This is a genomic window from Anaerotruncus sp. DFI.9.16 (assembly GCF_024461615.1).
GTDB lineage: Bacteria > Bacillota > Clostridia > Oscillospirales > Ruminococcaceae > Anaerotruncus > Anaerotruncus massiliensis.
In genome coordinates, this window is record NZ_JANFZX010000001.1 from 1 (window position 1) to 55,545 (window position 55,545).

Sequence of the window (55,545 nt, forward strand, 5' to 3'; positions counted from 1 at the left end):
GGGGGTTCCCCCCCCCACGATCACAGATTTCGCGGACAGTGCTTATTCGACCACCTGCGCGGTGGCGAGAAGGTCGTCGGGGATGGTCACGCCGATCGCCTCGGCGGTGGTGGTGTTGACGACGGTCGCAAAGTTGGTGAGCGTCTCGACGGGGATCTCCGAGACGGGCGTGCCCTCGAGCGCCTTCACGGCCATGGCGGCGGTCTGGTTGCCGAGCTGGACGTAGTTGACGCCGATCGTCGCGAGTCCGCCGTCGATGACCATCGAGTCGGCGCCGACGTAGACGGGGATCTTGGCGGCCTTGGCGACCTCGGCCAGCGCGGGCATCGCGGTGGCGACGGTGTTGTCGATGGGGGAGTAGAGCGCCTGGCATTTGCCGGCGAGCGCCTGCGCCGCCTGCTGGACCTCGCCCGAGTTGGTGACGTTCGCCTCGACGTATTTGAGGTTATTCGCGTCGCAGTAGGCCTTGGCCTCCTCGATGACCGACACCGAGTTGACCTCGCCGAGGTTATAGAGCATGCCGACCGTCTCGACGCCGGGGGTGAGCTGCTGCATCAGCGCGAACACCTGGTCGACCGGGATCGCGTCGGAGGTTCCGGTGATGATGCCGTCGGGCTTATCGGGGTCGGCCACCAGCTTGGCGGCCACCGGGTCGGTGACGGCGGAGAAGATGAGCGGAATCTCCGGCGCGTTGGAGGCCGCGGCCTGCGCCGACGGGGTCGCGATCGCGACGATCAGGTCCTTCTGGTCGCCCGCGAACTTCTGGCAGATCGTGTTGAGGTTGGAGGTGTCGCCCGAGGCGTTCTGGTAGTCGTAATCGACCTTGTCCTCCCCGTAGCCGAGCCGCGCCATCTCATCGAGAAAGGAGGTGCGGATCTGGTCGAGGGAGGGGTGCTCCATGACCTGCACGATGCCGACCTGGAGTTTTTTGCCGCTTTCGGCGGGGGCGGAGGCCTCCGCCGAGGGGGCGGCGTTATCGGAGGGCGCGGCGGGTTCCGACGGGGCGGAGCCGCAGCCCACGAGGAGCGAGAGGGAAAGGGCGAGGGTGAGCAGCATTGCGAACAGCTTTTTCATGATGATTTCTCCTTACACATAAAATTTGGTGAAAAATTTTATGTTGGGGTGGGACCCTGCCGGGGGTTTGACCGTTTTGCCGCTTTCCGGAAAGCAACAAAAAACACCCGTCCTCTTGCAAGGACAGGTGTCAAACCTGCGGTACCACCTTGATTGATGCGCCGTGAAACACATCCACTCAATCAGAGCGCCAACACGCCCTTTGCCGGTTAACGCTGGCCTGCGTCGCGGGATACTCGGCTCTCGCCTTTCATCGCGCCCTCGGGAGTCCATTTGTCCGCCCCGCGTCCCGGCCGGGCTCTCAGCCTGCCCCGGCTCTCTGTGCGTGCGCCTGCGGTTTTATCTCTCCGTCTCTGGTTTATGAAAAATATTAAAGCACAATCCGCCCGGGTTGTCAAGCCCCGGCGAAAAATCCGGTCAACAAATCCTATGCGCCGGCGGGGGAAAAGGTGTCATTTCCGGTTCTGGAGGCCCTCGTAGCCCTTCGCCCCGAGCAGCGCGTCGACAAGCGCGAGCGACACGGCCGCCTCGACGACCGGCACCGCGCGCACCACGACGCAGGGGTCGTGCCGGCCCTTGACGACCAGCTCCCGCTCGGCGTTTTCTCGAAAATCGACCGTCCGTTGGGGCTTGGCGATCGACGCGGTGGGCTTGAAGGCGGCGCGCAGCAGGATGGGCATGCCCGATGAGATGCCGCCGAGGATGCCGCCCGCGTGGTTCGTTTCGGTGACGACCTTCCCGTCCGCGAGGCGGAAGGGGTCGTTGTGTTCGCTGCCGCGCAGCTCCGCGGCGGCGAAGCCGTCGCCGAATTCGAGCCCCTTGACCGCCGGAATGCCGAAGACGATCGAAGCGATGCGGTTTTCGAGCCCGTCGAACATCGGCGAGCCGACCCCGGCGGGGAAGCCGACCACGCCGCATTCCACCACGCCGCCCACCGAATCGGTGGACATGCGCGCGGCTTCGATCTCCTCCCGCATCCGTTCGCCCGCCGCCGCGTCGAGGGTGGGGAACGCGGACGCGCCGGGGCGTAAAAGCGTCTCCCGGTCGAGGCGGACGGGATCGAAGGGCGCGTCCGCGACGCCGGCGCACCGCGCGATGTGCGCGCCCACATAGACGCCCTCCCGCGCGAGCAGCTGCTTTGCGAGCCCGCCCGCGAAGACGAGGGGCGCTGTCAGCCTGCCGGAAAAGTGCCCGCCGCCGCGCACGTCGCCCCAGCCCGCGTAGCGCAGAAAGCCGGTGTAGTCCGCGTGGCCCGGCCGCGCGGTAAAGGCGAACTCGCCGTAGTCGGACGAGTGGGTGTCGTTGTTGCGGATGAGGGCGGCGAGCGGCGTGCCGGTCGTAACGTCGCCGCGGACGCCCGAGAGCAGTTCAGGCCGGTCGGTTTCCCGGCGGGGGGTGGAGGCCTTGTCCCGACCGGGCGCGCGCCGCGCCATGAAGGCGGAAAGCGCCTCCCGGTCGATGGGAAGCCCCGCCGGCAGCCCGTCGATCACGACACCGATGCCCGGACCGTGGCTCTCCCCGAAGATGGAAATTTTCAGATCGTTACCCCATGTCGACATTGCAGCGGCCTCCCAGCTTTTTAAGATCGTCAAAGAAATTCGGATAGGATTTGTTGACGGCGTGTGCGTCGGAGACGCACACTTTTTCCCTGCACCCCAGCGCCGCTACCGCAGCCGCCATGACGATGCGGTGGTCGTTCGCGCCCTGCGCATCTCCGCCGCGCAGCCCGCCGCCGTGGACGACGAGCCGGTCGGGGTATTCCTCCGCCGAGCCGCCGAGCGCGCGCAGGAGCGCCGCGGTCGACGCGAGCCGGTCACTCTCCTTGATGCGCAGGCGGGCGGCGTTATAGATCTCCGTGTCCCCCACGGCGAACGCCGCCGTCACGGCGAGCACCGGCACGAGGTCGGGAATCTGCCCCGCGTCGATCCGCTGGGCGCGCAGAGGCGCGGCCTCGCAGCAGACGGCGTGCGCGTCCCGCTTGATGTCGGCGCCGAACCGCTCGAGGATTTCGTAGACGGCGCGGTCCCCCTGCGCGGAGTCGTTGGAAAGCCCGGTAATCCGCACCGTCCCGCCGATCGCGGCGGCGCAGAGCCAGAAGGCGGCGTTGGACCAGTCCCCCTCGACCGTGCGGTCAAAGGCGCGGAAGCGCTGGTTTCCCGGCACCCGCCAGCCGTTTTCCGTGGGCGTAACCGCGACGCCCGACTCCTGAAGGGCGCGCAGGGTCATTTCGACGTATCCCACCGACTGGAGCGGGGAGGTGAGGACGATTTCACTCTCCCCGTCGAGCAGCGGCAGCGCGAAGAGCAGCCCCGTCACGAACTGGGAGCTCACGTCGCCCGGCAGCTCGTACCGCCCGGGGGAGAGCCGACCGCCGATCGTGAAGGGCATGGCCCCGGCGGAGAAGGAGACGCCGTGCGCCTTCATCTGATCCGCGAGCGCGCCGAGCGGCCGCTCGGGCAGCCGCCCGTGTCCCACGAAGGTGGCGCGCAGGCCGTAAGCCGCCGCGACGGGCAGCAGGAACCGCAGGGTCGAGCCGCTCTCCGCGCAGTCGAGCGTGACCGGCGAACCCGCGGCGCAGCGGCCGCCTTCGACGAAGGCGGCGTCGCCCTCACGGACGATTTGTGCGCCCATGGCGCACAAGCACTGCGCCGTGGCCGCCATGTCCGCCGAGCCCGCCAGCGGGTAGACGCGGCTTTTCCCGTCTGCCAGGGCGGCGCAGATGAGCGCGCGGTGGGCCGCCGATTTGGAGGGGGGCGCGGCCAGCGTCCCCGAAAGCGCCGCGGGGTGAATGACGGCGCGGCTCATCTTCCCGCACCGCCCTTCATGAAATCGAGCAGCTCCGCGGCGTCGACCGGGTGCAGGGCCGCTTTCCCCAGCCGCTCGAGGGTGACGAGGGTGATACGGTCGCCCGCCCGCTTTTTGTCCCCCATCGCGTGGGCGCAGAGGGCTTCGAGCGGGTAGCCCGTCCGGGTGGGCAGGCCGTGCAGCGCGCAGCAGCGGGCGATCCGGTCCGCCGTGCCGGCGGGGGTGAGCCCCGCGCGCTCGCAGGCGCGCGCCATCAGCGCCATGCCGATGGCGACCCCCTGCCCGTGGGTGATGGAGAAGGCCGACTCCTTCTCGATCGCGTGGCCGAAGGTATGGCCGAAGTTGAGGATCTGCCGCAGGCCCCGGTCCCGCTCGTCCTCCTCGACCACCTGCCGCTTGAGGTCGACGCAGCGGGCGATGATCTCCCGGAGGCGGTCCCCGGGCGCGCCCGCTTCGAGCAGGGAGAAGAGGGATTCGTCGAGGATCGCGCCGTATTTGATCACCTCCGCCATCCCGTCGGCGAAGGTCTCGGCGGGCAGGAAGGAGAGCATGTCGGTGTCGCAGGCGACAAAGGAGGGCTGCCAGAAGGCGCCGACGAGGTTTTTGCCCTCGGGGATGTCGACGCCCGTCTTGCCGCCGACCGAGGAGTCGACCATCGCGAGCAGGGTGGTCGGGACCTGCACGAAAGAGACGCCGCGCAGCCAGGTCGCGGCCGCGAAGCCCGCGAGGTCGCCCACCACGCCGCCGCCGACCGCAAGGATGAGGTCGGTGCGGGTGATGCTGTTTGCCGAGAGGAAGCCGTAGACCTCCCGGACGGTGTCGAGGGTCTTGGACGCCTCGCCGTTCGGGAAGACGAATTTGCAGACGGGGTATCCGGCCGCCTCCAGCGCGGCCTGTAAATCGGGGACGGGACAGCGCGCGCCGTCCGCGAGCGCGTTTACGCGGTCGTCGGTGATGAGCGCGAGGCGGGGACGGCGTTCCCCGCAGATGCCCGTCAGGAGCGCGGGAAGCTCCCTGAGCAGCCCGCCGCCGATCCGGATGTCATACGGCCGGCCGGCGGCCACATGGATTGTTTTCATCGGTCCAGTTCCTCCTTGATGCGGCGGCCGTCGTCGAGCAGCCGGAAGAGTGTTTCGGCGTCGTTTCCCGCGATCGCCTTGCGGTATTCCGCAAGGTGCGCCGTGATCGTGTCGATCTCCTCCACGAGGTCGTCGGCGTTCTCCAGAAAGAGCTCGGTCCACATCTGGGGGTTGAGCTTCGCCACCCGTGTGAGATCCTTGTAGCTGCCCGCCGAGAAGCCCTCGTGCTCCCGGGCGCGGGGGCTTTTGATGTAGGCGCTCGAGACGACGTGCGCGAGCTGGGAGGTGAAGGCGATCATGCTGTCGTGCGCGGCGGGGGTGGTGGTCGTGATGCTGCCGAAGCCGAGGTCCGCGAAGAGCCCCTCGAGCAGTTCGAGCGCGGGGGCGGGGGCGTGTTCGCCGGGGGTGAGAATCATGCTCGCGCCCTTATAGAGGTCGGCGTCCGAGCCGGAAAAGCCCCAGCATTCCCGCCCGGCCATCGGATGCCCGCCGATGAAGCAGAGCCCGTTTTCCGCGCAGAAATCGGTGAGGTTTTCCACGGGAAACCGCTTGACGCCGCACAGGTCGACCAGGAGGGCGCCGGGCCGGAACTGGCGGATGTTCTCCCGCACGAAGGCGACCGTCTGCTGCGGGTAGAGGGCGAAAAAAACCAGGTCGCACATCGACAGGTCGTTTTCCGCGACGGCCTCGTCGATCGCGCCGTCCGCGAGCGCCTCCGAAAGGGTCCCCTCGTCGATGTCGCAGCCGTAGACGAGGTGCCCGGTGTATTTTTTGAGCGCCTTTGCCATCGAACCGCCGATGAGCCCCAGCCCAACGACGCCGACGCAGAGGGTCCGCTCGCGTTTCAGCCCAAACATGGAATTCCCTCCTCATGGATAGAAGCCTGATGATGTGTCATATTATAACAGAGGACGGCCCAAAATGATAGTGCCGATTTGTTCGATAAAATGTGACAAGATCACAGAGAAACTGTTGCATATTGCGGGGATTTGCAGTAGACTGTAACTAAGAAAAAGACCGTTTTTGTATACTATTGGAGGCTGCTATGAACGACTATGACGTAATTATCATTGGAGCGGGCCCGGCGGGACTGACCGCCGCGATCTACGTGCAGCGCGCGGGCTACCGCAGCGTGGTGCTCGAGGAGTATGTGGCGGGGGGCCAGATGGCCAACACCCCCGAGGTGGAAAACTACCCCGCCGTCGGCAAGATCAGCGGGGTCGAACTGGGGATGAACCTCTATAACCAGGTGCTCGAGCAGGGCGCGCAGGTCGAATTCGACGGCGTGGCCTCGGCCGACCTGACCGGCAAGGTCAAGTCGGTGGTTACCCAGTCGGGCCGGAAGATCACGGCGGGCGCGGTCATCATCGCAAACGGCGCCAAGCGCCGCAAGCTGGGCGTCCCCGGCGAGGAGGAATACTCCGGGCGGGGCGTCTCCTACTGCGCCACCTGCGACGGCGGCTTCTATAAGGGAAAGACCACCGTGGTGATCGGCGGCGGCAACACCGCCGTGGAGGACGCGCTCTACCTCGCGAACATCTGCGAGGAGGTGCACCTCATCCACCGGCGGGACGCCTTCCGCGCGGGCAAGGTGCTCGTCGACTCCCTCCTGAGCAGGGAAAACATCGTCATCCACTACGACACCGTGCCGGTCGAGGTGCTGCCCGACGAGGGCGGCAGGGTCGTCGGCGCGCTGAAGGTCAAAAACGTCAAGACGGGCGCGGAGACGGAGATTCCGGCGCAGGGCGTCTTTGTCGCGGTCGGGCTCGTGCCCGACAACAAGGTCTTTGAGGGACAGGTCGACCTCGACCCGGCAGGCTACATCGCGGCGGGGGAGGACACCCGCACCAATCTGCCGGGTGTCTTCGCGGCGGGGGATACCCGCACCAAGGCGCTGCGCCAGATCATCACCGCCGCCGGGGACGGCGCGGTGGCGGCCTCCGAGGCGGGAAGCTACCTCATGCAGGGCTGAGGCAATCGTATAATAAAAAGGGGGCGCGGCCGCGGGCCGCGCCCCCTTTTTTTGAATGAACCCGGCGCGCCGCACATAAACATACAATGAGGTGATGTGACATGTACGGCGTGTTTACCAGGAAGACGCTTTTCGCGCTGCTGGTCATCCTGATCGTGGTGCTGATATTGATGGGAGTGGCGGGGAATGTGATGGGGGTGTCCGCCGCGCCGCGCGAGCTGCCGATCTATTCGGTGGAGACCCCCGAGAAGGTTCTCTCCCTCGGAATCAACTGCGCGTGGGACGACAGCGACATCGACGAAATTTTGAAGCTGCTCGACGAGCGCGGCATAAAGGCGACCTTCTTCGTTGTCGGCACCTGGGCCGACCACTACCCGGACGCGGTCAGGCGGATCGCGGCGGCGGGGCACGAGGTGGGCAGCCACTCCAACACCCACCCCGACATGACGAAGCTGGGGCGGGAAGAGATTGCGCAGCAGCTGGACGCGTCGGGAAGCAAGCTCGAGGCGCTCACCGGGCAGAGGCCGGTCCTCTTCCGCGCGCCGTCGGGGGCCTACAACAACCTCGTCGTCTCGACCGCGCGCTCCCTCGGCTGGGAGGTGATCCAATGGTCGAACGACAGCCTCGACTGGAAAGGGCTGTCGGTGGAGGAGATCACCGCGCGGGTGACGGGCGCCGCCGGGCCGGGGGACATCATGCTCTTCCACGCGGGCAAGCCCAACACGGCCGAGGCGCTCCGCCGGGTCATCGACACGCTCGCCGCGCAGGGCTACCGCTTTGCGCCGGTGGGGGAGCTCGTATACGGGCCGCCCTATACGATCGACCACACGGGCAGGCAGCACAAATAGGATATTAAAAAGCGGGGCCGCACCGGAAGGTGCGGCCCCCGTTTTTTACATGGGGAAATCATCAGGCGATGAGCGGAGCGATGTCGACGATTTCGCCGGAAAGTCCGATATGGGCGCCCTGCTTTGCCTCGGGGGAATCGGGATGCGCGAGCACCCATTTGTTGACCGCCGCGAGCGAGGGGTTTCCGCCCGCCGCCAGGGGGAAGTTCGTGAACCGCAGGAGCGCGATGAGCGCCCGGAACCCCTCCCCGGCGCGCGCGGAACAGGGGGCGTAGTGGAGCGTCGTGCCGTAGAGCTCGACCGCTGTGCCGGCCGGGACGGAAAACGCCTCAAACCGGGCGGTGTCGCAGACGCCGCCCGAAATGCCGCCGCGCGGCCCGACGACCAGCACGAGGTCGTCCGCCGCGACGAGCAGCTCGCTGCACTGGTGGTATTCACAGCAGGCGAGCCGGGTGTTCACGCCGTTGCAGTAGCCGAACTGGGCGGGCAGGCCGCCGAAGAAGCCCGCCTGCACCTCCCCGAAGACGGGCAGGCGCTCGAGCCGCGGGTCGGAGGCGACGTAGACCGTGCCGTCGGACGGCCTGGGGGTGTGTTCGCGCAGTACCTGAAGCAGGCCGTCGAACCGGTAGCCGGCGACGACCCTGCCGTAAGGCCTGAAGGCGTCGGAGCCGACGGGCCGTATGGATTGGATCATGGCAGTATAACCTCATTCATCAGTCGTATTTTTTTGATAGGGCCCGGTGCTCTCCCGCACGATCAGCTGTGCGCCGATCTGGATTTTGGCGACGGGGGAGTCGGGGTAATCGATCCGGTCGCAGAGCAGCCGCACCGCCCACATACCGATGTCCTTGCAGGAAACCTTCATGGTGGTGAGCGGCGGGTCCGCGATGGCGGAGAAGGGGATATCATCAAACCCGATGACGGAGACGTCGCCGGGAACACGGATGCCGGATTCCTTGAACGCTTTGACCGCGCCGATGGCGATGCTGTCGTTGGTGGCCACCAGCGCCGAGGGGAAGGAAATGCCCTGCCGCAGCATGTTGAGGGTGTCCTCATAGGAGCCCGAAAGGGTGGGGTGCATCGGGTAGACAAGCGCCGGGTCGTAGGGGATGCCGAGGCTGCGAAGCGCCGCCTCGTAGGCCGCGCGACGCGCGCGGCAGTTGCTGCTGGGCATTTTATTATAGAGGTAGCCGATGCGCGGGTGCCCGAGTCCGGCGAGGTGCCGCACGGCGGCGAAGGTGGACTCGGTATTGTTCATATCCACGCAGTTGAAGCTGTGGAAGTCCATATAGTTGTCCACCACGACGATGGGCACGGGGATGTCGTGCAGATAGGCGTAGTCCGCCTCCTCCATCTCGGTGGCGAGCAGGATGATGCCGCAGAGCGGCTGGTTGCGCACGAGGTCGAAGACCTCGCTGATGTTGTTCTCACCGAACACGGTCATCACGAGGTTGTAGCCGAGCAGGCGGGTCTCCTTTTCGACCGCGTCGATGATCGCGGAGACGAAGCCCGCGTTGCCGTTGACGAGATGGGAGTGGCGGCTGTACTTCAAAAACCGGATGCTCTTCTGCTGCACCTCCGGCTTGTGGTAGTTGATGTTATACCCGTTTTCACAGAGGAGGGTGGCGACGTGCTCCCGCGTCCTGGGACTGACGCCTCCCTTGTCGTTGAGGACAAGCGAGACGGTGGACGGGGATACCTTTGCTGCTTTGGCGATCTCCTTCAGATTCACAAGGACACCTCTCCTCTGTTCAAAACTTTTGTGGATTCTATTTATACTATATCAGATTCGTTCAAAAAAACAAGTGATTTTATTAAATTATTTAAAGTTTAGCTGAGAGGTGGAAATTTCATACAGATAAATCGTGGGAATCCCCGGTTTTTTGCATAATATTTTGTGTAAAAAGGAGAATGTATTGACATTCGCTTGATATTTAGTAAATTATGCGATATTTTTTAATAAAACACGGATGCAAAAATCCGCTGCATGGGCAGCACTCCGGACGGGGGAATCCCGCCGGGAACCAGGAGGGTCACAATGGACGAAGCAACCATAGTAAAAGGCTACCAATATGCAAAAGATATCTACGGCCGGGCGGGCGTCGACGTCGACCGCGCGATCGAGCTGGCCGACCGGATCCCCGTATCGATGCACAGCTGGCAGGGGGACGACCTGATCGGCTTCGACGGCATCGGCGAGCTGACCGGCGGCATCGCGGCGACGGGCAACTATCCCGGGCGCGCCGCCACGCCGGACGAGCTGCGCGCGGACATTGACGAGGCGCTGCGCCTCATCCCCGGGAAGGTGAAGCTCAACCTGCACGCCTGCCACGCCGAGCTCGGCGGCAAAAAGCTCGACCGCGACGCCTACACGGCGGAGCAGTTCGAGGGCTGGCTCTCGTGGGGAGAGGAGCGCGGGCTCGGCTTTGACTTCAACCCCACCTTTTTCTCCCACCCGAGGATGGACGGCAACCTCTCGCTGACGAGCGGCGACCCGGGCGTCCGGGAATTCTGGATCGAGCACGGCAGGCGCTGCCGGGAGATCGGCGAGGAATTCGGCCGCAGGCTCGGGCAGACCTGCGTGGTCAACTACTGGATGCCGGACGGCTACAAGGATATCCCGGCCGACACCAAGCTGCTGCGGGAGCGGATGGTCTCCGCGCTCGATGAGATCTTTGAGCGCCCGCTCGACGGGCGGTATGTGCGGGAGTCGGTCGAGAGCAAGCTGTTCGGCATGGGGGTGGAGAGCTACACCGCCGCCAGCCATGAGTTTTCCCTCGGCTACGCGATCACGCGCGGCAAGGTCTACTGCCTCGACGCGGGCCACTTCCATCCCACCGAGTATATCAGCGACAAGATCAGCGCGGTGCTTCAGTTCCTGGACAGCGTCCTGCTCCACCTGAGCAGGGGGGTGCGCTGGGACAGCGACCACGTCGTGCTGTGGGACGACGAGCTCCAGCGGATCATGAACGCGGTCATCCACAACGGCTACGAGGACCGCGTCTTCATCGGGCAGGACTATTTCGACGCGTCGATCAACCGGATCGCCTGCTGGGCGATCGCGATGCGCAACACCCGCAAGGCGCTTCTGAAGGCGGCGCTCGACCCGATCGGCGCGATCAAGCGCGCCGAGCTGGAGGGGGACTTCACCAGCCGCCTGGCGCTGTGGGAGGAGACCAAGTCGATGCCCTTCTCCGCGGTGTGGGACTATTACTGCATGACAAAGGAAAAACCGGTCGGCGCGCAGTGGCTCGACGAGGTCAAGCGCTACGAGCGGGAGGTGCTCGGCAGGCGCTGAGCGGCAGAACAAAGGAGGAACACTATGAGAAGGCTTCTAATCGACACCGATACCGGCTCGGACGACGTCTGGGCGCTCATCGCCGCGCTGCGCGCGGTGGACGAGGTCAAGGTGGAGGCGATCACCGTCGTCTGCGGCAACGTGCCGCTCGACCTGTGCGTCAAGAACGCGCTGATCGCCGTCGACGTGGCGGGCACCTACGCGCCGCCCGTCTACCGGGGCATGGCCCGGCCGCTGGTGCGGCCCAAGCTCTTCACCGCCGACTACGTGCACGGCAAGGACGGGCTGAGCGACCTCAACCTGCCCTACCCGCCGCTTTCGGAGGCGAAGGGCCACGCGATGGACGCGATCATCGACACGGTGATGCAGAATCCCGGCGAGATCGAGATCGTCACCCTCGGCCCGCTGACCAACCTGGCGATGGCGTACCTCAAGGAGCCGCGCATCGCCAAAAACGTCAAAAAGGTCTACATCATGGGCGCGACGGGCATGGACCAGGGCAACGCGACCCCCGCCGCCGAATTCAACGTCTATGTCGACGCCGAGGCGGCCAAGATCGTGCTCGATTCGGGCATGGACGCGACCTGGGTGACATGGGACGTCTGCCGGGGCGACACGGCGATCACCCCCGGCGACATCGCATACCTGCGCGGCCTGCACAGCCGCGTCGCGGACTTCTGTGTCGACTGCACAGCCGGCCTGCGCGCCTATGAAAAGAAGAAATACGGCGACGAAAGCTACGGCGTGATCGACAGCGTCATCATGATGGCGGTCGTCTACCCCGAGGTTATGGGCCCGGTCTACGACGCCTACTGCGACATCGAGACGAAGGCGGAGATGACCTACGGGTACTTCTCGATAGACAAGCAGCGCCAGCTCCACCGGGAGAGCAACGCCAAAATCTGTCAGCAGGTAAACAGCAAGCTCTATAAGGAACGCCTGTTCAAGCTGTTTGCTTAAATAACAACCGTTTCAGGGAGGAAAAAAGATGAAAAAGATTCTTGCAACAGTCCTGGCAATCTGTATCGGCATGTCCATGCTGGCCGGCTGCGGTTCCCAGCAGGGAAGCGAAACCCCCTCGGCTCCCGCCGATTCCGCGGCGCAGTCCGAGGCGCCCGCGGAGCAGCCCGCCGATAAGCCCGCGCTCAAGGTCGGCATGGTCTGCAACGCCAAGACAATCGACGACAAGTCCTTCAACCAGGCGACCTGGGCGGGCATCACCCGCGCGGCCGAGGATTTCGGCATCGAGACCAAGTACCTCATCGCGGCCGACCAGTCCGCCGCGGGCTTCCTGCAGGAGATCGCGAACCTCTACGACGCGGGCTTCCGCATGATCATCACCCCGGGCTACACCTTCTCCAAGGCGATCTTTGACGCCCAGAAGATCTATCCCGACTGCAAATTCGTCATCCTCGACAGCGCCCCGCAGGACGACGGCGCCGAGGCGCCCGAGATCGCCGCGAACACCGCCGCCATCGACTACGCCGCCCAGGAGTCCGGCTTTGTCGCGGGCTTCGCCTGCGCCCTCCAGCTCAAGGAAGGCGAGTTCGGCGCCCTCTTCGGCCAGGAGATCCCCCCGACGAAGCTCTTCAAGACCGGCTTCCAGCAGGGCGTCATCTACGCCAACGAGAACTTCGGCACAAACATTAAGATGAAGGAAGAGAACTTTGTCTGGTCCGGCTCCTTCAGCGACGCGGCCCTCGGCCAGCAGATCACCGCGCAGCTCTTCAACTCCGGCTGCAACCTCGTCTACTGCGCCTGCGGCACCACCGCGCTCGGCGGCTTCAACGAGGCCAAGGCCCGCGCCGAAAAGGGCGAGGAAGTCTGGGTCGTCGGCTGCGACGTCGACCAGTACGAGGACGGCCTGCTTGAGGACGGCCGCTCCGTCACGCTGACCTCCACCATGAAGAACCTCGCCAACTCCACCTACGACATGATCAAGGCGGAGCTGGACGGCGAATTCGTCGGCGGCCAGCAGATCATCTTTGATGCCAAGAACGGCGGCGTCGGCATCCCCGAGACCAACCCCAACCTCTCCGACGAGGTCCAGAAGGAGGCGGACGCCGTCCTCGAGAAGATCAAGACCGGCGAGATCGTCGTTTCGGCCGAGCCGACCGACGTCTCCGCATACAACTAAAAGACCGGCACACCAAGACCACGGACGGGCGGGGCGGCTTTCCGCCGCCCCGCCCTTATTTGGGAGGAGGGAACCCGTGATGGCGGAATACGTCGTGGAAATGCGCGACATCGTGAAGGATTTCCCGGGGCTGCGCGCGAACGACCACATCACATTACAGCTGAAAAAGGGCGAGGTGCACGCGCTGCTGGGGGAAAACGGCGCGGGCAAAAGCACGCTCATGAGCATCCTGTTCGGGCTGTACCGGGCGGATGAGGGGCAGATCCTGGTGAAGGGCAAAGAGGTCCAGATCACCAACCCCAACGTCGCCAACGAGCTGGGCATCGGCATGGTGCACCAGCACTTCAAGCTGGTCCACAACTTCACCGTGACCGAGAACATCGTCCTCGGCCTGGAGCCGCGCAGGGGCGTTACGATGGACCTCAAATCCGCCGCCGCGCGGATCGCGGAGCTCTCCCGGCAGTACGGCCTGGAGGTGGACCCCAACGCGAAGATCGAGGAGATTTCGGTCGGTATGCAGCAGCGGGTGGAGATCCTCAAGATGCTCTACCGCGACGCCGAGGTGCTGATTTTCGACGAACCCACCGCGGTGCTCACACCGATGGAGATCCGGGAGCTCATCGCGATCATGAAAAACCTCATCAATGAGGGCAAATCGATCATCCTGATTACCCACAAGCTCAAGGAGATCAAGGAGGTCGCGGACCGGTGCACGATCATCCGCCGCGGCCGCCACATTGCAACGGTCGACGTCGCCGCCACGAGCGAACAGGAGATGGCGGAGATGATGGTCGGGCATGAAATCTCCTTTGTGATTGATAAAGAGGAAAAGACGCCGGGAGACCCGGTTTTGCAGATAGAGGACCTGTCGGTCAAGAACAGCCACGGAAGCCTCGGCCTGCGCGACTTCTCCCTCACCGTGCGCGGCGGGGAGATCGTCGGCATCGCGGGCGTGGACGGCAACGGCCAGTCCGAGCTGGTCGAGGCGATCACCGGGCTGCGCAGGGCGGAGAAGGGGAAAATCCTCCTGAACGGGGAGGAGATCACCCACGAGACGATCGCGCGGCGCATCCGCCGCGGCGTCTCCCACATCCCGGAGGATCGCCAGAAGCGGGGACTGGTGCTCGACTACACCGTCGAGGAAAACATGGTCCTCGAGGTCTACAGCCAGCGGCCCTTCTCGAAGCACGGCCTGCTCAACAAGCGCGCGATCCACGACTACGCCGCCAAGATCGCGGACGACTACGACGTGCGCGCGGGCGAGGGGGTCCTCTCGCGGGCGGGGAGCCTCAGCGGCGGAAACCAGCAGAAGGCGATCATCGGCCGCGAGATCGAAAAGCAGCCCGTTCTGCTCATCGCCGTGCAGCCGACCCGCGGCCTCGACGTGGGGTCGATCGAGTACATCCACAAGCGCATCGTCGAACAGCGCAACCTCGGGCGGGCGGTCCTGCTCGTCTCGCTGGAACTTGACGAGGTGCTCCAGCTTTCCGACCGGATCGTCGCGATCAACGCCGGGCAGGTGATCGGCGAAGTGCTCGCGAAGGATACCGATGAAAACGAGGTCGGCCTGATGATGGCCGGCGTGGGAAAGGACGGTGGCGGCGTTGAACGCTAGCTCCAGACAGAAGAGCGGGATGAAGATCCTCGTTTCGGTCATCTCGATCCTGCTCGGGTTCGTCGCGGGCGCCCTGCTCATGCTTTCGAGCGGCGCGAACCCGCTGACCGGGTTTTCCTACCTCTTTCAGGGAGGGCTCAAGAGCGTCACCCGTATCTGCAACACGATCGCCTACGCGGTGCCGCTCATGCTGACCGGCCTTTCGGTCACCTTCGCCTTCAAGACCGGGCTCTTCAACATCGGCGCTCCCGGCCAGATGCTGATCGGCGGCCTGCTCGCCAACGTGCTGGCCCTCACCGTCGACCTGCCCCGGCCGCTGCTGCTGCCTCTCGTCATCACCGCGTCGATCGTCGGCGGCATGGTGTGGGCGGCGGTCCCCGGCTTTCTCAAGGCGCGCTTCAACGTTAACGAGGTCGTCTCCTGCATCATGATGAACTGGGTGGCCTACTGGGTGGTCTACATCATCATCTCCGACCACTTCAAATCCACCACGATCGATACCGAGTCGCAGGTCATCCCGGCGGCCGCTTCGCTGAAAACCGAGGCGATCACCCTGCTGACCAAGGGCTCCAACCTCAACCTCGGCATCTTTATCGCGATCATCGCCACAGCGCTGGTCATCTTCATCCTCAACCGGACGGTGCTCGGCTATGAGATGAAAGCGGTCGGCTTCAACCGGTTCGCGGCCGAATACGGCGGCATCAACGTCCAGAAGAACGCGGTGCTCGCGATGGTCATCTCGGGCGCGCTTTCCGGGCTGGCGGGGCTCACCTTCTACTGCGGCTACCTCTCCAACATGCGCATCGGCGTCATGCCCTCCCAGGGCTTTGACGGCATCGCGGTCGCGCTGCTGGCCAACTGCGCGCCGGTGGGAGTCGTCTTTGCCGCGATCTTCTTCGCGATCCTCCAGACGGGCAAGGGGTTCATGAACGCCATGATGCCCATTCCGCCCGAGATCGCCGACACGATCATCGCCACGGTCATCTACTTCGCGGCGACCAGCAAGCTGATCGAGATGAACCTCGACCGGATCAAAAAATTCTTCGGGCGCAAACGCCCGTCCAAATCGGAAGGGAGCGGGGAACATGTGGAACACCATTGAACAGATGGCCCCCTACGCGGTGGGCTATACCGTCCCCATCCTCATCACGGCGCTGGGCGGCCTCTTCTCCGAGCGCAGCGGCATCATCAACATCGGCCTCGAGGGGCTGATGGTCATCGGATCCTTCGTTGGGGGCGTGTCGGTCTACTACTTCGGGCCGCTGATGGGCAACGCGCGCGCCGCCTGGCTGGGCATCCTGCTCGCGATGCTGGCGGGCACACTCTTTTCGGTGCTGCACGCCTTTGCGAGCATCAACCTCAACGCCGACCAGACGATCAGCGGAACGGCCATCAACCTGATGGCTGGCGCACTCGTGCTCTACATCTCGCGGCGGTTCGTCGGCACCGGCAACATCGTCGTCAACAGCATGACCCGCGTGGACATTCCGGTGCTCAAGGACATCCCCGTGATCGGCAAGCTCTTTCTGACCGACACCTACCCGACCACCTGGTTTGTGCTGGCGATCCTGATCGTCAGCTGGTTCGTCATCGAGCGCACCCCCTTCGGACTTCGGCTGCGCTCCTGCGGCGAATTCCCCGAGGCGGCCGACGCCGCGGGCATCAGCGTCGCGCGCATCCGCTACGCGGGCGTGCTGCTGTCAGGCGCATGCGCGGGACTGGGCGGCGCGATCTACACGGTGACGACCGCCGGACAGTGCAACGGCTCGGTCGACGGACTCGGCTTTCTCGCGCTCGCGGGGCTCATCTTTGGCCAGTGGAAGCCCTTCCGCATCCTGGCGGCCACCCTCTTCTTCGGCTTTGCGGTGACGATGGCGCAGATCTCCATGCTGCTGCCCTCCTTCGCAAGCGTGCCGCCGCTGGCCCTCAAGGTCTTCCCCTACGTCGTGACGATGCTGGCGCTCGTCGTCTTCTCCAAGTCGTCGCAGGCGCCCCGCGCGGAGGGCAAGTTCTTCGAGTACAAGAAAACCTGACCCGCAGGGAAGGAGAAACCAATGGAACAGCGCTTTTATCTGGGAATTGACAACGGGGGAACGCTCACCAAGGCGGTCCTCTTTGACGCGGCGGGGCATGAGGTCGCGCAGGCGTCCGAAAGCGTCCCCCTGCTGACCCCCGCGCCGGGCTTTACCGAGCGTGACATGGAGGCGCTTTACGCCGCCAATTGCCGCTGCATCCGCCGGGTGGCGGAGGAGAGCGGAGTGCCCGCCGCACGGATCGCGGGGATCTCCTGCACCGGGCACGGCAAGGGGCTTTACCTCTGGGGGAGGGATGACCGCCCCGTCTGTCCGGGCATCGTCTCGACCGACACGCGCGCGTGGGAATACCCGCGGCGGTGGCGGGAGGACGGGACGGCGGACCGTGCCTTCCGAAAGACCTACCAGCAGGTGCTCGCCAGCCAGCAGGTCAGCCTGCTCGCCTGGATGAAGGACCACCGGCCGGAGCTGCTTGACAACATCCGATGGATCTTTTCGGTCAAGGATTACATACGCTTTCGCCTGACGGGGGAGGCATACGCCGAGCTCACCGATTTTTCGGGCGCCAACCTCGTCAACCTCGACGCCTGCGGTTACGACCGCGAGCTGCTCGCCCTGTTCGGGCTGGAGGAGCTTTTCGACCGCCTGCCGCCCCTTCGCCGCTCGTGCGACCGCTGCGGGCGCGTCACGGCGGAGACCGCGCGCCTCACCGGGCTTAAGGAGGGCACGCCGGTCGCGGGCGGCATGTTCGACATCGACGCCTGCGCCGTCGCCATGGACGTCACCGATGAAAAAAACCTCTGCGTGATCGCGGGAACCTGGGGCATCAATGAATACGTCGCGCGCGAGCCGGTCAAAAACGGCTCGGTGCTGATGAATTCGATATTCTGTTTGCCGGGATATTATCTTGTGGAAGAGAGCAGCCCCACCTCGGCGGGAAATCACGAGTGGTTTACCAGAATGTTTTTGCAGGAGCTGCGCGAAGAGGCAGCGGCCGCGGGCCTGTCGGTTTACCAATACGCCGACCGGCTCGCGGCGGAGGCGCCGGACGGCGGGGAAAGGATCGTTTTCCTGCCTTACCTGTTCGGCTCCAACTTTGATCCCCGGGCCCGGGCGGCGCTGGTGGGCATGGACAGCTCCCACACCAAGGGGCAGATCATCCGCGCGGTGCTCGAGGGAATCGTCTTCTGCCACATGGACCACATCGACCGGCTGCTGGCCAACCGCCCCGGTCCGGACGCCATCCGGCTCGCGGGCGGGGCGGCGAAATCCCCGCTGTGGGTGCGTTTGTTCGCGGATGTCACCGGCCTGCCGGTCGAGGTGATCGACACCGCCGAACTCGGCGCGCTCGGCTGCGCGATGGCCGCGGCCGTGATGGCGGGCGATTATCCCGACCTGCGGGCGGCGGCCGGCGGCATGGTACGGGTCAGGGAACGGGTGGAACCCGATCTGGGAAAGACGGCCGCCTACCGGGAGAAGCGCCGCGCCTACCGGAGGGTCGCGCAGGCGCTCGAGCCGGTCTGGGGGTGCCTGTGATGGACGGATACACGCTGGGGCTCTACGAGAAATCGATGCCCGGGAGCCTGTCCCTCCCCGAAAAGCTGGCGGCCGCGCGCGAGGCCGGTTACGACTGCCTCGAAATCAGCATCGATGAGACGGATGAGAAGCTCGCCCGGCTGGACTGGGGCGAAGAGGAGCGGCTGCGCCTCGTGGAGAGCGCCGCCCGCGCCGGCTGCCCGGTGGCGACGATGTGCCTGAGCGCCCACCGCCGATACCCGCTGGGTAGCGAGGACCCCGAAACGGCCGGGCGCGGCATGGAAATTTTCGAGGGGGCGGTGCTGCTGGCCGAAGCGGTCGGGGTGCGGCTCATCCAGCTGGCCGGTTACGACGAATACTACCGCGAATCGAACGCGCGCACGCGGGAGAACTTTCTCCGGAACCTGCGCCGGGCGGTGCACTTTGCCGCCGCGCACAAGGTGCAGCTCGGTTTCGAGACGATGGAGACGCCCTTTATGGACACCTGCGAAAAGGCAATGCGCTACGTCGCGCAGATCGGTTCGCCCTACCTGTCCGTCTATCCCGACATCGGCAACATGACCAACGCGGCGAAGCTCTACCGCACCGACGTGCTCGACGACCTCGCCAGCGCGGGCGGGCACATCGCGGCGATGCATCTCAAGGAGACGCGCCCGGGCGTCTACCGCGAGGTCCCCTATGGGACCGGGCACGTGGATTTCCCCGGCGCGGTGCGAAGGGCGCTCGATCTCGGGGTGCGCGCCTTTACGGCCGAATTCTGGTATACGGGAGAACCGGACTGGAAGGCCCGGCTTCTGGAAAACAACCGGTTCCTGCGCCGCCAGTTTGAGCGGTGCGGGGACTGTTGAGGGGGATAAGGACATGCTGGAAGCGCTGAAACAGGAGGTCTGGCGGGCGAACATGCGGCTGCCCGCCCACGGGCTCGTGACCTTCACCTGGGGGAACGTCTCGGGCGTCGACCGGGAAAAGGGGCTCGTGGTGATCAAGCCGTCGGGCGTCGAGTACGAGGCGATGCGTCCGGAAGACATGGTGGTCGTTTCGCTCGGGACGGGCGAACGCGTGGAGGGGGCGCTCAACCCCTCCTCCGACACGCCGACCCATCTGGAGCTCTACCGGGCGTTCCCCGGACTTGGGGGAGTGGTGCACACCCACAGCCGGTGGGCGACCATCTTCGCCCAGGCGGGGATGGGCGTCCCCGCATACGGCACCACCCATGCCGACTACTTCTACGGGGAGATTCCCTGCACCCGCCGGATGACGGCGGAGGAGATCGCCGGGGCGTATGAAAGGGAGACGGGCGCGGTCATCGTCGAGCGGTTTGCGGGGCTCGACCCCGCGGCGGTCCCCGGCGTGCTGGTCCACAGCCACGGCCCGTTTACGTGGGGGAAGGACCCGATGGAGGCGGTGCATAACGCCGTCGTGCTCGAGGAGGTCGCCATGATGGCCTGGCACTGCAAGGCGCTCTCAGGGAACACCCTCGAGCCCATGCAGCGGGTGCTGCTGGACAGGCACTACCTGCGCAAGCACGGCGCGCACGCCTACTACGGACAACAGGAAAGATAACTCTGGAAGTGGAAAAGGGAGGGGCCCGTCGGAAGGCGGGCCCCTCCCTTTTTGTGACCGCCCGGGGCAAAAATACTGGAAATCTTAGATTTTCTTTGTTTACTTCTGTGGGAACTGTATAGCAAATCCACTTGTTTTTTAGAAATATATGGGATAAAATAATAATTACGAATCACAAAACGATCACAGGCCCGCAGACGGCCGGAAAGAAGGAGAGCATGAACCAGCTGGAACAGGATTCCCTGCGTTTTGTCGCCCTCCTTTCGAGGATGTACTTTGCAGAACGCGACCTCGACGGCGTGCTCGCGCGGATGGCGGACGACGTGGAATGGATCGGCACCGGCCGCCAGGACGGCTGCCGCGGCATCCGCGAGGCGCGAAAGATGCTGGAGATGGAACGGCGCGTGTTCCACGGCTCCTTTTCCCTCGAGGAGGACGGCTACGAGGCCGCCGCCCTTACGGAGGAGCTCTGCCTTGTCACGGGGGAGATCTGCCTGCGGGAGAAGGACATGTCCGCCGGGCAGCCCGATCTGCTGCTGCGGGTGTCCTGTATCTGCCGCCGGGAGGCGGACGGGATGAAGCTGCGCCAACTGCACCTGTCGACGCCGAGCAGCGAACAGCTCGAAGGGGAATTCTTCCCGCACACCGTCTCGGAGGAGGGGACCGGCCGCCTGCGCCGGATGCTCAACGAGCGCACCGCCGAGCTGGAGGAGATGAACCGCGACCTCAACGCGCTGACCAACAATATCCCGGGCGGCGTCATCTGCTGCGAATACGGCGAACCCCTCAAGCTGATCCAGTACAGCGAGGGGTTCCTCTCGATGTTCGGCTATACGGCGGAGGAGCTGGAAACCCGGTTCCACAACAATTTCACCGAGATGATCTATGAAAAGGATCTGCACGGCCTCTGGGAGACGGCGCTCCGGCAGCTGGCGAAGAGCAATACCAAGGAGATCGAATACCGGGTGCGCTGCAAGGACGGGCGGCTGGTCTGGGTGCTCGACCGGGGCCAGCTTGTGGAGAACGAACGCGGCCAGAAGTGGTTTTACTGCATCCTCATCGATACGACCCGCACCAAAAAGGCGCAGGAGGAGCTGCGCCTGAGCCTTGAGCGGCACCAGATCATCATGGACCAGACGACCGACATCATTTTTGAATGGGATATCGGCCGGGACTATCTCAGTTGCTCCTCAAACTACCACAAGAAATTCGGCTATGATGCGCTGAGGGAAAACGCGAGCGTCGCGATCGCCGGGGGCTCCCACCTGCATCCGGACGACACCGAGCGGTTCTGCCTGCTGGTGCGCAACGTCCGGGAGGGGACCCCCTATTGTGAAGCGGAGTTCCGCATCGCGGACGCTGCGGGAAAATATTTCTGGTGCCGGGTTCGGGCCACCCTCCAGGTGGACGAGAACGGCCGCCCCGCAAAGGCGGTCGGGGTGATCATCGACATCGACCGGGAGAAGCGCAGGACCCAGAAGCTCCAGGAGAAGGCGGAGCGGGACGCGCTGACGGGGCTCTACAATAAAGGCACGACCCAGACGCTGGTGGAAAAGTACCTCGCGGAGGACGCGGGGGAGGCGAGTTCCGGCCTGATGATCATCGACGTGGACAATTTTAAGCTCGTCAATGATATTTACGGCCACCTGAGCGGCGACGCGATGCTCTCCGACGCGGCCAGCGCGCTCAAGAAGATGTTCCGCTCGGGCGACGTGGTGGGCCGCGTGGGCGGCGACGAATTCTGCGTGCTGATGCGCGGCATCCGCGACGCCGGGATCGTCTCGCGCAAGGCGGAGGACATCCTGAAGGTCTTCAGCGACCTGAGCCGGAAGGAAGCTGCGGGGGAGAACCTCTCCTGCAGCGTCGGGATCGCGCTCTATCCCCAGGACGGCGCGGATTTCAACACCCTTTTCTGTAACGCGGACAGGGCGCTCTACCGTGCGAAGGAACGGGGAAAGAACGGCTATGCCTTTCATTCGGAAGCGTCGGTCAGGGGACGGAGGGACAGCGTGCGGCTGATGCCGAGGACCTCGGTGGGCGCGCCGATCGATTCCGACCGCAACGCCGGCGTTATGGATGATCGGCTCGCGGAATATGTGTTCCATGTGCTCTATCGGGCGGCCGACGTGGAGGCGGCGATCCCGCTGATCCTCGAGATCGTCGGGCGGCAGTTCGACGTCTGCCGCGCCTACCTCTTCGAGATTTCGGAGGACGGGTGCAGCTTCCGCAACACCTTCGAGTGGTGCAGCGAGGAGGCCCGCGAAAAATTCGGCGGGACGGCCGGCGAGACGTTCGCCTGCGGGGATTTTTCCCGCCAGCTCGACATGCTCCGCGAGACGGGCGTCTTCTACTGCCGCGACACCTCGCTGCTGCCCGGTCCCACGCGCGAGCTGATGGAGCGGTGGGGGGTGCGTTCCGCCCTCCAGTGCGCCATCCACGACGGCGCGGAGCTGCACGGCGGGCTCGGCTTCGACGAGTGCCGCAGCAACCGCCTGTGGACGCAGAAGCAGGTCGACACCCTCACCTTCGTCTCCGAGATCGTGAGCGCCTTCCTGCTCAAAAAGCGGGCGCAGAGCCGTGCGAACCGGCTGGTCGGAAGCTTGGAGGCGATTCTCAACCACCAGGATTCATGGGTATTCGTCGTCGACCGGGACAGCTTCGAGATCCTTTACGCCAACGCGCGGGCGCGGGCGCTCCTCCCCGGCCTGCGCACCGGGGAGCGGTGCCATGTGGCGCTGTTCGGAAGCCCGGAGCCCTGCACCGGCTGCCCCGTGCTGCTGGAGGGTTCCCCCGCGGGCGCCGAGGTGTACAGCCCCCTGCTCAGGAAGCGCTTTTCCGCCCGCATGGAGGAGGTGACGTGGTCGGGGGAGCGGCGCGCGTTCCTGCTGACCTGCTGCGAGACCGAGCCGGCAACCACCTGATGAGAGAGCCCCGCCATTCGGCGGGGCTTTTTGACGCCGCTCCGTCATTTGTAAAGTTTTTTCGTGTAATTATCGTGTAATCACAAATAAAAGGTATAAAAATTGAAAAAGTTTGTGGATAAATTCAGCTTGTGGAGGGAGGAATCCAATGATATAATAGAAAAAATTTGTCCGGGACCTTTCGGATGCAGGGGACCGGAGGTGGAGGTTTTCGAGTATGGCGACGCATCTGCTCGATTTGCAGCAGCTTTCCATTGGGGAAATCAATGATCTTCTCGACCTGGCGCAGCATTACCGGGACGGGGGCCCGCTTCCCGATTGCAGCGGCGCTATTGTTGCCAATTTATTTTTTGAGAATTCGACCCGCACTCAGTATTCCTTCCAGACAGCGGAAGAGAGACTGAATATGCGGGTCATTTCTTTTGTCCCGGAGACCTCGTCGCTCCAGAAAAACGAGAGCTTCTACGACACGGTCAAGACCTTCGACTCGTTCGGCGTGAACGCGCTGGTCATCCGCCACAGCGAAAACGAATACTACAACGACCTCGTCGGGCATGTGCGCGCCGCGATCTTAAACGGCGGCGACGGCACCGGAAGCCATCCGACCCAGAGCCTCCTCGACCTGCTGACGATCCGGCAGGAGTTCGGCGGCTTCGAGGGGCTCAAGGCGGTCATCGCGGGGGACATCGCCCATTCGCGGGTGGCGCACACCAACTACGACATCATGACACGCCTGGGGATGGAGGTCGTGATGAGCGGCCCGAAGGAATACATGGAGGACCGCTACCCTTACGAGCCGTTCGACGAGGCGGTCGCCACGAGCGACGTGGTCATGATGCTGCGGGTGCAGCGGGAGCGGCACCCCGACGGCACCCCCTTCGATCCCGCGCGCTACCACAGGGAGTACGGGCTTTCGGCCAGGCGCGTTGCCTCGATGAAGAAGGGCGCGATCATCATGCACCCCGCGCCGGTCAACCGGGGGGTCGAGGTCGCGGACGAGGTGGTCGAGTGCCGCCGCAGCCGCATCTTCAAGCAGATGGAAAACGGCGCCTTTGTGCGCATGGCCGCGCTGGTGCGCGCGCTCGAGAGCTGATGGCGCTGCTCATTCAAAACGGGCGCGTCTACAGGGAGGGCAGGCTGGAACGTGCCGACCTGCTCGTCGAGGGGGGCCGGATCGCGGCGATCGGGGAGGGCCTCCCGCAGGCGCCGGGCGCGCGGGTGTTCGACGCCTCCGGCAGTGTGGTATCGCCGGGCTTTACCGATCTGCACGTCCACCTGCGCGAGCCCGGCTTCTCCCACAAGGAGACGGTCGCCTCGGGCACCGCGGCGGCGGCCGCGGGCGGGTTCACGACGGTCTGCGCGATGCCAAACGTCGACCCGCCGCCCGACAGCCTCGCGCGCCTTCTGCCGCAGGCGCGCCGGATCGCGCGGGACGCGCGGGTGCGCGTGGTTCCCTACGCGGCAATCACCCGCGGGCAGCGGGGGGAGGCGCTCTCCGAAGTCGCCGCGCTTGCCCCGCACGTCGCCGGGTTTTCGGACGACGGGCGCGGGGTGCGGTCGGAGGAAACGATGCGCGCGGCGATGGAGCGCGTCGCGGCGGCGGGGAGCTTTGTCGCCGCCCACTGCGAGGTGGAAGCCCTCATCCCGGCGGGCGGCTGCTGCCACGACGGGGCGTTCGCGCGGGCACACGGCTTCCCGGGCATCCCGTCGGAGAGCGAATACGCGGAGATCGCGCGGGACATCCGGCTCGCCGCCGAAACGGGGTGCCGCCTGCACATCTGCCACCTCTCGACGAAGGAGGGGGCCGCGCTGGTGCGCAAGGCGCGAAAACGCGGCCTGCCGGTCACCTGCGAAGCGGCGCCCCACAACCTGCTCCTCTGCGACGGGGAGATCCCGGCGGACGAGGGGCGGTTCAAGATGAACCCGCCGCTGCGCGCGGCGGACGACCGCGCCGCGCTCGTCGAGGCGCTGCTCGACGGCACGATCACGGCAATCGCCACCGACCACGCGCCGCACACGGCGGAGGAGAAGTCGGGCGGCTTTCGGGGGAGCCTCTTTGGGGTCGTGGGCCTCGAGACGGCGTTCCCGGCGCTCTACACCGGGCTGACGGAGCCGGGGCTCCTGCCGCTCGGGCGGCTGCTGGAGCTGTTAACGGCGGGGCCGCAGGAAATTTTGGGGGAGCGGCGGACGCTCGCGCCGGGGGAGGAGGCCTCCCTCACGGTGCTGGACCTGCGGACGGCGCGAAAAGTGGAGCCGGAGCGGTTTTTGAGCCGCGGCAGGGCGACTCCCTTCGCGGGGCGGACGCTGCGGGGCTGGCCGGCGCTCACGCTCTACCGCGGAAAAGAGGTCTACCGGCGCTGGCCGGGAACTCAGACAGAGGGGTGACAGGATGGAAAGACCACGGAAGAAGCTGGTGTTTGAAAACGGCCGAGTATTCGCGGGCGAGGGGTTCGGCGCGGATGCCGACGCGGTGTGCGAGGCTGTTTTCAACACCTCGATGGTCGGGTATCAGGAGATCTTCTCCGACCCGTCCTACTGCGGGCAGTTTGTCTGCATGACCTATCCGCTGATCGGCAACTACGGGCTCGCGGCGGACGATTACGAGACGAAGACGCCGCGCATCGGCGGCTTCATCGTGCGGGAATATAACGACAGCCTCTCCAACTTCCGCGCGGCGCGGACCCTTTCGGAGGTGATGGAGGAGCACGGCATCCCCGGCATCGCAGGGCCGGACACCCGGGCGATCACCCGGATGCTCCGCAGCGAGGGGAGCATGCGCGCGCTGCTGACGGACGCTGACACGCCCGACGCGGCGGCGCTCGAACGGCTGGCCGGCACGCCCGTCCCGCACGACCAGGTCGCGCGCGTAAGCTGCAAAAAGCCCTGGCGCTGCCGCACCGCCAACGCGCGCTATTCCGTCGTGGCGGTCGACTGCGGCGTCAAGCACAACATCATCCGCTCGCTGGCGGCGCGCGGCTGCGACGTGACGGTCGTGCCTTACGATACCCCCGCCAAAGCGGTGCTGGCAATGGAACCGGACGGGCTCTTCCTCTCGAACGGGCCGGGCGACCCGCGGGACGTCCCCGAGGCCGCCGCGCTCGTGCGGGCGCTCCAGGGCAGGCTGCCCATCTTCGGAATCTGCCTCGGCCACCAGCTCATCGCGCTCGCGAACGGCGCGCGCACCTATCAGCTCAAATTCGGCCATCGCGGCGGCAACCACCCGGTCAAAAATCTACTGACCGGCAGGATCGAGATCACGAGCCAGAACCACTCGTTCGCGGTCGACCCGGAGAGCCTTTCGGGGACCGGCCTTACGGTGACGCACCAAAACCTGCTCGACGGCACGGTCGAGGGGCTGGAAAACACGGACAAACGCCTCTTCTCGGTGCAGTACCACCCCGAGAGCGCGCCCGGCCCGCAGGATTCGGCCTACCTGTTCGACAGGTTCATCGCCTCGATCGAGGCGTTTTTAACAGAGAGGGGGGACCGGGATGCCGAAGCGTACTGATATCCGCAAGATCCTCGTGATCGGCTCGGGCCCGATCGTCATCGGCCAGGCGGCCGAGTTCGACTACTCGGGCACCCAGGCCTGCCTCGCGCTGCGGGAGGCGGGCTACACCGTCGTGCTCGTCAACTCCAACCCGGCGACGATCATGACCGACACCGACATCGCCGACCGCGTCTATATCGAGCCGCTCACGCTGGAGTTCGTGGCGCGTATCATCCGCAAGGAGCGCCCCGACGCGCTCCTGCCGACCCTCGGCGGCCAGACGGGGCTCAACCTCGCCATGCAGCTCGCCAAAAAAGGGGTACTGGGGGAGTGCCGGTGCGAAATCCTCGGCACCGGCTTCGACGCGATCGAGCGCGCCGAGGACCGCGAGCTCTTCAAGGAGCTCTGCGCCGTGACGGGGGAGCCGACCCTCCCGAGCGACGTTGCCACAACGGTGGCGGAGGCGTATGAGAAGGCGCGCGCCATCGGCTATCCGGTGGTCCTGCGTCCCGCCTTTACCCTCGGCGGCACGGGCGGGGGCTTCGCGGAAAACGACGCGGAGCTCGGCCCTCTCGCGGAAAACGCCCTGCGCCTTTCGCCCGCCGGGCAGGTGCTCGTCGAAAAGAGCATCAAGGGCTACAAGGAGATCGAATACGAGGTCATCCGGGACAGAAACGACACGGCGCTCGCCATCTGCAACATGGAGAACGTCGACCCGGTGGGAATCCACACGGGGGATTCGATTGTCGTCTGCCCGAGCCAGACCCTCACCAATAAGGAGTACCACATGCTGCGGGACGCCGCCCTGCGGCTCATCCGCGCGCTGGGCATCGAGGGTGGCTGCAACGTGCAGTTCGCGCTCGACCCCGACTCCTTCCGCTACTATGTGATCGAGGTGAACCCCCGCGTCTCCCGCTCCTCCGCGCTGGCGAGCAAGGCGAGCGGCTACCCGATCGCGCGGGTGTCGGCGCTCATCGCGGTGGGCTTTACCCTCGACGAGATCGCCCTCGCCAACACCCCCGCGAGCTTCGAGCCCGCGCTCGACTACGTGGTCACCAAGATCGCGCGCTTCCCCTTCGACAAGTTCGACAAGGCCAGCCGCCTGCTCTCCACCCAGATGAAGGCGACGGGCGAGGTCATGGCGGTCGGGCGCACCTTCGAGGAGAGCCTGCTCAAGGCGGTGCGCAGCCTCGAGGCGGGCGCGAACTGCCTGCGGCTTGAAAAGTTCGACGCCGCGCCCGACGCGGAGCTGTGGGAAATCCTGCGCAATCCGACCGACGAGCGGCTGTTCGCCATCGCCGAGCTGCTGCGGAGGGGCGCGCCGGTGCGGAGGATCTGCCGGACGACGAAGATCGACCGGTTCTTTGTGGAAAAGCTCGCGGGCGTCGTCTCCTTCGAGCGGGAGCTCGCGGCGCGCCCCGGCGACCTCAAGCTCCTGCGCCGCGCCAAGCGGATGGGGATTTCGGACGGTTGCGTCGGGCGGCTGTGGGGGAGGAGCGAGTCGGAGATCTTCCTCCTGCGGAGGGAAAACGGCCTTCTGCCCGTCTACAAGATGATCGACACCTGCGCCTCCGAGTTCGAGAGCTACGTCCCCTACTTCTACGCGACCTACGAGGAGGAAAACGAGAGCGTCGTGACCACCCGCAAAAAGATCGTCGTGCTCGGCTCCGGCCCCATCCGGATCGGGCAGGGGGTGGAGTTCGACTACTCGACCGTCCACGCGATCTGGGCCATCCGGGAGGCGGGGTACGAAGCAATCATCATCAACAACAACCCCGAGACGGTCTCGACCGACTACACGGTAAGCGACAAGCTCTACTTCGAGCCGCTCACCGTCGAGGACGTCATGAACGTGCTGGCGCTCGAGCGGCCCGACGGGGTCGTCGTGACGCTCGGCGGCCAGACGGCGATCAACCTGGCGGCGCGACTCGACGCGCTGGGGGTGCCGCTCGCCGGGACCGGTTGCGAGGCGATCGGCCGGGCGGAAAACCGCGGCAGCTTCGAGGCGCTCATGGAGCGGCTGGGCATCCCGCAGCCGGAGGGACGCGCGGTGACGACGCTTGAGGAGGGGCTCGAGGCCGCGAATTCCCTCGGCTACCCGGTGCTCGTGCGGCCGAGCTTCGTGCTCGGCGGGCGGGCGATGCAGATCGTCGTCTGCGACGACGACCTGCGCCGCTACCTCTCCGAGGCGGTGCGCGCGAGCGAGGACGCGCCGGTGCTTGTCGACCGGTACGTCGAGGGCAAGGAGCTCGAGGTCGACGCGGTGTGCGACGGGACCGACGTCTTCATCCCCGGCATCATGGAGCACGTCGAGCGCACGGGGGTGCACTCGGGCGACTCGATCAGCGTCTATCCGACCTTCTCGGTGAGCGGGGCGGCCTGCCGGACGATTGTCGACTACACGGTGAAGCTGGGGCTCGGCATCGGCATCAAGGGCCCCTTCAACATCCAGTTCATCGTCGATCCGCAGGAGAAGGTGCACGTCATCGAGGTGAACCCCCGGTCGTCGCGCACGGTGCCCTTCCTCTCCAAGGCGACGGGGATCAACCTGGCGGGCGTCGCCGCCAGAGTGGCGCTCGGCCAGTCCCTCCGGGAGCAGGGCTATGAAACCGGCGTCGCGCCGAGGCGGGACCGCTGGTACGTCAAATGCCCCGTCTTCAGCTTCTCAAAAATCCGGGGCGCGGACGCCTATCTCTCGCCCGAAATGAAGAGCACGGGCGAGGCGCTCGGATGCGACAAGACCCTCTACCGCGCCTTCTACAAGGCGCTCAAGGCGGCGGGCCAGCGGGTGGTCAACTACGGGACAGTCCTCTTCACGATCGCCGACCGGGACAAGGAGCGGTCGCTGCCCTACGCCCGACGGTTCTACGAGTTGGGCTTCAACATCGAGGCGACGCAGGACACCGCCAACTTCCTCAAGCGGCACGGCATCCGGACCCGCCTGCTCCACAAGATCAGCGAGGGCTCGGAGGAGATTCCCGACAGCCTGCGCGCCGGGCATGTGACCTACGTGGTCAACACCCTCGGCCCCGGCTGCGGGGAGAATCCGGCCAAGGACGGCTACCGCATCCGCCGGCTCGCGGTGGAGCATAACGTGACGATCTTCACCTCCCTCGATACCACGGCCGTGCTGCTCGACGTGCTCGAGGAGCTGACCGTCGGCGTTTCGACGATCGACGCGGGGAGGGGGGACGCCGATGTATAAAAACGCCCTCTACCGGGTGGCGGAAAACCGCCCCATCGCGCGGGAGGTCTTCCGGATGCGCCTTCTCGGCGACACCCGCTGGATCACGGCCCCCGGACAGTTCGTGAACGTGCGCGTGGACGGGTGCTACCTGCGCCGCCCGATCAGCGTCTGCGACTGGGACGGCGGCGGGCTGACCCTCCTCTACAGGGCGGTGGGGAAGGGGACGCGCCTGCTGTCCCGCGCCCTCCCCGGCGAAACGCTCGACCTGCTGACCGGGCTGGGCAACGGCTACGACCCTTCGGCGGCGCGGGGGAGACGGACGGTCCTCATCGGCGGCGGGGTGGGCGTGCCGCCCCTCTACGGCCTCGCCAGGCGGCTCGCGCTCGCCGGCGAGCCGCCCGCCGCGGCGCTCGGCTTCCAGACGGCGGCCGACGCCTTTTTGGCGGAGAGCTTCCTGACGCTCGGCTGCGAGGTACTCGTCGCCACGGCGGACGGCAGCCTCGGGGAGCGGGGCTTCGTCACGGAGCCGCTTTCCCGGCTCGATTACGGTTATTACTTCGCCTGCGGCCCCGAGCCGATGCTCGCCGCCGTGCACGCGCTCGGGCGCGAAAAGGGCGCGGAGGGCCAGCTCTCCTTCGAACGCCGGATGGGCTGCGGGTTCGGCGCCTGCATGAGCTGCTCCTGCGAAACGCTCGCGGGCCCCAGGCGCATCTGCGTCGAGGGGCCGGTGCTCCGGTCAGGGGAGGTGCGGTTCTGATGGATACCTCGGTAAAGCTCGGGGAGCTTACCCTCCGGAACCCGGTCATCCCGGCGAGCGGGACCTTCGGGTTCGGCCATGAGATGGCAAAGTGGTACGACCTCAACCGCCTCGGCGCCGTCGCGCTGAAGGGGACGACGCGGGAGGCGCGCTTCGGCAACCCGACGCCCCGCGTCGCCGAATGCGAGGCGGGGCTCTTAAACGCGGTGGGGCTCCAAAACCCCGGCGTGGACGCGGTCGTCCGGGAGGAGCTGCCCAGGCTCCGCGCGGTCTATTCCGGGCCGGTGATCGCGAACGTCTGCGGCTTCTCGGCGGAGGAATACGTGGAGGTCGCGCGGCGGTTCGACGAGGCGGGCGCGGACATCCTCGAGATCAACGTGAGCTGCCCCAATGTGAGGCACGGGGGCCTTGCGTTCGGCGCTTCGCCCGAGGCGGCTGCGACGATCACGGCCGCCGTCAAAGCGGCGGTCAAAAAGCCGGTCTACATGAAGCTCTCCCCCAACGCGGCCGACATCGCGGCGGTCGCGCGGGCGTGCGAGGAGGCGGGCGCGGACGGGCTGACGCTCATCAACACGCTGCTCGGGATGCGCGTCGACCCGCGCACCGGCCGCCCGCTCGTCTCGACGGTCACGAGCGGCTTTTCCGGCCCCGCGATCAAGCCGGTCGCCCTGCGGATGGTTTTTGAGGTGTGCGGCGCGGTGAAGATCCCGGTCGTCGGGGTGGGCGGGATCGCCAGCGCGGACGACCTGCTGGAATTCCTCTCGGCGGGCGCGAGCGCGGTGCAGATCGGCGCGCAGAACCTCGTCGACCCATACGCCTGCCTGCGCGTGGTGGAGGAGCTTCCGAAAAGGATGGAGGAATACGGGATCCGCGATTTAAAATCGATCATCGGGAGGACGGGAAATGGCCAATAAAGACGTGATTATCGCCTGCGACTTTGGGACCCGGGAGGAGACGCTCGCGTTCCTCGACCGGTTCACGGCGGAAAAGCCCTATGTCAAGATCGGCATGGAACTCTTTTACGGGGAGGGCCCGCAGATCGTGCGGGAGGTGAAGGCGCGGGGGCACCGGGTCTTCCTCGACCTGAAGCTGCACGACATCCCCAACACGGTGCGCCGCGCGATGAAAAATCTCGCGAAGCTCGGCGTCGACATGACGAACGTGCATGCCGCCGGCACAATCGAGATGATGGAGGCGGCGAAGGCGGGCCTCGAGGAGGGGGCGGCGGGCCGCCGCCCGCTGCTCATCGCGGTGACGCAGCTCACCTCGACGAGCGAGCCGCGGATGCGGGAGGAGCTGCTCATCCCGGCCCCGATGGGCGAGGTGGTGACGCGCTACGCCGCCAACGCCCGCGCGGCGGGGCTCGATGGGGTGGTGTGCAGCCCGCTCGAGGCGGCGCTCGTCAAGGGGAGCTTCAGCGGCGGCTTCCTGGCGGTGACACCCGGCATCCGCTATCCGGATGCACGCGCGGACGATCAGGCCCGCGTGACCACCCCCGCCCGGGCGCGGGAGCTCGGCGCGGACTACATCGTCGTCGGACGGCCGGTCACGGCGGCGGACGACCCGGTGGGGGCCTACCGCCGCGTAAGATTTGATTTTCTGGGGGAGTGATGAGGATGCGGACAGAGACGAAGATCGCAAAGGACCTGCTTTCCATCGGGGCGGTATTCCTGCGCCCCGGCGAGCCGTTCACCTGGGCGAGCGGCATCCGCTCGCCCATCTACTGCGACAACCGCATCATCCTCTCCCATCCCGCCGTCCGGCGGGAGGTGGAGGCGGCGCTGGCGGCGCTCGTGAAGGAACGCTATCCCGGCTGCGGGCTGCTCGCCGGGACGAGCACGGCGGGCATCGCGCACGCCGCCTACGTGAGCGAAATCCTCGGCCTGCCGATGTGCTATGTGCGCGGCGCGGCCAAGGACCACGGACGGGGGAACCGCATCGAGGGACGCGCCGAACCGGGGGCGAAGGTCGTCGTGATCGAGGACCTCATCTCGACGGGCGGCTCGGTGCTCGAGGTGGTGGACGCGCTGCGGCAGGCTGGCTGCGAGGTGCTCGGCATCGCGTCGATCTTCACCTACGGGCTTGAGAAGGGTGTGAAGCGCCTCGCCGATGCGGGAGTCCAAAACGTCTCCCTCTCCTGCTACGACGCGCTGCTTGCCGCGGCTGTGGAGGAGGGCGTGATCGCGCGGGAGGATGTGCCCCGGCTCGAACGGTTCCGCCAGAATCCGCAGGACGGGGGCTGGATGACCCTGTGACGCAAAATCCGCATTGACATCCGTCCGCCGCGGTGGTATTTTATCTCGTGGAATTCATGGATGAAGGAGAGTTTACAATGCACCAGATGAAATACAGCAGCATCGCCTTCGACGTGCCCATCCGCGAGGAGCTGATCGCGGCGGAGCTGGAAAGCAACCGCGTCCCGCTGCCGAAGATGACCCCGGAGGAGCACATCCGCGACGCGCTCGCCCATCCCATCGGCACGGGCACGCTCGACGCGGTCGTGAAGGCGGGGGAGACGGTCTGCGTCGTTATCCCCGACACCACCCGCAAATGGCAGTCCCCGGCAATCTACGTGCCGATTCTCGTGGAGGAGCTGAACGCCTGCGGCGTGCGGGACGAGGACATCCTCATCGTCAGCGCGACGGGCACCCACCGCCGCCAGACCCGCGAGGAGTGGGCCGGCCTCGTGGGGGAGGAGATTCTCGGCCGCGTCCGGTGCGAGGACCACGTCTGCACCGACGACGCGAACCTCAAATTCATGGGTGTCACCTCGCGCGGCACGCCGGTGTGGCTCAACGCCCACGCGATGGCCTGCGACAAGCTGATTTTGACGGGCGGCGCGGTCTATCACTTCCTCGCGGGATACGGCGGGGGCCGCAAATATGTCCTGCCGGGCATCGCCGGGCGGGAGACGATCATGAAAAACCACAACCTCGCGCTCAACGAGGGCTTCGGGAACGGCTCCAACCCGATGGTGCGCAGCGCGAACCTGACCGGGTCGAACCCCTTCCACGCGGACATGGCGGAGGCGGCGGAGCTGGCAAAGCCCTGTTTCCTGCTGAACGTCGTCGCGGACGGGGACTTCAACATCATCCGCGCCTTCGCGGGGGACTATGTCGAGGCGCACGCGGCGGCCTGCAAGCTGGTGGACGACATCGACGGGGTTTACGTGGAGGAGCGCACCCCGCTGGTGATCGCGTCGTCGGGGGGCTACCCCAAGGACATCAACCTCTACCAGACCTCCAAGACGCTCAGCAATGCGCGGGCGGTGGTCGCAGACGGCGGGACGATGATCCTGCTGTCCGAGTGCCGCGAATCGTTCGGCGACGCGGACTGCGCGCGCCAGATCTGCGGATTCGACAACATGCTCGACCGGGAGCGCGACCTGCGGGAGAACTTTTCGATCGGCGCGTATGTCGGGTTCCTCTTCTGCGAGAGCGCGGAGCGGTACCGGTTCATCATGGTGACGGACATCCCGAAGGAGAAGTTCGCCAAAACGAAGATCCACGCGGTCAAAACGCTCGGGGAGGCGCTCGCGCTCGCGAAGGAGCTCAACGGCGGCTCGCTGGAACTGCGCACGACCCTGCTGCCCCACGGCGCAAACACCCTGCCGAAATTCCGGGACGGGCAATAGAATTTTATGCCGTTTTTTTACAAAAACGGCTCCCGGCAGGTGACAAACCGGGGGCGCGGGTGTTACAATAGAGGTAACCAAACAGGAAGGGGTGTCAGTTATGAAAAAATTTACCATCCGCTTAAAGGAGATTAACGACGTCAAGGAGTTTGTCAACACCGTATCCAGATTCGAGGAGGACGTGGACCTCGTCTCCGGCCGCTATACCATCGATGCGAAATCGATCATGGGCATCTTCAGCATCGATTTGGCCAAGCCGATCGAAGTAATCGTCCACGGCGACAACGAAGCCCGTTACGCCGAGGCGCTCAAGGCCTATATCATTTGAATCAGGCGGTATCCTGAGGGCGCGCCCCGCTTTGGGGCGCGCCCTTGTTGCATTACGCCGGCCGATCGGGTACAATGGACGGAGGAAAGGGAGGCGTTTGTGATGGAAAAGCCCGCGCGGCTGGAATATTTTGGGACGCTCGGCCCCGCCTGCGCCGACCCCGGCATTCTGTCAGAGCTCTTCGAGGCGGGGATGACGGGGGTGCGGCTCAACCTGTCGCACACCTCGCTCGACCGGTGCGGCGGCTGGCTTCGCAGCCTGCGGGAGGCCGCCTCCCGAACGGGTGCGCGCCCCGAGCTGCTCATCGACCTGCGCGGCCCCGAGCTGCGGGTCGGGGAGCTGGCCGTCCCCGTGCGGCTCGCGCGGGGGGAGAGGGCCGTGCTCGGCGAAGGCGGCCTGCCGGTCCCCGGGCTGATCTTCTCCGCGCTGCGCCCAAGGCAGGAGATCCTGCTCGACGACGGCGCGCTTCTCCTGCGCGCCCTGCGCTGCGATGAAAAAAGCGCGGACTGTGAGGTGCTGCGCGGCGGAACTCTGCAATCCCGCAAAAGCATCGCCCTGCCCGGGGCGGCGCTGCATCCGCCGACCTTACAGGAGAGCGACCGCGAAAACCTCGCGCGCATCGGGGAATGCGGCGTGACCGGCGTGATGCTCCCCTTTGTGCGGGGCGCGGACGACCTGACCGCCCTGCGGGACGCGCTATCGGCGGCGGGGGCGGAGGGCACGCGCGTCTTTGCCAAGCTCGAAAACCGGGAGGGCCTCGCGATGCTGCCGGAGCTTTTGCCCCACGCGGATCACATTGTGATCGCGCGCGGCGACCTCGGCAACGATCTGCCCCTCTGGGAGCTGCCCGCGGCGCAGAAATCCGCGGCGGAAACCTGCCGCGCGGCGGAAAAACCGTTCATGGTGGTCACCCAGCTGCTCCATTCGATGCACCACAGCGCGGTGCCCACCCGCGCCGAGGTGTGTGATATCTTCAACGCCGTGCTTGACGGCGCGTCCTCCCTCATGCTGACGGGGGAGACGGCGGTGGGGGAGCACCCCGCCGCGGCGATGCGCGTTTTGGTAAAGACCGGGGAAGAGGCGCTGCGCTGGCGCGCGGCGCATTGAGCGGACCGTCCGTTCGACCGGACGCGTCAAAATTTCCTCCGTAATTGGGAATTTTATATTGACAAGCCCCCCATTGGATGCTATAATAAATCTCGCGGTCTGAATTAGGACCGCCGCAAAAATTGGGGGCGTAGCTCAGCTGGGAGAGCGTACGGTTCGCATCCGTAAGGTCGAGAGTTCGATCCTCTTCGTCTCCACCAAAGGCACCATCGGAAGATGGTGCCTTTTTTCTGCACTCTCCGCCGTGACGGATGCGCAGCATCCGGCGCGAACGGTGGGGATTGGTTGGTCGAGAGTTCGATCCTCTTCGTCTCCACCAATTTAATCGCAGGTCGAACCCCTGAGGTGACGATAGTCGTCTTACCTTACGGTTTCGTACTTGCGACCCAGATTAAGGATAGGCTTTGAGCCTGTCCTTTTTCTTTTGGTAGTCGGTAGTCCGTTTTAACGAATTTTCCTTATATATACGTGTAATGCGAGGGAGCGACGAGATTGCGCTTTGAGTCCCTTTACTTTTTGGAAAAATCTTTTTAGTTTTTACGAACTACCAGTACTACCAGATAGCCAAAGGCCTTGTAAATCAAGGGCTTTCTTCGGTAGCAGGCTCAGTAGCAGAGGGCTCGGGCTCGACTACCTCAACTGCTACGGAGACCCGCAAGAGCTGTCCTTCGGGGACGAAGGCCTTGATTTGCTTTACAAAGCTCGCCGCGTTGAAGGCTCCGGAGAAGCAGAACGAGAAGTTCTCCAAAGTTATTTTTTTTGTCGGCGCATTCGTGCTGATACCGTAGTCCTCTCGGAATCTCTCGAGGTTGTCCTTCGTAGGCTGAAAACCTCGCTTGAAGGAAAAGCCTCTCTTGCTCAGGTAAACACCGACCGCACCGGCGTTTGCGCCCATAAGCTCGGCAAGAGCCGAAGGCCCAACGCGGTACTTGTCAACGATGTTCTGCACGTAGCTCTTCTGCAAGCCCTCGGGAAGGGCCTTGAACTCCGCATAGGTGATACGCTTCTTCAGGTTGAGCGTGTAGGTAGGACCGCTCATTTCTCTCATCTCCTTTGCCGTGTATTGCGGTAGGCGGCAACCGCTATGCCGAGGGCGCTTCTTAGCGCTCCGGGCTGTTATCGCCTTTTCTCGTACATCTTCTTTGAAGAGGTACTCTTCGTCTCTCATATAAACCTCCCCGGGCAAGCCTCAGACCTCCCGTATCGCGTTTTAGCTCAGGGGCCCTTAGATTTACCCTCTGAAAACTTTGGACGCGATACGGGCTGTTCTGGAGTCCTTTTAGTCAGCCCTCTCCATAGCGACCTCGCAGATACCGCAAATGAGGCTGAGGTCAGCAGTCGTCTTAACTTCCTGCCCGCAGACCGGGCAAACGTAGCGGTGAGGCTTTTCGCGTTCGGCCTTTGCTTTCTCCTCAGGCATAACGCGGGCGAACGGAACTTCAAGCACGAAGCCGTTGTTTTCGAGGGTCTTCTTGAAGGCCTCGGTTGGATTTGTGTGGGAGAAGCCCACGGTACGGTCGTACCCGATTTCAAGGTCTCTCGCCTCAGCCTCGGCCTTGAAGGTCTTATTGTGGTAGCGGCCCTTCTGGCAAGTGTCCTGAATCTCATTCACGAGGCAGTAAAGATGGACCATCTCATGGCACATCGTCGCAGCCGTATTAGCAGACGGGCGATTGAGGAACTCGGCGCCGATGTTGATTTCATACTGGCCGTCACTCTCGCTCTTCCAAATCTTCTTAGTAGAGCAATGACCGTAAGCCTTAGGGGTAGACTGAACGGTGATGACCGGTTTCGGCAGCGCGTTGTCGAAGTAGACGCGATTCAGAATGTCGAACAGGCTCTCGAGCTTAGTAACGACGTCCGACATTTTCATAGGCGCGTCGTGGTTAGCCTCGGGCTCAGCGGCCTCGGTCTCAGCGGCCTCGGTCTCAGCGGCCTCGTAGAGCTTCCAGCGACGGTCATAGCTTGCAGCAGCCATGATACTCGGCTCGGCGTTAGGCTCATCCACGGGTACGGAGTGAATCTTGCGATTCTCCTCGTCAATGTGCACGACCAGACGGACCTCGTTGGTCTCCTTATTGATAATCTTCTTGTTAGCGATAATGCTCATGTCTTTCATTATGTTTGCCTCCTTTGTAATTCCCAGTGTTTTCCAACTGACAATTATATTTTACCGTGTTCAGTAGAAAAAGGGAGCGCGCAAAACTGCCGGGATTCTGCGAACTTTTCGTTGCAGTTCTACCGCTTTTGGTAAGAAGCCGCGTACACGGTGTTCTTGAGCAGCATGGCAACGGTCATCGGGCCTACCCCGCCGGGTACTGGGGTAATCGCAGACGCCTTCGCCGCAACCTCCTCAAAAGCAACGTCCCCGCAGAGCTTACCGTTCTCGTCCCGATTGATTCCGACGTCGATAACGACCGCCTCAGGCTTAACCATGTCCGCGGTAATAAAGCGCGGCTTACCGACTGCCGAGATAAGTACATCGGCCTGACGAGTATAGCTCGCAAGGTCTTTCGTTTTAGAGTGACATACGGTAACGGTAGCGTTCGCACGCAGAAGCATGAGGGCAAGGGGCTTGCCTACGATATTGCTGCGCCCGACAATGACGCAGTGCTTCCCGCTTACGTCTCCCAGCAAATGAAGGATTCCGGCCGGAGTGCAGGGCCTGAGGCCCGCCTCGCCGGTCAAGAGCTTTCCGATATTATAGGGGTGGAAGCAGTCCACGTCTTTCTCCGGCGGTATTGCGCCGAGTACCTTCTTCTCGTCAATGTGTTCCGGAAGAGGAAGCTGTACGAGGATACCGTCCGCCCATGCATTGAGCTCTGCGATAGACGCAATGACTTCTTCGGTCGACGCCGTAGCTGGCAGCCTGCGAGAGCAGGACTGAATACCGACCTCGGCGCAAGCGCGTTCCTTATTGCGGACATAAACCGAGGAAGCAGGGTCGTCGCCGACCATAATAACGGCGAGCTTTGCGTCAGAGCCTTGCAAGGAAGCCTTCACCTGAGCGGCGATAGCTTTTCCGTCAATAATCATTCGCTTTCCTCCTCAAAAACATCAAGAGGAATGGCGATTTCATCTTCTTCGGTATCATCTACCGCAGCGTAGCCAATGCCGTCGCATGCGGTAACCAACTGAGCGCAGTCTAAATCTTCGCCAACCGCCTCGATAAAGCTGTCTCGGTCGATTTCAGTGACCTTAAAATATCGAGCCATTATTCTTCCTCCTTATCCGGTTTTGTCAGGTCCTCGGGCTGGCAGTCGAGAGCCTGCGCGAGCTTGAGAGCCGTTTTGAGCGTGATATTCTCGGGCTTGATAATACCGACCTCAATATCACGGATTTTCTGATAACGAATTCCGCTGACTTTCGCCAGCTCAGTGCGGCTATAGCCTTTCGCAAGCCGCAAATCTTTAAGTCCCAAAGTGTCGTTCTCCTTTCACCGCGGGGCACAAGGCCCCGCGGATTCATAGATTGATGATTAGATATAGAAGCCGAAGCAAACGCCGATGGTGCCGTAGGCGCCGCTATGGCCCGCGTTGCCGCTGCCGCCCACATAGCAGAAGGTGTAGGAGCTGCTCCCATAAGGAGAACGCTCCCACCACCATGCCGCATCTCCGTCCTCGTCGACCTTGATACGGTTTCGGCGGTCCTTGAAGTACTCAAACTGGAAGCTGCGGTCGGGGTCCTTCTCGGTCCAGTCATGCTCGCCGAAGACCTCCATCTCAGAGAAGAGCCAGAGCTTGTCCTCCTCTTCGCCGAACTTGCGGGGCTTGATAGCCGCGACGAGTTCGTCGGGGAGCAACGCGATAACTTCCTTGTTGAGGTAGCGGCGCATATCGCAGGCAAGCCAACCGCCTTTGTTGGTCCAGTCCTCATTCATGCAGTGGTAGCCGAGCAGATTCTTCAGCCCGATAACGCCATCGTCCATGACGACGAACACGACCTCGCGGCCGTCCTTGAGAGTCTCGACGATTTCATCGCCGACTTTGAGCGTACCCGGATTCGCCCAGTTGAAGGCGCGGGTCTCTTTCGTTGTGATAGTTGCCATAATAAAAACCTCCTGAAAAATATATTTGCTTATAAGAGCGTTCTGCCCTTGAGAAGCCTTCTGATAGTCCACACATCGGAGCAGTACATCGGTGTAAACCAGTAGTTCTCCAATGAGTCGTCCGAGCGCATAGGCTCGGTAAGTGAATTGCCTACTTTGATATAACCGGCAACGCCGAGAAGCGAGAGCTGGATATAACACATATAGGCTACGGTGTAGTCAACGTCCTGCGCGGTCACGAGAATATGATTCTGCCAGTTCAGACCCGCCTTGCTTATCTGCTTAGCCGTAGCGTGAACGCCGGCAATCAGAGTAGCGCCGGCGCCGCAAGCGCAGTCGTTAATTGAGATATAACCTTTTGCCTCGATAGTCGGCAGCGCGTTGTCGCAAGTCATTTCAGCCATCATTCGGCAAACGTCGTAGGGTGTAAAGAACTGCCCGCCGGAGTCATTGCCGAGGTTAAGTGCCATGAAGATACTTCCGAGGAAGTCTTGCTCCGGATTCTTTTCGAGAGCAAGGACCACTTCCACAGCGAGTTGAGGAAAAATCTCTTGCTCCTTCTTGTTGTACTTCTGAATCCGCTTGAGGTAGAGCTCTTCGCGTTTTTCAAAGTGGGATTTGTCGACCGCGTTCGAGATAGCGCAAGCGTACATCGTAACGAAGTCCTGCCAGACCTCCCACGGAGTCCAGCGGTATGTAAGCTCTCGGAAGAGCTTTACAAAAGGTTGGTCGTCGGTCTTTCCGACTCTTTTTGCCATTGATTTGCCTCCTTTAATAAAGTAGTGTGCTAAAGCGTTCGGCTCGAAAGAAACGCCCTTGCGGGCGAATCTTTCTTATGCTGTTGCGTCCTTATTCATTTGATAGTAATATCCGTGCCCAGTCTTTTCGTCGTCAAAAGTGAACTCGCAAATCTCATTGTAGCAAGCGCCATCAAAGCCGCGGACGAATGTTTGGCAATCATAGGGCAGGTCCCGGCAAACCTCAGCCTCGCAGGGTGCAGACTCTGCGGGCTCTACGTAGCGGTAATTGCCAGCATAGCAGACTTTCTCGCCGTTGATAACAGCATAGCGGTGATTGCTGGGCTGCACAGGATTTACGAATTGCTCAAGTTCAAGGCCAAAATCAATACCTTTCTTTTTGCACGCAAATCGGATTTCTGCAAAAAACTTAGCCGGAGTTACGTTGTTCCGAGTAATTTCGATTTCATAGGTCATTTTATTTTGCCTCCCTGCTTTAAGTGTTACGCACCTTGCATTTATTATTATGCCGCGTTTTACTGATTTCGGGAGCGCGCAAAACAGCCGGGATTTTGCGAACTTTCCGTTGCGGTTTTACCGCTTTCAGTCAATCGCGTCTACCTCGCCAGTTCTCATAGCGGCCAGAATCGCGTTGAGCTCGTTTGCAAGGAAGCGGTGGCACATACGCAGCTTCATGTCGAGCTCCTTCTTCGTGTACTTGCGGTCGACTGCTTTAAGGTAGTCATACCACGGGGAAAAGTCCGGGTCGAAGAGCAGGCAATGCGTCTCGTCATAGCAAAGCTCGAATACCTTCTTTACCTCAAAGCATTTGCTGAAATGCTCTGCTGACCGGCGAACGGTCCAGTTAGTAGCCTTTACGGTGTCCGCGCACCGCCGCAAGGCGGAGTAGCTATAGCAAGCGCGTTGGAAATTCATAGAATCGTTACCTCCTTAGGGTTTACTTTCTCGCCTGAATGCGATATAATATATGAATACTCTCGAGCTCAGCCGGTCTTGCGACCGGCCAAGCTCTCGAGCGGACGAGGTTAGTCGTCAGTTACGTATTCAAGGTACTCGGTGTCGGTCGCGAAGAGCATGTACTCTCCGTTTACCAAGCCCATGAATCCGTAGTCGGTGTGGTAGCCGTCCATGATTGACCTCCTTTCTGAGCTCTCGTTGCTGGAACAACGGGGGCTCTTTTCTTTGTCAAGGTTTTCCCCTTGACAATTATTATTTTACCGTGTTTGGTAAGAAAAGGGAGCGCGCAAAACTGCCGGGATTCTGCGAACTTTCTGTTGCATTTCTACCGCAAATAGTAAAAGGCCGGAGCCGTCCCACGAAGGAACGACTCCGGCCTTATCTCTTAGGCGAGCTGATTTACTTTTTTCTGTACGGCAGCGTAGTCATACCCCGCAGCCTCAAGCCGCTTCTTACGCTCCGCGCCGTTGCCCCACTTGCCTTGCAGGACCTCCCGGGCGAGCTCGTCGACCGACTTGCCTGCGCCTACAGCGGAGCCCTCCTCAGTCGTGATGAAGGCCGAAAAGCCCGCGGCTTGCAGCTTCTTCAGCGTAGCCTCCGCATTCGCCTTGACCTTGAAGGCCCCGACCTGAATCTTGTAGAGGTCTCCGACCTTCACCATGTAGGTATCAAAGCCTTTCGCCTTGACCTTAGCCAGCATGGCGTCTGCGTTTGCCTTGACCTTAAAGGCACCCGTCTGGACGCGATACAAGCCCCCAGACGGCTTTTCAGGCTCGGGCTTGATATTCGTACTCCCGAGACGTTTGTTGACCTCAGAGGCAATCTTGGCGTGCCGTTCGTAGAGATATGTACCGGGGCAGCTCTTATTCGCAAACCACCGGTGCACGGTCATGTTCTGCTTGTCCGGCTGACCGATAAGAGACTTGTCGGCCTTCCACTTGAGCTCCTTGATACCGTTGCGCTTGCAAATATCGACGAGCAGGTCGATGAGCGCGGCGTAGGCCTTCTCCGTTACGGCGTAAGGCTCTTTGGTATCGCTGGCGACCTCAATCGTGATTGCACGGTTATCGTTCGCTGCGTTCGAGGAGCACCACGAGCGGTCTTTCTCCTCGACGTACATGCCGATACGGCCGTCGTAGCCGATACCGTAGTTGCTGGACGCCTGCCGGGAAGTAGGGGCGAACACGTTGCCGAGGGTTTCGACCGAGCATTGACCGACCACGCAATGGATAGTTACGGTATCGATTTTGTGGTTACGGGGGCTCGATTTATTCGGCGAGATTTTCGTATAGTTTACGAGCGGGCTGTTACTCATTTTCGGTACCTCCTTCTGTCTTAGCGTTCAGGATAGCCACGAACTTAGTAAAGGCCTCCTTGATGTACTTGCAGGCCACGAGCAGCACGGCGCCGATAATAATGAGGTCCGCGAAGAGGTCGGAATACTCCTCAGGAATCGCCCAGCCGACTTGATTTGCGAATAGGGGCAGAGTCGTGATTGCCGTGCAGAGCAGCGTCAGCCCGACCACGAAGGTCAGAATCTTAAGGCCGCTCGCGATGAGCTTGTCCTTATCAAAGGACTCATGCAGAATCTTGATGTTGTACCAGAGCGAAAAGGCAACATTCGCGAGGTACGCGGCGAGGAAGATAAGCATGGCCCAGCCGATATTGATAAGGTTTTGCAGTACGCTTTCTAACATGGTTTTAGTCCTCCTTTGAATCATTGTATATATCAGGCCCGTACTTCTTACGGAGCTTGATTCGGTTTTCGGCTTTCGCCTTACTGTAGTAGAAGCCGGTCGCGGTAGCGAGCTCGGCGAAGATGGCGGGAATAAGGTATGCAAGCGGCGAAGTGTCGCCGGTTTTCCAAACGACGGCCAAAGTAAAGACCGTTACGACTCCCGTAGCGGTCCCGACAATGGCGATTATGATTTTGGAAAACTCTCGTTTCTTAGCTCTCATCGGGTGGCGATACCGGCAGCTCTAAGAACTTGTTATGGAGGTCGTCCATAACGCCGTTCACGCCGAGGGAGTGGTACTGCTTCCAGCAGTTCTCGAAGTTTTCCCGGGCGTAGATAGGAGCGAAGCCGCGTTCCTCCCATTTGTTGTAGTCGCTAATCATCTGCGACCTGAGCAAGGCTTGCAGCCCCGCCTTTACCGCAGCCGTGTCCAGAGCGTTCTTCTTGACGAGGGAGTGCAGGTACTTGAAGATGGCCGCAATGAGCGCAGGCACGCCGAAAAGGCAGAGCCATTGATAAACCGTCATTCAGTAACCTCCTCCCAGCCGTAGACCCCCGGCTCCCAAACATTATTTGCGGCAGTACTTACCCAGTGCTTGCCGTTGTGCGCAACCTTATCGCCGAGCGCGTAGGCGTCATGCGCGCCGAGGGGCTGAGACCATTCGGGGTACTCGACCGTAGGGTCTCCGATTTCCTTCCAAAGACTTGCAGTAGCCGGCGGCGTCCAATCTGCTTGCGAGCTGTGCGCTTGTATGCAGCGGTACAGTTTTCCTTTGTAAGAGCAAATCGCCTTGACCGCATAAGCTACCGGGTATGCCCATTCTGAAAACTGCTCGGCGTGTTCCGTGAGAGTCGCGTCGTCGAGCTGTTCTGTCTCTGCCATTTTCACGAAAACAAGACTCGCGAGCTCCGGAGCCCGCGCTTTTGCGAGGGCGGTCAGATTCGCCTCAGTCGTGTAGAACTCCCCAGCATGATAGAAGTAGAAGCCGGCGACAACTTCCGTGGGAACACTCTCGACTTCAACGAGAGTATGCCGGTCGCAGAGATACCCGACCTGCTGAGTAGGCCAGAAGGTGTTGGAGTCGTTCGAGTAAATCGCGTCGGCTTTGTCTTGCTCGCTGAGAACAACAACGCCGTTTGCCTGCTTGCGAACATAACAGGGGTGCTCGCAGATTTCGACAATGAGATTTGCCGAGTTTGTGATTAAGTACATAGCGCTTTCCTCCATTCGATTTTATTATTCGGGTGGAATCCGAACAGTTTCTTAAAATATAGGTCCATGCGCTCGACGGCATGGAAGCTGTTTCCTCGCTTCATGTGTCCGCGCCAGCTCTCATAGGCGCTGCAAATATCTGAGAGCGGGAATACGCGCCGGACGAGCTTGCCGGCGATTTTCACGACTCTGCCCTCGATATTCCAGAGCTTGAACTTTTTGAGCTTGCGCCGGATTTTCTTAATACTCTCAAAACTCATTTTGCGAAGCACCTTCCCGGTCTCTGTCAGCTTGAAGCGGATTTGCAGGAACTTGAAGCCCTCGCTGAGCTTCTTGATTTTTGTCTTTTTCGTATTAAGAATAATGCCGAGAGAATCACAGACCTCTTTCATGCGAGTAAGACACTCTTTGAGGTATTCCTTGCTCGGATGAATCAGATAGCCGTCGTCCATATATCTGGCGTAGCCTTTAATGCCGAGCTTTTCCTTGATGAAGTGGTCGAGCTTATTCGGCAGCATAAGAGCGGCAGTCTGCGAGATTTGACTTCCGAGTCCGTAACCGATGGGACCAAAGTTATCGAGACACTCATTCGCAAGAGCCCTGATTCTCACATCATGCACGCGCTTTGCCAGCTCGCGGCTGACCGGCCAATGCTGTGCGTTGGCAAAGTAGTTGGAGAAGTCGAAGAGAAGAACATAGCCCTCCCGCCCGTACTTCCTGTAATGCCTTTGCAGGTGGCAGGAAAGGCGGTTGAGAGCGAAGTCGATTCCCTTGTTCTCGGTACTTGCGCCGTTGTCATAGATGAACGATGGTTTTAAGGTCGGGTTGATGACCTTATCGCAGAGCGTCCTCTGCACGACGCGCTCGCTGATATGAATGCTCCTGATGTGCCGCATTTTTCCTCGGTCGTAGAGGTCGAACTCAATAAAGCCTCGGCTCTTATACGTCCCGTCAAGAAGCGCGCGACGCGTTGCGGCCGTATTCGTTACGAGATTAAAGCGGTAAGTCTGCGTGGAGCTTTTCCAGCTAACGCCGCGGCAGCAGATATGCCCGGATTGATATAGGTTTTCATAAGAAAAGACGTCCTCAAAATCTCCGCAGGATTTGCTGAGAGCGAGGCGTCTTTCTTGCCGTTTCTTGACTCGCCTCTGATAGCGAGCCTCGTGTCTTTCTTCGCTTGTCATTAAAAATTGTCCCCTTTGTACAGTGTTGCAGGATTTCACGCGTAAAAGTAACTGCATAGTAGTACCGCCCATGAAACACGGTCCGCGTAAACCGTGCCATGCAAGCAGCGTCCGAGCGACTACATCAAAGGAGTGTTTTAGCCAAAAGGCAGGGTACGAGTCATCCTTCCATAAAGGTACTGATTTCGGCGGTTTCCCGCTTACTACGTCGGACCTGATTCCTTATGGAATCCGAAGCAAACGCCGTTGGTGTTGTTGGCGTTGTTATTGTTCGCGTTGCCGTTGCTGTTCACATTGCAGAAGTTGTTGGAGTTGCTCCCATTAGGAGAACGCTCCCACCACCAGTTCGCAGGACAAGACAACAGTATCATGACAGGACCCATATATCGGTTAGGGCAGATTCTTGAATCGCTCCTTATCCGATTTCTTTACGCCGGAAATTAGCTTAGCCTCCTCACTGATGAGGGAAGCCCACTCCTCGAGAGAATTACCGAGCCAGCGCAGCTTTTCAGGATTTTGCTTGAGAAGGTCTGCCATAATTCCGAGCTGACCGATAAGCGCCTGAAGCGTGGCGTTTGCCTCGATAAGATGGTCTTGCCGGAGCTGCGCCTCGTGCTGATTTCCGGGAAAAACGCTGTTCGCCATTTTGACCTCATTGTAGACGGTATCGGCGAGAGCGCTTAGCTCCTGAGCACCGTAGAAGGTATACCTCTTCGGCATTTTCAGGCAGCATTTTCTTGTATGCACGGCGAGCTTGCGCGCAGTCTCTACGAACTGGACCGAGCTGTCTCCTCGCAGTGCTTTATAAACTGACATAGTTAGCTTTTACCTCCTACCGGGGCCACAAGGGCCCCGGATTGACTAAAGATAGTAGATTAAACACAGAAGCCGAAGCAAACGCCGCTGGCGCCGTCGGCGTAGTAATTGTCCGCGTCGCCGTTGCCGTTCACACCGCAGAAGTAGCCGGAGTTGCTCCCATAAGGAGAACGCTCCCACCACCAGTACGCAGACCCGGAGCCGTTGGAGAGGTATTTGATTCTGTTCGCGGCGGTAGCAAAGTAGCTGTACTGCGAGCCCTCACCGGCTTTCGAGTAGGTAGTCGAGCCGAAAATCTCAATCTCGGAGAAGAGGAAGAGCTTCATCGAGTTTGTGTTGATAGTCGAGCTCTGACTGCCTGCGGAGGTCTTCTTATTGACGCTCTTGAGCACCGCCTGCAGGTCGGACGGCAGAGTCGGCAAAAGCGTGTTTTGCAGCCACGAGTACATTTCAGAGCCGGTAAAGCCACCGCTATTTGTATTCGAGGCATTCATTCGGCGCGTAGTTGCCATAAGGTTTTTCAGGCCGAAGGTAATACCGGCTTTACCACCGCTTGCGAGGTCGTCATGATTGAAGCCCATAATTACGAGCGTCAGGGTCTCGCTTCCGACCGTGATGTCCTTCGTATCGCCGACAGACCAAAGCTGAGAGGCCTTGCCCGCGGCGGAGGCTTTCGCAATCTGCGCCCACGTGTTCTTAGAGAGCACACTGTTGAAGAACAGGCACTCGACGGAGTAGGTCTGCCCGGAGGTCGTGATTGCCACGCTCACGGGGTCGGTCGTCTCTCCGCTCTTTGTAGCGGTAACGGTATAGGTACCGGACGCGGTAATCGTCAGGGAGAGCACGCCGCTCGTAGGCACGGTGCCGGAGAAGGTCTTCGTGCCGTTCGTAGCGGTAACGGTAGCGCCGGAGTCCGAGGTTACTTTCAGTGTAGCGGAGAAGTAGGAGAGCGAGATTTTATACTGCTTCACATCGTCCACGACAACGCTCTCAGTCGCGGTCTGCCCGTCCTTTGTAGCCGTCACGACCCATGTACCGTACCCCGTCAGGTTGAATGTCACGGTACCAGTGCTCGTAGCGGTCAAGGTCTTAGAGCCGCATTTGCAGGTGACGGAGCTGCCGCTCGGAATTGTGGCGATAATCTGAGGCGGTATGCCGACCGTACCGAGCTGAGATTCGGGAATCTTGCCGTCGCTTCCCAGAGTAGCTACACCGCCTGCCGCGCCTTTCTGTGAGGTAGGGATATAGCCGAGGGCGGGAATCTGTGCGACCGGGACCTTCTTATTCGCGTCAAGGGACGCAACGCCGTTCGCTGCGGCCTTCTGCGAAGTAGGAATATAGTCGAGCGAAGGAAGCTGTCCCGAAGGGACCTTGCCGTCAGAGCCCAGACTTGCAACGCCTCCCGCTGCGCCCTTTTGAGAAGTGGGGATATAGTCCATAGCAGGAAGCTGCCCGGAAGGGACTTTGCCGTCAGCGCCGAGGCTTGCGACGCCGCCTGCCGCGCCTTTCTGCGAGGTAGGGATATAGGACAGACTCGGAAGCTGGTCCTCTTTCAGCTTGCCGGACTCGTCGAGGTCCGCCTTGTCCTTGAGTGCGGCATCGATTTTATCCGCGTTCTCATTGAGGTCCGCGATGTCCGCGAAGTCTTCCGGAGCCGGCTTTTTCAGTTTGTAGTTGTCTGTGTAGGTAGCCATTAAGTAAGTACCTCCTCCTTCAAATCTTTCCACGTGAGCGGCTTGACCTCGCTCCATTTATAGGGCTTGACCTTAGCCCACGTGTTATAAAGAAGCTCTACCGTAAAGACCATGTTGTACGGCAGAATGCGCTCAAGCGTCTCGGAGATAATCGTCTCCTGCTTCTTGACGCCGAGCGCGACTTTCACATTGACGGTAAAGGTCGCCGTCGTGATAGTCAAAACATAACCTCCCGCCCCGCAGAGAGACTCAAGCAGAGCGGCGAGGCTTTTCCTTGTGTAGGGAATATTTTCGTTGTACCGACTGAGCAGCCGGAGCTTGCGGTCGTCAAGAGTATCGGTCGCGAAGGGCGTGATACCCAGCATTTTCTCCCGGCGGGCCACGCCGTTCTCGGTAGCCTCAGAGATAAACTGGTCGTTCATGCAATCCTCGCAGGCGTCCCAGATAGCTTGTACCTCCGGGGTCTCCGCTTCCATGATTGCCCGCATTTCCTGCACGTCTTTCAGCACGTCTGGAAGATACTCTTTGAGGTCGATGGTTCTGATGTTGTTGAAATTACGCATTTGTGAACGACCCCCTCACCGCAACCGCGTCCTTATCGAGCGTGAGATTTCCCGTCTGGCCGTTCAGAGTCGTGCCGGAAATATCGACGATACCGGCGAGCGCGAGGAGTCTCGACTCGATTTGCGATACACGGACAATCAGCCCTGCCTCTTTACTCCACGTCGAATTGAGCTCGAGATAGTAGGCGTCAAGAGCGCTCTGAATGTACGGGAGGCACTCGGTCAAGTTCCAGCCGGAGGCGAAAGTCAGGGTCGTAGAGATATTGACCGTAGTACCTGCTGCGCCGACGACCGTAACCTCATGGTCAATAGGGGCAAGACCGATACCGTCGCCGCTGTTCTGTGTCGGGTCGATGGTCGTCTGCACGGTATTGATAAGGGTATCGGAAGGCGGTTGGTAGTCGCTTCCCGTAATAACGAGCTTGACCGTTCCGGGACCTTTCCACGCACGGTAGGGCTTGCACCCGCCGACGCCCGGCAGTGCCTCGGTGACTTCGATATACTGCCCACGGTTGAAGCCGTAGGACTGATTCTCAAAGCTGTTGAGGTAGCGCAGTCTCAGGGTCTCGGTCGCTTCTTCGTCTTCACCGTTAATAACGATACTCGTCAGCTCCGCGGTCGCGAGTCCCTCGATATACTCGATGGGAATAAGCTGACCGGTGTAGCTGTTCGGGTCCGCACCGGCGGTCTCACAAGTAAGGTAATACTTGAGAGACTCGATTTTCTCGGTCACGGCCCAGTTGTATTTATCGCAGGAGAAGCGCGTGCCGACAGGAATATCCATACTGAATTCGCCGATACCCACGGCGCAGGTCGCCGGCAGAGGCGTGATACCGCGCTCAGCGCAGCGCATGATAAGGTAGTCTCTGCTTGCGGTGTCTGCGAAGGTCTCATTGAGTACAGTATCGAGAGCCACATAAATCATGGCGCTCTCAAGGGAGTTCGGCGCAAGCGCATCGAAAATAATCGAGCCCTCGCGCTTATCAAGGCTCGACGCTATGCGGGCGAGTTTCTCTTGAAGAATCGCCTCATAGGTTTTATCCTCATACATCGGTTTCCACCTCCAAATCGCCGAAAATGCTATGCACGGTAAAGGTGACGTGCACGGTCTTTTTTCCAGTCTCAAACTCGAAGCCGTCTACTGCGGTGATTCGGTCGTCCTGCAGTAGGGCCTCTGTAATGCAACGCTTAATCTCTGGAAGCACATACTCTTTCGGCTGGCCGATAAGCTCGACGAGCTCAACGCCGTAGTTCCATGAGTAAATGAGATAGGCGTACCGCTCCGTGCTGAGAATCAGGTAAATAGCCTGCCTCAGCGACTCGAGCTCGTCTACCATGCCACGAATGCGCCCATGCTCAATATCCAGAGCGTAAGTAAGACTCGGCTGAGTCTCGACCTCAAGCGTCAAAAGGTCGTCTTCTACTTTAGGTATCATTTTGGCGCCTCCACTCTGTCTAAGATAATAAACTTCTGGCCGCCGTCGGCCCGCAGGAGAAGCACTTGCTCACCGGTCTTTAGGGCAAGGTGTACCTTGTAGGCCTTTTTGCCCTTGTAGGCGTGCTTATGACTTGCGAACTCTGCGTAGCCGCTGCCGCCGGAAGTTTCTTCTGTCTGGTGGTCCACCGTCATATAAACGGTGAAGTCTCGCACCGCATTCGTCAAGATGAGCTGACTTGCAGTAAGTTCGAGCTTCTGGTCAACCTGCACCTTGAGCGGGGAGACACTCGTCACCTTACCGAGGATAAAGCCGAAGGGTTTGCCGGCGGCTACAGCCTCGACCGCGGCGCGCTTTACGTTTTCTAAAAAACCGTTCATATCAAGTGACAAATGTACCACCTCGCAATTTCAGGTCCATCAGGTGTTGCTCTTGCTTGAACTTGTGCGTCACCGATTCGACCAGTAGGTAGCTTTGGACGTTGATGTCTCCGAGCCCCAGCTTAACAATAACGGACGAGCCCGCCCGGACTCTCGTATCGCCGAGCGCGTCGGAGATAGAGAGCGAGCGGGTTTTTGTGTTGTAGAGCTTTAGGAGAGCCTCTGCCTTTGCCGCGCCGCTTGCGGAGAGCTCGACGGTATCGGTGTATTGCAGAAGGCCCCACTTGTTGATATTCGAGCTGTCCTTCGCAATGAAGATTTCGCGCTTGCCCGAATCCTTGTTCTCAAAGGTAATCTTGATTTGGTTGTAGGTCTGCTTGTCGATGGTGCTCGAATAGGAGTACTCGCCGATAGTGTCGGCGTCGATAAGCAGATTCAGCTTCATGCTCTCGATGTCCTGCAGCGTCAGCTTGCCGACTTTATCGTAGAGCACATAGAGCTTAGTTTTCGCTCGCAGCGTTTCATCAAGCGCATTCTGGGCAATGTCAAAGAGCGTAGTATTGTCCTCGGTCCTCGAGCCGATAACGTACCCCGTGTCCTCAAGAGTTCCCACGCTGAGGCCGAAGTCCTCAGCTATCATCTTGATAACGTCGCTCGCCTTCTTGTTCGAGTAGACATAGGTGTCCTTGTTCTTGAAGTAGCGGAGCTGGTCGTAGGCGGTAACCTCAATAACGTTCGGCGTGTGCCCCGAGCGGCTCTTTGTAAAGACAAAGCCGTAAAACATATCCGTTCCGTCGACGGACAGCTTTACGGCGTCTCCTTCCTGAAAAGACAAGACGGAATCCTTTACCACGGAAAACTTGAGCTTTCCGGGAGAGCCCTTGCGGTCCCACGAAAGACTGATACCTTCCTCAACAATGGGGTAGAGAATCGTGCTGCCACTCTGAATGATTAAATCTACTTTACTCATGGAATCGTCAACACCTGCCCCGGGTAAATAAGGTTAGGATTCTTTATCTTGCCCTTATTCGCGTTATAGATTTTTGTGTACTGCGCTCCGTTGCCGTAATACTTCTTAGCGATATTCCAGAGGCAATCTCCCTTCTTTACGGTATAGGATTTCGTCTTAGGCTTGCTCGAAGTCTCGCGCTTCTTCTCCTCTTTGATGGTGGGCTTGTTCGCGGCCGCAGCCGGTTTCGTTACCGTGACGGTCTTCGTCGCGTAGTCGATATACTGCTTGAGCGTAACCGAAACGGTCACGTCAGGGCCTTTTGTGGCGTCCTCTGTGATGTTATAGCTCTCAAGGCTTACTTTCATATTCGTATCGAACAAAAGTCTCCCAGAGGGCGACACACGACTCACGATGAAGCGGAACGGAGTCTTACTTGTCATGTAGTTCTCGAAAATACCGAGGTAGTAGTCAGGTCTGCGGAAGGTACCCGCAAAAGAGTACTGCCCCAGCATAGGGAGAACAACGTCAAAGCTGATTTCGGTCAAGCCGGGAGAGCGCAGGAAGTTTATATCGCCCTCATTGACAAGGGTAAGCGTTTTGTTGTTCCCCTTGATTTTGGTCGTCAGCTTCTGCGGCGTAACCGGTAAAAGCAGACTTCCGAAGTAAAAGCTATACATTATTCATGCACCCCCTCAGCAGCGACCTCGAGTGCTTCCGCGAAGCCCTCGGTCAGAGTATTCAGCACGCCGTCAAGGTCCATATCGGAATCAATGCGGTTAGTCATGCCGGTCATATCGATTTTGACCTCGGCGGTCGTGAAACGGTTGATTGCTTCCTGCTCCGCAAGGTCTCTCATATATTTCAGGTCCTCGGTCGTTTCCTTCAAGGACGCGGCCGCGCTTCCCGCGCTGTCGTTAATGCCAGCAGTGTCCGCGCCGATACCGTCAAGAGCGGTCTGTTCCGCAGAGCTGTCCGCCGCGGCGTCGGCTTTCGCCTGAGCGTAAGCAGCCTGCAAAGCGTCGACAGAAGAATTGAGCTCAGCTTTCAGAGAGTCGATATGCGCGTCTCTTCCGGCCTTTGCGCTGGCGAGCTCGCTCTCATACGCGGCAAGGTCTGCCGCACGAGCGGACTTCGCAGCCTCGTTTTCTGCGGCCGCAGTCGTTGCAAAGGTCACATGCTCAATGGCGTCGATACTCACGCCGGGGATTTTATTCAGCACCCCGATGAACTTATTGATAATATCGATAGCGCCGTTAATCATATTTTGGAGAATCGTCAGTACAGAGACCTTCATATCCCCCATGAAGTTCGCGATTGCGACGCCGGCTTTCTGCCAGCAGAGCTTGAGCTTGTCTACGAGGTCAATGACCCAGTAGACGCCGGTAAAGAATGCGAGCTTGACCGCATTCCAGCCCACAATAAGCGCGAGCTTGCAAATCTCCCACGCATTTTTAACGCCGCCGATAGACTGAATCCACCGATACATCGCCGCGACAAGTACGCCAATGATAAGGGCAATCCAGAGAATCGGATTCGAGAGGAGCGAAACAATAAGGGCCCGATTTGCCGCGACAGCCAGCCACTGAGCAGCGGCATGGACGACCCACGCAACGGCGAGAATGCCGACCGTAGTAGCCAGCCCCACGAGTACCGCGCTGACCATATCTGCGTTCTCCGTGAGGAAGGCGACGATATTATTCAGCCACGAGACGATGGTCGTAAGGACCGGCAGAAGCTGCTCAGCCATAATGCCGGTAAACTCGAGCCAGCTCTCGGAGAGAAGCCGGGTCTGGTTGGCGTAGCTATCCTGCGTGCGGGCAAAGTCGCCTTGCGCGTCGGCGGTCGTGCTCATAAGGTAATTGTACCGGAGCATGACCTGCTCAGCCTGAGACATTTCGTTGTAGGCCGTTGTGATACCCTGCGAGAGGGCATAAGCCTCGAGGTTGGCGACCGACATGTTAATGCCGAGCTGCTTCAAGGGCTCTGTCTCGCCGGAGATACCGGAACGGATTTTCTCGAAGGCGGTCTCAAGGTCAAGGTTATAGAACGACGCCATATCGCCGGCAAGGCCGACCATATCTTTCGACATATCTACAATGGCGTCGCCCGCAAGGCCGGAAGACTTGAGCATGGCGCCGATAGTGCCGGCGTACCGCTTTGCGCTTACCTCGTTCATGCCGTAAGCGGCAAGACACTCTTTCGACCACGAGTTGATAGCCTCCGTAGCGCTTCCGAAAGTAACGTCGACGACGTTCTGGACTTCGGCAAGGTCGGAGGCATAATCAATTCCGGTCTTGATGGTATCGAGCGCCTTGCGGGCAATCATCACAAGCCCGATGGCTTTCGCGAGCCGGCTGAAGGCGTCGGTTGATTTATTCGTATGGTCTTCCAACTGGTCCAGCGCGGCACTTGCTCTCGCAAGTTCCTCGCGGGCCTCTTGAATGGAGGCGGTGTCGATAGCCCGTCCGGACGCGTCCTGCATAGCCTCGAAGCTATTAAGTACAATGTTCATCGCCTTATTGATACTCTTGAGCGGGCCGGTCATGCCGTCCGTAAGTACGAGCTGCGACTTGATAAGGGCCATAGGCCTCCTCCTTTCCGGGAATAGGTGCCGAGGCTTGACCCGGCTTTACCTCAGCGCTTTTTCCCGTGTTTTGCTTTGGACGCTTCTTTCTTCTCCTGCTCGACCTTTATATCGATAGCAGCGATAATGAACGCCTGCGTATACGGGTCCATGTCAAGGAAGACATTCGGCGGCCATTTGAACTTATGGAGACAGTAATAGACGTAGTTCGCCTCCGGGTCGTCTCCGAGTATTAGTTTTTTGCTTCTTCCACCATTTCGTCGCCGGACTGGAAGCCATTGACCTGCAGGACCTTAGTGGAGTAGTCCTCGAACTCGGCGGGGGTCAGCATAGTGGTGATAAGCTGCTCCGCGCCCATAACGCCATAGCTCTGCTGGAGCTCGGCGTCATTCAGATTCGGGAACACCGTGCAGCGGACAGCCACCTTCGCGAGGTAGGCGTTCGCGTCGAAGTCCTGCGTAAACTGGCCCTTGCGGCCGGGTACCGGGACGGTACGCATGCAGGCCTTTCTCAGACCAGCATTCTCCGCCGCGGTAATGCAGCAGATTTCCCACGGCATAGCCTCACCGGTATCAGGGTCGACAAAACGGTCGGAAGCGATAAAGGTAACATTGTCGATTTTCTTCGCGTTCTGAGCAAGGAACGCAGTCAGATTCTTAGCCATAGTAAAATACCTCCTGTTTTATGTTGGTTTACTGCATGCCGTTCAGCAAGCTAAAGGTCTCGGGCATTTCCCAGTCATCGAAGGTGCCCTCGAGTTCCTCGTCGAGAGTCTCGGCGTCGGCGTCAAACTTCGCCAGAATGCCGCCCTTAGTGAGGCAGTTCTTCAAGATGATAGTCTGACGACCAACAGAAGCGGTCGGGTCTTCGTTCGCGACCTGAATATCGAACGTAGGCATAAAGCCGGTACGCTTATACTCGAGGAGCATTTCACGGAAAACGGACTGATTATAGTGGGCGGTGCCGCTCCACGTGCCGGACCAGCCGGTCGGCTTATTGCCCTTGCCGGACTTGCCGAGGATAGGCACCTCAGCTACGGAGATGTCCATTTTGGACTCGAAGGAATAGAGCTGCATGAAGCAGTATCTATTTCCGTCGGCCATCGTGACATACGCGGAAGCCTGAGAGCCCGCAATCGCGTCAAGCGCGTTCATAATAGGCTGAGCCATAATTCAAACCTCCTTACATGATAATGACGCTCATATAGAGCTGAGCCATAGCGTTCACGACGTTCAGGTCCTTCACAGTGCAAAGGACAGCCTTCTTCGTGTCGCCCTGCTCCACGGTTACGCTGTCGGGGTCGAAGTCCTCGATAGCGCGAATGGACTCGAGGTCCTGATGGAGCTTGCAAATATCGTTCCAAAGAGCGATTCTGCCAGCCGCGTCATTCGGCACGGTACCGAGGTAGCGCGTGTTGAAGAGGACCGCCGTATCGTTCGCAATCTGGTCGCAGACGCGGATAGTCTGGTTCGACTTGAAGACGTCGCCCTTTGTGTCGGAGACGGTAATCATAGAGTCGATGTCCTCGAGAATGCGAACGTCGCCGTTGACATTGTGGAACATCAAGCGGCCGGCCTTGATTGCTGCCTCGAGCTCGGCCTGCGTTCTGTCCACGTCGACGGTGAGCTCGCCGTCATACTTCTTGTTCGTGTTGGACTTGTTCACGGCACAGCCCGCAGACGCGCCGGTCATCCAGTACACGAGACCGTACTGGCCGAGGCCGGAAATGCCGGAATCATAGTCCGTCACCTTGCTGCCGATTTCGATAACGCCCTCGTAGTCTGCGAGCTTCTCGTTGGAATCGAGGTTGAAAATAACGGTCTGGAACTTCGCACCAACC

Annotated in this window: 58 protein-coding genes and 1 tRNA gene (1 of these 59 only partly in view); 24 read left to right on the forward strand and 35 right to left on the reverse strand. The window is 61.4% G+C overall.

Annotated features, from left to right (window positions below):
• Window positions 1-42: 42 nt before the first annotated feature.
• From NE609_RS00005 to NE609_RS00025, 5 genes are all read right to left on the reverse strand, one after another.
• Window positions 43-1,074, reverse strand: coding sequence for an ABC transporter substrate-binding protein (locus tag NE609_RS00005; protein ID WP_256151281.1), 1,032 nt, complete (start codon window positions 1,072-1,074; stop codon window positions 43-45).
• Between the two features lie 452 nt (window positions 1,075-1,526).
• On the reverse strand, window positions 1,527-2,633 hold the full coding sequence (aroC, locus tag NE609_RS00010; RefSeq protein WP_256151282.1) for a chorismate synthase: 1,107 nt from the start codon (window positions 2,631-2,633) through the stop codon (window positions 1,527-1,529).
• Window positions 2,617-3,879 (reverse strand): 3-phosphoshikimate 1-carboxyvinyltransferase, encoded by a 1,263-nt coding sequence (aroA, locus tag NE609_RS00015; protein ID WP_256151283.1) that lies wholly within the window; start codon window positions 3,877-3,879, stop codon window positions 2,617-2,619. Before aroA ends, aroC begins: the two co-directional genes overlap by 17 nt.
• The gene (aroB, locus tag NE609_RS00020; RefSeq protein WP_256151284.1) at window positions 3,876-4,958 is read right to left on the reverse strand and encodes a 3-dehydroquinate synthase; all 1,083 of its coding nucleotides are present in this window, start codon (window positions 4,956-4,958) and stop codon (window positions 3,876-3,878) included. The genes aroA and aroB overlap by 4 nt, the downstream gene beginning before the upstream one ends.
• The gene (locus tag NE609_RS00025; protein WP_256151285.1) at window positions 4,955-5,815 is read right to left on the reverse strand and encodes a prephenate dehydrogenase/arogenate dehydrogenase family protein; all 861 of its coding nucleotides are present in this window, start codon (window positions 5,813-5,815) and stop codon (window positions 4,955-4,957) included. The genes aroB and NE609_RS00025 overlap by 4 nt, the downstream gene beginning before the upstream one ends.
• 188 nt (window positions 5,816-6,003) lie before the next feature.
• Between NE609_RS00025 and trxB the strand changes: the two genes are divergently transcribed.
• Window positions 6,004-6,930, forward strand: a complete 927-nt coding sequence (gene trxB / locus NE609_RS00030; RefSeq protein ID WP_256151286.1) for a thioredoxin-disulfide reductase — start codon at window positions 6,004-6,006, stop codon at window positions 6,928-6,930.
• A gap of 101 nt (window positions 6,931-7,031) precedes the next feature.
• Window positions 7,032-7,778 (forward strand): polysaccharide deacetylase family protein, encoded by a 747-nt coding sequence (locus tag NE609_RS00035; protein ID WP_256151287.1) that lies wholly within the window; start codon window positions 7,032-7,034, stop codon window positions 7,776-7,778.
• Between the two features lie 61 nt (window positions 7,779-7,839).
• Here the strand turns inward: NE609_RS00035 and NE609_RS00040 are convergent, their stop codons facing one another.
• Window positions 7,840-8,472, reverse strand: a complete 633-nt coding sequence (locus tag NE609_RS00040) for a DUF4867 family protein (protein WP_256151288.1) — start codon at window positions 8,470-8,472, stop codon at window positions 7,840-7,842.
• Between the two features lie 12 nt (window positions 8,473-8,484).
• Window positions 8,485-9,510 (reverse strand): LacI family DNA-binding transcriptional regulator, encoded by a 1,026-nt coding sequence (locus NE609_RS00045; RefSeq protein ID WP_256151289.1) that lies wholly within the window; start codon window positions 9,508-9,510, stop codon window positions 8,485-8,487.
• Between the two features lie 306 nt (window positions 9,511-9,816).
• Between NE609_RS00045 and NE609_RS00050 the strand changes: the two genes are divergently transcribed.
• The 22 genes from NE609_RS00050 to NE609_RS00155 all read left to right on the forward strand — a co-directional run bounded on the left by NE609_RS00050 (window position 9,817) and on the right by NE609_RS00155 (window position 35,584).
• Complete coding sequence (locus tag NE609_RS00050; protein WP_256151290.1) at window positions 9,817-11,076, forward strand: L-rhamnose isomerase; 1,260 nt, start codon at window positions 9,817-9,819, stop codon at window positions 11,074-11,076.
• 24 nt (window positions 11,077-11,100) lie between these two features.
• Window positions 11,101-12,036 carry a nucleoside hydrolase gene (locus NE609_RS00055; protein ID WP_256151291.1) on the forward strand — a complete coding sequence of 312 codons (936 nt, stop codon included), beginning with the start codon at window positions 11,101-11,103 and terminating at the stop codon, window positions 12,034-12,036.
• A 28-nt stretch (window positions 12,037-12,064) separates the two neighbouring features.
• Window positions 12,065-13,213 carry a BMP family protein gene (locus NE609_RS00060; RefSeq protein ID WP_101551126.1) on the forward strand — a complete coding sequence of 383 codons (1,149 nt, stop codon included), beginning with the start codon at window positions 12,065-12,067 and terminating at the stop codon, window positions 13,211-13,213.
• Between the two features lie 79 nt (window positions 13,214-13,292).
• The gene (locus NE609_RS00065) at window positions 13,293-14,828 is read left to right on the forward strand and encodes an ABC transporter ATP-binding protein (RefSeq protein WP_121585837.1); all 1,536 of its coding nucleotides are present in this window, start codon (window positions 13,293-13,295) and stop codon (window positions 14,826-14,828) included.
• A complete protein-coding gene (locus tag NE609_RS00070) occupies window positions 14,818-15,930 on the forward strand; it encodes an ABC transporter permease (RefSeq protein ID WP_256151292.1) in 1,113 nt (370 codons plus the stop codon). Before NE609_RS00065 ends, NE609_RS00070 begins: the two co-directional genes overlap by 11 nt.
• Window positions 15,914-16,861, forward strand: a complete 948-nt coding sequence (locus NE609_RS00075; protein ID WP_121585834.1) for an ABC transporter permease — start codon at window positions 15,914-15,916, stop codon at window positions 16,859-16,861. Before NE609_RS00070 ends, NE609_RS00075 begins: the two co-directional genes overlap by 17 nt.
• A 21-nt stretch (window positions 16,862-16,882) precedes the next feature.
• On the forward strand, window positions 16,883-18,397 hold the full coding sequence (locus NE609_RS00080; RefSeq protein WP_256151293.1) for an FGGY-family carbohydrate kinase: 1,515 nt from the start codon (window positions 16,883-16,885) through the stop codon (window positions 18,395-18,397).
• Window positions 18,397-19,245 (forward strand): L-ribulose-5-phosphate 3-epimerase, encoded by an 849-nt coding sequence (locus NE609_RS00085; protein ID WP_121585831.1) that lies wholly within the window; start codon window positions 18,397-18,399, stop codon window positions 19,243-19,245. The genes NE609_RS00080 and NE609_RS00085 overlap by 1 nt, the downstream gene beginning before the upstream one ends.
• Before the next feature lie 13 nt (window positions 19,246-19,258).
• Window positions 19,259-19,960 carry an L-ribulose-5-phosphate 4-epimerase gene (gene araD / locus NE609_RS00090; RefSeq protein ID WP_121585829.1) on the forward strand — a complete coding sequence of 234 codons (702 nt, stop codon included), beginning with the start codon at window positions 19,259-19,261 and terminating at the stop codon, window positions 19,958-19,960.
• Between the two features lie 218 nt (window positions 19,961-20,178).
• The gene (locus tag NE609_RS00095; RefSeq protein ID WP_256151294.1) at window positions 20,179-22,881 is read left to right on the forward strand and encodes a diguanylate cyclase domain-containing protein; all 2,703 of its coding nucleotides are present in this window, start codon (window positions 20,179-20,181) and stop codon (window positions 22,879-22,881) included.
• Window positions 22,882-23,098: 217 nt separating this feature from the next.
• Entirely contained in the window at window positions 23,099-23,974 is an 876-nt protein-coding gene (locus NE609_RS00100) for an aspartate carbamoyltransferase catalytic subunit (protein ID WP_121585826.1), read from the forward strand.
• Window positions 23,974-25,266: a dihydroorotase gene (locus NE609_RS00105; RefSeq protein ID WP_256151295.1), complete on the forward strand. Its 1,293-nt coding sequence runs from the start codon at window positions 23,974-23,976 to the stop codon at window positions 25,264-25,266. The genes NE609_RS00100 and NE609_RS00105 overlap by 1 nt, the downstream gene beginning before the upstream one ends.
• 4 nt (window positions 25,267-25,270) lie before the next feature.
• On the forward strand, window positions 25,271-26,389 hold the full coding sequence (gene carA, locus NE609_RS00110) for a glutamine-hydrolyzing carbamoyl-phosphate synthase small subunit (protein WP_256151296.1): 1,119 nt from the start codon (window positions 25,271-25,273) through the stop codon (window positions 26,387-26,389).
• A complete protein-coding gene (gene carB, locus NE609_RS00115) occupies window positions 26,373-29,576 on the forward strand; it encodes a carbamoyl-phosphate synthase large subunit (protein WP_256151297.1) in 3,204 nt (1,067 codons plus the stop codon). The genes carA and carB overlap by 17 nt, the downstream gene beginning before the upstream one ends.
• Entirely contained in the window at window positions 29,569-30,315 is a 747-nt protein-coding gene (locus NE609_RS00120; protein WP_256151298.1) for a dihydroorotate dehydrogenase electron transfer subunit, read from the forward strand. The genes carB and NE609_RS00120 overlap by 8 nt, the downstream gene beginning before the upstream one ends.
• A complete protein-coding gene (locus tag NE609_RS00125) occupies window positions 30,315-31,229 on the forward strand; it encodes a dihydroorotate dehydrogenase (RefSeq protein ID WP_256151299.1) in 915 nt (304 codons plus the stop codon). Before NE609_RS00120 ends, NE609_RS00125 begins: the two co-directional genes overlap by 1 nt.
• Window positions 31,219-31,926 (forward strand): orotidine-5'-phosphate decarboxylase, encoded by a 708-nt coding sequence (gene pyrF / locus NE609_RS00130; protein ID WP_256151300.1) that lies wholly within the window; start codon window positions 31,219-31,221, stop codon window positions 31,924-31,926. Before NE609_RS00125 ends, pyrF begins: the two co-directional genes overlap by 11 nt.
• Before the next feature lie 5 nt (window positions 31,927-31,931).
• On the forward strand, window positions 31,932-32,570 hold the full coding sequence (pyrE, locus tag NE609_RS00135; RefSeq protein ID WP_256151301.1) for an orotate phosphoribosyltransferase: 639 nt from the start codon (window positions 31,932-31,934) through the stop codon (window positions 32,568-32,570).
• A 77-nt stretch (window positions 32,571-32,647) separates the two neighbouring features.
• Window positions 32,648-33,949, forward strand: a complete 1,302-nt coding sequence (gene larA / locus NE609_RS00140; RefSeq protein WP_256151302.1) for a nickel-dependent lactate racemase — start codon at window positions 32,648-32,650, stop codon at window positions 33,947-33,949.
• Between the two features lie 100 nt (window positions 33,950-34,049).
• Window positions 34,050-34,277 carry an HPr family phosphocarrier protein gene (locus tag NE609_RS00145; protein WP_256151303.1) on the forward strand — a complete coding sequence of 76 codons (228 nt, stop codon included), beginning with the start codon at window positions 34,050-34,052 and terminating at the stop codon, window positions 34,275-34,277.
• Window positions 34,278-34,379: 102 nt separating this feature from the next.
• Window positions 34,380-35,384 (forward strand): pyruvate kinase, encoded by a 1,005-nt coding sequence (locus NE609_RS00150; protein ID WP_256151304.1) that lies wholly within the window; start codon window positions 34,380-34,382, stop codon window positions 35,382-35,384.
• Window positions 35,385-35,508: 124 nt separating this feature from the next.
• A tRNA-Ala gene (locus tag NE609_RS00155) sits at window positions 35,509-35,584 on the forward strand.
• A 380-nt stretch (window positions 35,585-35,964) separates the two neighbouring features.
• Here the strand turns inward: NE609_RS00155 and NE609_RS00160 are convergent.
• From NE609_RS00160 to NE609_RS00290, 28 genes are all read right to left on the reverse strand, one after another.
• The gene (locus NE609_RS00160) at window positions 35,965-36,552 is read right to left on the reverse strand and encodes a hypothetical protein (RefSeq protein WP_256151305.1); all 588 of its coding nucleotides are present in this window, start codon (window positions 36,550-36,552) and stop codon (window positions 35,965-35,967) included.
• A 111-nt stretch (window positions 36,553-36,663) separates the two neighbouring features.
• Window positions 36,664-37,503 carry a SprT-like domain-containing protein gene (locus NE609_RS00165; protein WP_256151306.1) on the reverse strand — a complete coding sequence of 280 codons (840 nt, stop codon included), beginning with the start codon at window positions 37,501-37,503 and terminating at the stop codon, window positions 36,664-36,666.
• Between the two features lie 119 nt (window positions 37,504-37,622).
• Window positions 37,623-38,420 (reverse strand): bifunctional methylenetetrahydrofolate dehydrogenase/methenyltetrahydrofolate cyclohydrolase FolD, encoded by a 798-nt coding sequence (gene folD, locus NE609_RS00170; RefSeq protein WP_256151307.1) that lies wholly within the window; start codon window positions 38,418-38,420, stop codon window positions 37,623-37,625.
• The gene (locus NE609_RS00175; RefSeq protein WP_256151308.1) at window positions 38,417-38,599 is read right to left on the reverse strand and encodes a hypothetical protein; all 183 of its coding nucleotides are present in this window, start codon (window positions 38,597-38,599) and stop codon (window positions 38,417-38,419) included. The genes folD and NE609_RS00175 overlap by 4 nt, the downstream gene beginning before the upstream one ends.
• Window positions 38,599-38,805, reverse strand: a complete 207-nt coding sequence (locus NE609_RS00180; RefSeq protein ID WP_256151309.1) for a helix-turn-helix transcriptional regulator — start codon at window positions 38,803-38,805, stop codon at window positions 38,599-38,601. Before NE609_RS00180 ends, NE609_RS00175 begins: the two co-directional genes overlap by 1 nt.
• A 57-nt stretch (window positions 38,806-38,862) precedes the next feature.
• Window positions 38,863-39,432, reverse strand: coding sequence for a DUF6273 domain-containing protein (locus NE609_RS00185; RefSeq protein ID WP_256151310.1), 570 nt, complete (start codon window positions 39,430-39,432; stop codon window positions 38,863-38,865).
• Window positions 39,433-39,461: 29 nt separating this feature from the next.
• Window positions 39,462-40,190, reverse strand: a complete 729-nt coding sequence (locus NE609_RS00190) for an N-6 DNA methylase (RefSeq protein WP_256151311.1) — start codon at window positions 40,188-40,190, stop codon at window positions 39,462-39,464.
• 75 nt (window positions 40,191-40,265) lie between these two features.
• A complete protein-coding gene (locus NE609_RS00195; RefSeq protein WP_256151312.1) occupies window positions 40,266-40,646 on the reverse strand; it encodes a hypothetical protein in 381 nt (126 codons plus the stop codon).
• A 126-nt stretch (window positions 40,647-40,772) separates the two neighbouring features.
• Entirely contained in the window at window positions 40,773-41,105 is a 333-nt protein-coding gene (locus tag NE609_RS00200) for a hypothetical protein (RefSeq protein WP_256151313.1), read from the reverse strand.
• Between the two features lie 427 nt (window positions 41,106-41,532).
• Window positions 41,533-42,462 carry an SPOR domain-containing protein gene (locus NE609_RS00205; RefSeq protein ID WP_256151314.1) on the reverse strand — a complete coding sequence of 310 codons (930 nt, stop codon included), beginning with the start codon at window positions 42,460-42,462 and terminating at the stop codon, window positions 41,533-41,535.
• Window positions 42,455-42,844: a hypothetical protein gene (locus tag NE609_RS00210; RefSeq protein WP_256151315.1), complete on the reverse strand. Its 390-nt coding sequence runs from the start codon at window positions 42,842-42,844 to the stop codon at window positions 42,455-42,457. The genes NE609_RS00205 and NE609_RS00210 overlap by 8 nt, the downstream gene beginning before the upstream one ends.
• Window positions 42,845-42,848: 4 nt before the next feature.
• On the reverse strand, window positions 42,849-43,106 hold the full coding sequence (locus NE609_RS00215; protein WP_256151316.1) for a hypothetical protein: 258 nt from the start codon (window positions 43,104-43,106) through the stop codon (window positions 42,849-42,851).
• Window positions 43,096-43,410 (reverse strand): hypothetical protein, encoded by a 315-nt coding sequence (locus NE609_RS00220; protein WP_256151317.1) that lies wholly within the window; start codon window positions 43,408-43,410, stop codon window positions 43,096-43,098. Before NE609_RS00220 ends, NE609_RS00215 begins: the two co-directional genes overlap by 11 nt.
• Window positions 43,407-44,096, reverse strand: a complete 690-nt coding sequence (locus NE609_RS00225) for a carbohydrate-binding protein (protein ID WP_256151318.1) — start codon at window positions 44,094-44,096, stop codon at window positions 43,407-43,409. Before NE609_RS00225 ends, NE609_RS00220 begins: the two co-directional genes overlap by 4 nt.
• On the reverse strand, window positions 44,087-45,280 hold the full coding sequence (locus NE609_RS00230) for an RNA-directed DNA polymerase (RefSeq protein ID WP_256151319.1): 1,194 nt from the start codon (window positions 45,278-45,280) through the stop codon (window positions 44,087-44,089). Before NE609_RS00230 ends, NE609_RS00225 begins: the two co-directional genes overlap by 10 nt.
• A gap of 203 nt (window positions 45,281-45,483) precedes the next feature.
• The gene (locus NE609_RS17690; protein WP_370867110.1) at window positions 45,484-45,663 is read right to left on the reverse strand and encodes a DUF6273 domain-containing protein; all 180 of its coding nucleotides are present in this window, start codon (window positions 45,661-45,663) and stop codon (window positions 45,484-45,486) included.
• A 7-nt stretch (window positions 45,664-45,670) separates the two neighbouring features.
• Complete coding sequence (locus tag NE609_RS00235; protein WP_256151320.1) at window positions 45,671-46,096, reverse strand: hypothetical protein; 426 nt, start codon at window positions 46,094-46,096, stop codon at window positions 45,671-45,673.
• A 59-nt stretch (window positions 46,097-46,155) separates the two neighbouring features.
• Window positions 46,156-47,790 carry a DUF6273 domain-containing protein gene (locus tag NE609_RS00240; protein ID WP_256151321.1) on the reverse strand — a complete coding sequence of 545 codons (1,635 nt, stop codon included), beginning with the start codon at window positions 47,788-47,790 and terminating at the stop codon, window positions 46,156-46,158.
• Window positions 47,790-48,353 carry a putative phage tail protein gene (locus NE609_RS00245; RefSeq protein ID WP_256151322.1) on the reverse strand — a complete coding sequence of 188 codons (564 nt, stop codon included), beginning with the start codon at window positions 48,351-48,353 and terminating at the stop codon, window positions 47,790-47,792. The genes NE609_RS00240 and NE609_RS00245 overlap by 1 nt, the downstream gene beginning before the upstream one ends.
• Window positions 48,346-49,404 carry a baseplate J/gp47 family protein gene (locus tag NE609_RS00250; RefSeq protein WP_256151323.1) on the reverse strand — a complete coding sequence of 353 codons (1,059 nt, stop codon included), beginning with the start codon at window positions 49,402-49,404 and terminating at the stop codon, window positions 48,346-48,348. Before NE609_RS00250 ends, NE609_RS00245 begins: the two co-directional genes overlap by 8 nt.
• Window positions 49,397-49,789 (reverse strand): DUF2634 domain-containing protein, encoded by a 393-nt coding sequence (locus tag NE609_RS00255; RefSeq protein WP_256151324.1) that lies wholly within the window; start codon window positions 49,787-49,789, stop codon window positions 49,397-49,399. Before NE609_RS00255 ends, NE609_RS00250 begins: the two co-directional genes overlap by 8 nt.
• Window positions 49,786-50,181, reverse strand: coding sequence for a DUF2577 domain-containing protein (locus tag NE609_RS00260; RefSeq protein WP_256151325.1), 396 nt, complete (start codon window positions 50,179-50,181; stop codon window positions 49,786-49,788). The genes NE609_RS00255 and NE609_RS00260 overlap by 4 nt, the downstream gene beginning before the upstream one ends.
• Window positions 50,171-51,004 carry a hydrolase gene (locus tag NE609_RS00265; protein ID WP_370867111.1) on the reverse strand — a complete coding sequence of 278 codons (834 nt, stop codon included), beginning with the start codon at window positions 51,002-51,004 and terminating at the stop codon, window positions 50,171-50,173. Before NE609_RS00265 ends, NE609_RS00260 begins: the two co-directional genes overlap by 11 nt.
• Window positions 51,005-51,135: 131 nt before the next feature.
• Window positions 51,136-51,798 (reverse strand): LysM peptidoglycan-binding domain-containing protein, encoded by a 663-nt coding sequence (locus tag NE609_RS00270; protein WP_256151327.1) that lies wholly within the window; start codon window positions 51,796-51,798, stop codon window positions 51,136-51,138.
• Window positions 51,798-53,705, reverse strand: a complete 1,908-nt coding sequence (locus tag NE609_RS00275) for a hypothetical protein (RefSeq protein ID WP_256151328.1) — start codon at window positions 53,703-53,705, stop codon at window positions 51,798-51,800. Before NE609_RS00275 ends, NE609_RS00270 begins: the two co-directional genes overlap by 1 nt.
• Window positions 53,706-53,937: 232 nt before the next feature.
• Window positions 53,938-54,369 (reverse strand): phage portal protein, encoded by a 432-nt coding sequence (locus tag NE609_RS00280; protein WP_256151329.1) that lies wholly within the window; start codon window positions 54,367-54,369, stop codon window positions 53,938-53,940.
• 28 nt (window positions 54,370-54,397) lie between these two features.
• Entirely contained in the window at window positions 54,398-54,874 is a 477-nt protein-coding gene (locus tag NE609_RS00285) for a phage tail tube protein (protein ID WP_256151330.1), read from the reverse strand.
• Between the two features lie 13 nt (window positions 54,875-54,887).
• On the reverse strand, window positions 54,888-55,545 hold the end of the coding sequence (locus tag NE609_RS00290) for a phage tail sheath family protein (RefSeq protein ID WP_256151331.1). The gene runs 683 nt beyond the window's last position; the window shows 658 of its 1,341 coding nt (coding positions 684-1,341); the start codon falls outside the window, past its right edge — the gene reads right to left on this strand; the stop codon is at window positions 54,888-54,890.

What these genes read in the sequence shown, in the direction of transcription:
- NE609_RS00200 (WP_256151313.1), bottom strand. Translation starts at nt 41,105, where the DNA reads ATGAATTTCCAACGCGCTTGCTATAGCTACTCCGCCTTGCGGCGGTGC.
- NE609_RS00160 (WP_256151305.1), bottom strand. Translation starts at nt 36,552, where the DNA reads ATGAGAGACGAAGAGTACCTCTTCAAAGAAGATGTACGAGAAAAGGCG.
- NE609_RS00005 (WP_256151281.1), bottom strand. Translation starts at nt 1,074, where the DNA reads ATGAAAAAGCTGTTCGCAATGCTGCTCACCCTCGCCCTTTCCCTCTCG.
- NE609_RS00210 (WP_256151315.1), bottom strand. Translation starts at nt 42,844, where the DNA reads ATGTTAGAAAGCGTACTGCAAAACCTTATCAATATCGGCTGGGCCATG.
- aroB (WP_256151284.1), bottom strand. Translation starts at nt 4,958, where the DNA reads ATGAAAACAATCCATGTGGCCGCCGGCCGGCCGTATGACATCCGGATC.
- NE609_RS00225 (WP_256151318.1), bottom strand. Translation starts at nt 44,096, where the DNA reads ATGTACTTAATCACAAACTCGGCAAATCTCATTGTCGAAATCTGCGAG.
- NE609_RS17690 (WP_370867110.1), bottom strand. Translation starts at nt 45,663, where the DNA reads ATGGGTCCTGTCATGATACTGTTGTCTTGTCCTGCGAACTGGTGGTGG.
- NE609_RS00185 (WP_256151310.1), bottom strand. Translation starts at nt 39,432, where the DNA reads ATGGCAACTATCACAACGAAAGAGACCCGCGCCTTCAACTGGGCGAAT.
- NE609_RS00080 (WP_256151293.1), top strand. Translation starts at nt 16,883, where the DNA reads ATGGAACAGCGCTTTTATCTGGGAATTGACAACGGGGGAACGCTCACC.
- larA (WP_256151302.1), top strand. Translation starts at nt 32,648, where the DNA reads ATGCACCAGATGAAATACAGCAGCATCGCCTTCGACGTGCCCATCCGC.
- NE609_RS00145 (WP_256151303.1), top strand. Translation starts at nt 34,050, where the DNA reads ATGAAAAAATTTACCATCCGCTTAAAGGAGATTAACGACGTCAAGGAG.
- NE609_RS00025 (WP_256151285.1), bottom strand. Translation starts at nt 5,815, where the DNA reads ATGTTTGGGCTGAAACGCGAGCGGACCCTCTGCGTCGGCGTCGTTGGG.
- NE609_RS00035 (WP_256151287.1), top strand. Translation starts at nt 7,032, where the DNA reads ATGTACGGCGTGTTTACCAGGAAGACGCTTTTCGCGCTGCTGGTCATC.
- pyrE (WP_256151301.1), top strand. Translation starts at nt 31,932, where the DNA reads ATGCGGACAGAGACGAAGATCGCAAAGGACCTGCTTTCCATCGGGGCG.
- NE609_RS00270 (WP_256151327.1), bottom strand. Translation starts at nt 51,798, where the DNA reads ATGTATAGCTTTTACTTCGGAAGTCTGCTTTTACCGGTTACGCCGCAG.
- NE609_RS00150 (WP_256151304.1), top strand. Translation starts at nt 34,380, where the DNA reads ATGGAAAAGCCCGCGCGGCTGGAATATTTTGGGACGCTCGGCCCCGCC.
- NE609_RS00220 (WP_256151317.1), bottom strand. Translation starts at nt 43,410, where the DNA reads ATGACGGTTTATCAATGGCTCTGCCTTTTCGGCGTGCCTGCGCTCATT.
- carB (WP_256151297.1), top strand. Translation starts at nt 26,373, where the DNA reads ATGCCGAAGCGTACTGATATCCGCAAGATCCTCGTGATCGGCTCGGGC.
- NE609_RS00235 (WP_256151320.1), bottom strand. Translation starts at nt 46,096, where the DNA reads ATGTCAGTTTATAAAGCACTGCGAGGAGACAGCTCGGTCCAGTTCGTA.
- NE609_RS00215 (WP_256151316.1), bottom strand. Translation starts at nt 43,106, where the DNA reads ATGAGAGCTAAGAAACGAGAGTTTTCCAAAATCATAATCGCCATTGTC.
- NE609_RS00095 (WP_256151294.1), top strand. Translation starts at nt 20,179, where the DNA reads ATGAACCAGCTGGAACAGGATTCCCTGCGTTTTGTCGCCCTCCTTTCG.
- NE609_RS00195 (WP_256151312.1), bottom strand. Translation starts at nt 40,646, where the DNA reads ATGACCTATGAAATCGAAATTACTCGGAACAACGTAACTCCGGCTAAG.
- pyrF (WP_256151300.1), top strand. Translation starts at nt 31,219, where the DNA reads ATGGCCAATAAAGACGTGATTATCGCCTGCGACTTTGGGACCCGGGAG.
- NE609_RS00230 (WP_256151319.1), bottom strand. Translation starts at nt 45,280, where the DNA reads ATGACAAGCGAAGAAAGACACGAGGCTCGCTATCAGAGGCGAGTCAAG.
- NE609_RS00050 (WP_256151290.1), top strand. Translation starts at nt 9,817, where the DNA reads ATGGACGAAGCAACCATAGTAAAAGGCTACCAATATGCAAAAGATATC.
- NE609_RS00085 (WP_121585831.1), top strand. Translation starts at nt 18,397, where the DNA reads ATGGACGGATACACGCTGGGGCTCTACGAGAAATCGATGCCCGGGAGC.
- folD (WP_256151307.1), bottom strand. Translation starts at nt 38,420, where the DNA reads ATGATTATTGACGGAAAAGCTATCGCCGCTCAGGTGAAGGCTTCCTTG.
- NE609_RS00285 (WP_256151330.1), bottom strand. Translation starts at nt 54,874, where the DNA reads ATGGCTCAGCCTATTATGAACGCGCTTGACGCGATTGCGGGCTCTCAG.
- NE609_RS00125 (WP_256151299.1), top strand. Translation starts at nt 30,315, where the DNA reads ATGGATACCTCGGTAAAGCTCGGGGAGCTTACCCTCCGGAACCCGGTC.
- NE609_RS00165 (WP_256151306.1), bottom strand. Translation starts at nt 37,503, where the DNA reads ATGAAAGACATGAGCATTATCGCTAACAAGAAGATTATCAATAAGGAG.
- NE609_RS00205 (WP_256151314.1), bottom strand. Translation starts at nt 42,462, where the DNA reads ATGAGTAACAGCCCGCTCGTAAACTATACGAAAATCTCGCCGAATAAA.
- NE609_RS00060 (WP_101551126.1), top strand. Translation starts at nt 12,065, where the DNA reads ATGAAAAAGATTCTTGCAACAGTCCTGGCAATCTGTATCGGCATGTCC.
- NE609_RS00190 (WP_256151311.1), bottom strand. Translation starts at nt 40,190, where the DNA reads ATGGCAAAAAGAGTCGGAAAGACCGACGACCAACCTTTTGTAAAGCTC.
- NE609_RS00055 (WP_256151291.1), top strand. Translation starts at nt 11,101, where the DNA reads ATGAGAAGGCTTCTAATCGACACCGATACCGGCTCGGACGACGTCTGG.
- NE609_RS00175 (WP_256151308.1), bottom strand. Translation starts at nt 38,599, where the DNA reads ATGGCTCGATATTTTAAGGTCACTGAAATCGACCGAGACAGCTTTATC.
- NE609_RS00255 (WP_256151324.1), bottom strand. Translation starts at nt 49,789, where the DNA reads ATGATACCTAAAGTAGAAGACGACCTTTTGACGCTTGAGGTCGAGACT.
- NE609_RS00275 (WP_256151328.1), bottom strand. Translation starts at nt 53,705, where the DNA reads ATGGCCCTTATCAAGTCGCAGCTCGTACTTACGGACGGCATGACCGGC.
- trxB (WP_256151286.1), top strand. Translation starts at nt 6,004, where the DNA reads ATGAACGACTATGACGTAATTATCATTGGAGCGGGCCCGGCGGGACTG.
- NE609_RS00245 (WP_256151322.1), bottom strand. Translation starts at nt 48,353, where the DNA reads ATGCGTAATTTCAACAACATCAGAACCATCGACCTCAAAGAGTATCTT.
- NE609_RS00250 (WP_256151323.1), bottom strand. Translation starts at nt 49,404, where the DNA reads ATGTATGAGGATAAAACCTATGAGGCGATTCTTCAAGAGAAACTCGCC.
- NE609_RS00065 (WP_121585837.1), top strand. Translation starts at nt 13,293, where the DNA reads ATGGCGGAATACGTCGTGGAAATGCGCGACATCGTGAAGGATTTCCCG.
- aroC (WP_256151282.1), bottom strand. Translation starts at nt 2,633, where the DNA reads ATGTCGACATGGGGTAACGATCTGAAAATTTCCATCTTCGGGGAGAGC.
- aroA (WP_256151283.1), bottom strand. Translation starts at nt 3,879, where the DNA reads ATGAGCCGCGCCGTCATTCACCCCGCGGCGCTTTCGGGGACGCTGGCC.
- NE609_RS00120 (WP_256151298.1), top strand. Translation starts at nt 29,569, where the DNA reads ATGTATAAAAACGCCCTCTACCGGGTGGCGGAAAACCGCCCCATCGCG.
- NE609_RS00100 (WP_121585826.1), top strand. Translation starts at nt 23,099, where the DNA reads ATGGCGACGCATCTGCTCGATTTGCAGCAGCTTTCCATTGGGGAAATC.
- NE609_RS00040 (WP_256151288.1), bottom strand. Translation starts at nt 8,472, where the DNA reads ATGATCCAATCCATACGGCCCGTCGGCTCCGACGCCTTCAGGCCTTAC.
- NE609_RS00105 (WP_256151295.1), top strand. Translation starts at nt 23,974, where the DNA reads ATGGCGCTGCTCATTCAAAACGGGCGCGTCTACAGGGAGGGCAGGCTG.
- NE609_RS00075 (WP_121585834.1), top strand. Translation starts at nt 15,914, where the DNA reads ATGTGGAACACCATTGAACAGATGGCCCCCTACGCGGTGGGCTATACC.
- carA (WP_256151296.1), top strand. Translation starts at nt 25,271, where the DNA reads ATGGAAAGACCACGGAAGAAGCTGGTGTTTGAAAACGGCCGAGTATTC.
- NE609_RS00240 (WP_256151321.1), bottom strand. Translation starts at nt 47,790, where the DNA reads ATGGCTACCTACACAGACAACTACAAACTGAAAAAGCCGGCTCCGGAA.
- NE609_RS00280 (WP_256151329.1), bottom strand. Translation starts at nt 54,369, where the DNA reads ATGGCTAAGAATCTGACTGCGTTCCTTGCTCAGAACGCGAAGAAAATC.
- araD (WP_121585829.1), top strand. Translation starts at nt 19,259, where the DNA reads ATGCTGGAAGCGCTGAAACAGGAGGTCTGGCGGGCGAACATGCGGCTG.